Here is a 57,671-nt window from a genome sequence, read left to right as displayed (position 1 = left end):
CCCCGACAGCAAGGCCGCCACTAATACAGTCGATATCATCACGCTTTTTCTCCTCGAAACCTGTCATCCTGACGAACCTCCAGGCTACCATGCGTCTCCTTCGGGGCACAGAACCGCTTTGTCCCGCCGCCATGTAGCCAATCCTTGCCGCCCAAGCTGCAATCCAGGCGCATTTCGACCACGACTTTAGTCGGGGTTGGTGCGACTTTAGTCGCAACGGTTTTGCGCTGTTGGTCGGATTTACCTTCTCTGCCCCCTCACTCATCATGAAAGGCCACGGTTCAACTCGCTTAGAGTGCCCAAGCGGCGAAAAAGGCGTGTTGCGGTTGCCGAAGTAAAGCCACGCTTCGGTGCCTGAGGCGTCTGTTTCGCGGCCGCTAAGCGGTGTCCTCGGTCGTTTGGCGGCTTCAATTCGGCAGCGGGAACCTCCCGGTTTCCGGGCCCACCTGAGGAGGAGGTTCAAGATACATGCAAGATATTCGAAACCGTATTTCACGCTCTCGGCTCGTATGGCCGGCTTGGTGCGTTTTGCTGCTGAGCTGCCTGATGGCCGGCGGCCTGCTGGCCCAGACGAGCCCGGAAGAGGGACCGGTCGCTGAGTCGCCGGCTTGCGTGCGCAGCATCGGAGCCGATGTGATCGCGCTCGACCAGCCCTTCTTCTGGAACCGGCTGGGAGCCATGCAGCCCCAGGGCATGATGTACGCCCTGGCTCTGGACGTGTTCCCGTTTGGGGCCGACCAGTCCGTGGCGACCAACAGTTGCGCCCACGTATCCTGTCAGGAGGGCCAGGTTGAGTTGCGCAAGACCAAGCGCCCGCGTCCTCTGGTTCTGAGGATGAACGCGGGCGACTGCCTGACCATCCGCTTCCGCAACCTGCTGGATCCCCTGCGGCGCGATGACGAGCAAGTGGCCACCCGCGACGCCTCCATTCACGTCGTCGGTCTGCAGCCGGTCGTCAGCATCAAAGACGACGGCTCCAATGTTGGGGCCAACGGCGCGGCCGGAAACGGCGTCGTGCCTCCTGGAGGCAGCGCCTCCTACACGCTCTTCGCCGAGAAAGAAGGCCAGCATGTCTTCTACAGCAGCGGAGCCACCACGACCGGGGAAGGCGACGGCGGGCAGATGAACTCCGGACTCTTCGGGGCCGTCAATGTGGAGCCCCGGGGAACCAACTGGATCCGCAGCCAGGTCACCGCTCAAGACATGCGGATTGCGACGCAGGCACGCACGCCTCAGGGACAGCCCATCCTCGACTTTGGCAAGGTCTATCCCAATACTCATCCCCAGGCGGGACGACCCGTCTTTCAGATGCTGCGCAACAACAAGATCGTGCATTCCGATCTGACCGCCATCATCGAGGGACCCTTCGAGGCCGAGCCCAATCCGGTCTATCCCAACCGAGGACGCAGCTTCCGCGAGTTCACCATCATCTACCACGATGAGATCGGAGCCGTGCAGGCCTTCGACATCTTCGAGGACGCCATCTTCGAACACACGCTGCACAGCGTCCGCGATGCTTTCGCCATCAACTACGGCACCGGCGGCATCGGGGCCGAGATTCTGGCCAACCGCTTCGACGTGGGTCCCATGCGCGACTGCACGGGATGCAAGTACGAGGAGTTCTTCCTCAGTTCCTGGACGGTGGGCGATCCGGCCATGGTGGTCGACACTCCGGCCAATGCCTGCGTAGGCGACCCGGACTGCCGGGCCACTGAGGCCATGTATCCTTCCGACCCCTCCAACGTCTATCACGCTTATCTGCGTGATCACGTCAAGTTCCGCATCTTGCACGGAGGCTCCAAGGAACACCACATCCACCACCAACACACCCACCAGTGGCTCTATGCTCCCGACTCCGACAACTCGGCTTATCTCGACAGCCAGGCCATCGGCCCCGGCAACTCCTTCACCCTCGAGATGACCTACAACGGATCGGGCAACCGCAACGCGGCTGTTGGAGACTCGATCTTCCACTGCCACTTCTATCCCCACTTCGCTCAAGGCATGTGGGCTCTGTGGCGCGTCCACGACGTCTTCGAGGACGGTCGTCGACGCCTGCCCGACGGCGAGATCGAGCGGGGCACTCCCATTCCGGGAGTCGTGCCCATTCCGGGCCAGCCCATGGCGCCCGCCCCCGGAGCCAGGGTGGAAATCGCCCCCGATCCCCGTCTGCCCAACCGCGGAGGACAGGTCAAGATCAACGGCAAGTTCGTGCGCGACATCACGCCGGCCGACATCGCCAACATGGGCAATCCCGGATATCCCTTCTGGGTGCCCGGAGCCGCCGGTTCGCGCGCTCCCCATCCGCCTCTCGACACCATCGACGACGGCGGACTGCCCCGCCATATCCTTCTGGAAGGCGAAGCGCTGCACATCGAAACCCGCCTCGACTTCACCAAGGAACTGGAAGAGGTGCAAGCCCTGGAGATCCCCGAGAGCGGGCATCCGGTGGAAGAAGTCGCCATGCGCTTTCACGAGATACGGCGACATCCCACCTTTTTCACCGACGGCTCGCCGGCGGAGTTCATCGCCAACGGGCTGCCCCGCCAGCCGGGAGCGCCCTACGCCGAACCCTGCATGCTGGAATGCCGACCTGACGGCCCGCTGGCTGCATTTTGCGAAGAGGCCGGTTTGGAGAAGGGCGATGCCGTTCCCCAGATCGAACATTTCGACACCATCCAGCAGCAGAAGGTCCCCGGACCCCGCGAATACAAGGCGGCCGACATTCAGTTGGACGTCATCTACAACAAGGCCGGATGGCACTTTCCCCAACTGCGCATGATCTCGCTGTGGGGAGACGTTGTGGACACCTTCGCAGGCGACCGGCCGCCCGAGCCGCTCTTCTTCCGCGCCAACAGCGGAGACTGCATCAGCTACTACCTGACCAACCTGGTTCCCAACATCTATGAGTTGGACGATTTCCAGGTGCGCACCCCGACCGATATCCTGGGGCAGCACATCCACCTTGTGAAATTCGACGTGCTGGCCTCTGACGGGGCCGCCAACGGATGGAACTACGAGGACGGCAGCTTCAGTCCCGACGAGGTGCGCGAGCGCATCCGCGCCATCCGCGCCCACAACGGCTGCACCGGAGACGAGTTCGGCGGAGACCCGCGCGACGGCACTTTTCATTGCCCGGTGGCCGAGCCTCATCCCTTTTTCGATGAGAAACTCCAAGACCGTCGCTTCTGGGGAGCCCAAACCACCATTCAGCGCTGGTATGCCGACGACGTCCTCAATCTGCAGGGCGACGACCGCACGCTGCGCACCGTCTTCACGCACGACCACTTCGGTCCCTCGACCCACCAGCAGGCCGGACTTTACGCCGGACTGGTGGTTGAGCCCGAGACCTCGCAATGGCGCGACCCGGTGACCGGCGTCATCCTGGGCAGCCGTTTCGATGGAGGCCCCACTTCCTGGCGTGCCGACATCCTGGACGGCCCCGAGGGCCGCGACAGCTACCGCGAATTCCTTCTCGAATTCGCTGATTTCGGACTGGCTTACTACGACAACAGCCACGCCAACCTCGATCAAGGCCAAGGCCCCACCTTCCAGAACGAGTGGGCCGGACTGCCCGACGGGCAACAGCCCGGCAATTGCAACGGCATCGGCGTTCCCGGACTGGGATTCGACTGCTTCGAAGAAGCCGTCAACCCGCCTGGCAAGAAGGAAGTCGGACTACCCTTCCTGCTGGCCAAAGTGGAAAACTGCCCTGTCACCGAAGAAGGCTTGGCAGAGCTCGAGGAACAGGGCTTGGCTCCGCCTGAGCCGCCCTGCCCTGAAGGGGTTTCGGCCGATGAGCCGGGCACCATGGTGGTCAACTACCGCAACGAGCCTCTGGCTCTGAGGACGCGCGATCCGGCCAACAACCAGCAGGCTGCTGGAGACGCCGGCGATCTGGCCCTGGCCTTTTCCTCACGCGTCACCCGGGCCGACGCCCGCCTCAACGTCCAGCCCAACTTCTATCCTCCCTTGACGGGCGGAGTGCGGCCGCGTGACCCGTTCACGCCTCTGATGCAGGTGCTGGAGGCCGACCGGGTCCAGATCAGGACCCTGGTAGGCGCCCATGAGGAAGGGCACAACTTCAGCGTCAACGGCATCAAGTGGCTCTTCGAACCGTCCTGGACCGACTCGGGCTATCGGAATTCCCAGATGATGGGTATCTCCGAGCACTTCGAGATGATCGTTCCCCAACTGGTCAAGAACCCCTTGCAGGCTCACGCCGACCACCTGTGGGCCGCCGGTTCGTCCACCGACGACCTGTGGAACGGGCTGTGGGGGCTGATCCGCGTCTCGCGCGGACAGAATTCCGACATTCTGCCCTTGCCCAACAACCCGGCGGGACGCAAGGAAGTCGCCGAGGGCGAACAAGGACGCTTCAACGGCGTCTGCCCCAAGACGGCTCCCGAACGCAAATTCCACGTGGTGGCGGCGCTGGCCCGGGACATCCTGGGCGGACCGCTGGTCTACAACAAGCGTCCCGGCAACCAGAACTGGGGTCCACTGCGAGATCCGACAGCCATCATGTACGTGAGGGCTTCCGATCTGGACGCCAGCGGCAAGCTGCGCTCGCATCTCGAGCCTGAGCCGCTCATCCTGCGCGCCAGGGCCGGAGAATGCATCCTGGTGGAGTTGGAAAACCGTCTGCCCGACAATCCGCCTGACCGCGACGGATTCTTCACCCTGCCCATGCTCATCGAAAAATTCAATGCCAACCAGCTCAGGCCCTCCAACAAGGTCGGCCTGCATCCTCAGTTGGTCTTCTACGATGTCAGCCGCGACGACGGCAACAACGTGGGCATCAACCAGATCCAGACCGCCAATCCGGGTCAAACGGTCAAGTATCGCTGGTATGCCGGCGACATCTTCATCCGGGACAACGGCACGGTTGACAACCCGCCCATCGAGTTCGGCGCCGTCAACCTCATCGCGGCCGACCGCATCAAGCAGTCTCACAAGGGCGCCATCGGCGCACTGCTGATCGAGCCCGAAGACGCCAATTGGCGCGAGGACGCTGATCTGGCCAACTGCGGCCAGCCCAACCGTCCCCGCTGCTCGCGTGCCGCGGCTACGGTGAGAAGGCCGGATGGAGGACTCTTCCGCGAGTTCACCGTGCTCTACCAGAGCGACGTCAACCTGCGCTGCAACGGCTGCGGCAACGCCGCCGACGGCGACGCCAACGCCGTGCCCAACCTGGCCGGGTCGGAGGATCCCGAAGACTCCGCCCAGAAGGCCTTCAACTACCGCACCGAACCCATGTGGTTCCGCTTCGGGTTCAGGCCCGATGCTCCCCTGACCGAAACGCGCGAGCTGGTCATCACCGACATCCTCACCAACGGACAGGTGGGCGCCGATCCCGAAACGCCTCTCTTCTACGCCAGGGCCGGAGACGATGTCCGTTTCCGCGTCCTCAAGCCGGGAGGCAACCAGCGCAACCACGTCTTCCAGGTGCACGGCCATATCTGGCAGCAGGAGCCCTATATCAACGATTCCACCGAATTGGGCTTCAATGCCTTCTCTCTCTGGGAAGGCGCCAAGATGGGTCACGGACCGACCAACCACTTCGATGCTCTTCTCATCAACGGAGCAGGAGGCAAGTTCGGGGTTCAGGGGGATTTCCTCTACCGCGACCAGCCTTCCTTTCTCTTCGACGGAGGGCTCTGGGGCCTGATGCGTGTCGTCGGACCCAGGACCGCCGCTACCTCTGAGGAAGACTTCTAAGGGAAAGGCGTCCGCAAAAGACGAGCCGGCGGATCCCCCAAACGGGTCCGCCGGCTCTCTTCGTTCCACTTCATCGCCTTTGACGGCGTCTTGTTTTTCTCAACAAGGATGGATATGAGAGTACTTTTCTTAACCTTGTCGCTCTTGTTCAACTTAACCCTGGCGGGACAGTCCCAGCAGGCCTCTGGCCTAGAAGCTGCCCAAGAGCAGCCCGCGCCTGAGGAGCGGACTTATTCCTACCGCGGAGCCTTCGAGGAGGAGGGCATCCGGGTCGAGTTCCGGATGGAGCCGGCTGAGGGCGACCGCGACCCGCACCAGCCGCTGCGCGAGGGCGACATCGTCGACGTCAGCTTCAACATCCGCGATACCAACAGCGGAATGCCGCTGGGCGGCGTCTTTCCGGCCGCCTGGATGGACCGGGTGCCCGAGAACAACCCGCAAGAGGAAAGCTGCACCGACCGGGTGGCGGCCTTTCTGGGAGGCAGCCTCTATTCCCGGGCCGAAGTCGACCTCAACGTCTACCACGTGCTGGCCCTCAACAGCGATGCCAGCATCTCCATCGTCGATCCCCTCTTCGGGTTCGGCACCACCAAACTGCTCGACATGGTGCAGTTGGAGAGCCCCGGCGAAGACTGGGCGGTCGATACTCCCAACCGGGTCCTCTACGTGGCCATGCCCGAAGCCGGCAAGGTGGCTGTCGTCGATCTGGCTACCTGGGACGTCGCCACCAACCTGAGGGCCTGGCAGGGTGTCACCAGAGTGGACCTGCAACCCGACGGACGCTATGTGTGGGCGGCTTACAACGGGTCCGAAGGGGATATGGACAAGTCGGGCGTGGTGGTCTACGATACCTCCACCCGGGAGCGCGCTGCTCTCTTCGACCTGCCTTCCAGCGCCCACGAGATCGCCTTTACCGCCGATTCGGCCTATGCCTTTCTATCCAACCGCGATCAGGGCTCAATTACAGTCATCGACATCCGCGAGTTGACGGTAAAAGACACCCTTGAGGTGGGCGAGGCCGTGGTTTCGATGGCCTACTCCGAGGCCGCCGGAGCGCTCTACGCCCTGGATCCCAGCGGTTCGGTGGCGGTCATCGACGGTCAAAACCACCAGCTCCGCACCCGCATCACCGTCCAGCCGGGAGCCACTCAAATCCGCTTCAGCAGCCGCCCCTCGCTGGCCTTCGTGGTCAATCCCGAGCACGACCTGGTCAATATTATCGACGCCTCGCGAGACCGGGTCATCCAAACCGGCACCACCGAGGAGGCGCCCGACCAAGTGGCCTTCACCAACGAACTGGCCTACATCCGTCACCGCGACAGCGAGTTGATCCTCATGGTTCCCCTCAAGGAACTGGGCCAAGAAGGAGCTCCGGTCCCCGTGATCGATTTTCCGGGCGGACGCTCTCCCCTGGGCAAGATCATGCCCTCGGGCGGCGACAGCATCGTGCAGGCCCCGGGAGCCACGGCCGTGCTGGTGGCCAACGCCGCCGACACCGCCATCTACTACTACCGGGAGGGAATGGCGGCGCCCATGGGGCACTTTCAGAACTACGGGCGTCAGCCCCGGGCCGTGCTGGCTATCGACCGCTCGCTGGCTGAAAGCGAGCCGGGAGTCTATACCACTTCCGCCACCTTGCGTCGCCCGGGGGAGTACGAGCTGGCTTTCTTCCTGGATTCGCCCCGCACGGTTCACTGCTTTTCGGTAGAGGTGGCGCCCAATCCGGTCCTGGAAGCCAAGCGGCGGGCTGAAAACGACGTCATGGTGGAACCGCTGGTAGTGCAGATGTCGGCCCAGCCTGGAGAAGAGAAGTCTCTGCGCTTCCGCCTGCGCAGCGCCCTTACCGGGCAGGTCATCGAGGGAGCGGACGACGTGCGTATCCTCACCTTCCGCGCTCCCGGCGTGGAACAGAGGCGCTCCTGGGCCGAGGAATCCTCGCCGGGGCTCTACCAGGCCACCCTGACTCCCAGCCAAGCCGGCGTCTACTATGCCTTCGCCTCCAGCCAAAGCTTGGGTCTCGCCTTTAACAAGTCTCCCTTCGCCATCATCCGCGTCCAATCTGCGCCCGCCAAAGCGCAAGGAGATCAAAAATGAAACTCCCTACCCTTCCTCTCTTCCTGCTCACTCTGTCGCTAGCCGCTCCGCCCCTGCGGGGCCAGAGTCATTCTCACCACGCCGGGGACAGCGGGACCGATCCTCAATGCCATGATGCCTCAGCACACCAGGCCATGGGGGAAACGGAGCAGGACAGTCAGCCCGTTTTCCGCGACGTGGAACTTCTCGATCAGCGCGGCCGCCGGATTCATTTCTTCACCGACTTGGTCAAGGGACGCACGGTCGTGGTGCAGTCCATGTTCACCACCTGCACCACCATATGCCCTCCCATGGGAGCCAATTTCGCCAAACTGCAAAAGAAGTTGGGCCGCGGCAGCGACGTGCATCTCATCTCGGTCAGCATCGATCCGGGCGTGGATACTCCCCAGCGGCTCAAGGCCTGGCAAGCCCGCTTTGGAGGAAACGACGCCAATTGGACCCTGGTGACGGGCTCCAAGCGCAAGGTCGACTCGCTGCTCAAGAGCCTGGGTCTCTTCTCGCCCGACAAGGTGGACCACTCGCCCACTGTCCTGCTTGGCAGCGAGCCCGCCAATCATTGGACCCGCACCAACGGCTTGGCCAATCCTGATAAACTGCTGCAAATCCTGGATGAGATAAGAGAACCATCGCACACCCGCTGAGGCAAGATGTCGACAATCAACCCCAACAGGACTCAGGTGTTTTTCAAAGTAACGGCGCTCCTAGTGCTGGCTCTGCTGGCGACGGCGCCTTGGGTGAGGGCACAGGAGGCGGCGCGGGAATACTTCACCGACACCGTGCTGGTTGATCAGGAAGGCCGGGAGCAGCGCTTCTTCAGCGATCTGCTGGCGGGCAAGGTGGTGGTCATCGACACCATCTTCACCCGCTGCACCGGGGTCTGCCCCGTGCTCAGCCGCAACATGGAGAAGATTCAGGAGCACCTGGGAGACAGGGTGGGCCGCGACGTCCACCTGATTTCCATTTCCGTCGATCCCCTCTACGACACTCCCCAGCGCCTCAAGGAGTTCGCCCGGCGCTACCACGCGCAACACGGATGGTATTTCCTGACCGGCCAGCCCCAAGACGTCAACTTCATTCTCGAGCGTCTGGGACAAAAGGTTCCCTCCAAGGAAAACCACAAGTCGCTGATGCTGGTCGGCAATGTTCCGGCCGAATACTGGAAGAAGGCGCTGGGACTGGCGTCGCCTCAGGAATTGATCGAGATCGTCGACAGCGTTCTGCAAGACCAGGGGAAGAGCGCATCCCCCTAACCCGGGTCTGCTCCCCTACTGCCTGGCCCCGGCCCGACCTCATTCGACGGCAGTCAATTGGCGCGACTTGAGGACGGCCTGCAGGCGGTTGTCGACTTCCAGCTTGCGGTAGATGTTGGTCAAGTGGCCCTTGACCGTTTTCTGGGAGATGTGCAGCCTCTCGGCAATGGATGAATTGGTCAGACCCAGACGCAGCAGACCGATGAGTTCCTGCTCCCGCCGGGTGAGGGGATTGTCCTCCTGCCGCTTGTCCTCGGGTCGGCGCACGCACAGCGACAGGACGCGCCGCGAAGCCCACACTTCGCCGTCGATGACGAAGTCGACGGCCCGCTCTAATTGTTCGAGGTCGTGTGCGTCCCTCTCGTCGAAGACGCCGCCCGCGCCCTGGTTGATCCACTCCGCTTGAGTCTCTTGTGAGGCGTCCCGGGCCACGATCAAAATGCGGGCGAAAGGAAACAGAGCCCTCAAACTCTTGACCGCGACTTGAGTTTCGTCGCGGCAGATGAGGATCACCAGGGTCGGTTGGCCGTTGTCCAGAGAGGCGATGTCGGTGGGCGAATCGAAGCGGCGAAAATTGGCCAGAAACTTGGGACGGCCCAGGATTTTGACTTGAGAAAGATAAAGGCGGACAGCTTCTCCAGAGATCTGATAACGGGATAGAATCAGCACCTCATGAGGCTGCTGCATAGAATGATCCCCCCTTCATTCAGCAGGCGAACTCTGCGCATCAGAGGTATTTAAAAACCAACTTCCCAATGGTGTGCGGCGATTGTTATACGCAAGCGAGATGCCAAGGGCTGACTCGGCGACTTCGACCCCCCGTTCCTCAAGCATTTTGTTCAAACCAAAGATCAGCTAAAAAATACTTCAGCCAACACTAAAATTGGGCTATATGACTCAGTGCTGAGTTATATAGCCTAATCCAGGGGAAAATGCCCCAGCCTTATTGAGGCTGGAGGAGTCTTGATTCAGCAGAATACTTTGCGCCACTGGTATGAAGAGGAATCCTTATAACTATTCTTCCACTTATGTTTGCCGTCTTCTGTATACTGTCCTTTTGTGTTAGCCAACCGCCGTCAGCCATAATCTGATGGTATTTCCATGAGAAACAGGGTTTTTGATCTAAGACGTCAGTGGCTGCCGGCAGAGGCGGGAGGAGCATTTTTCGCTGCCAATTCCGCCGCATAATTCATCAGAGCGGCCATTTAGCCTATTAAGTATTTGGCTGCTCTTGCCGATAGAAGTTGTAGCGAGCGACCTCGTGCCGCCGAGGGCAATTGAGCCTTCACCGCGGTCGCTGAAACTTGACCCGTGTGTGAACTTGTTGGCCACCTGGTGGCCCTGGACAGGTGTGGATGAGCATCTTCAAGGTCAAAAGTCAAAGCAAGGGCGAGGTGGACCGCCTGCAGCAGCGCGTCCGCGAACTGGAGGAAGAGCGGCGGCGCTGGAAGGAACAGGAGCGGATCCACGACTCCGTGCTCGAGCATTCCCTGGACGGCGTAGCCATCATCTCTTCAGATCACTGCTACAGCTACATGAACGGTCCTTACGCCCGCATCTTCGGCTTTTCCTCGCCCCAGGACCTGAACGGGCGTGATTGGCGCCGTTTCTACAGCGCTTCAGAGAGGGATCGCTTCCAGAGCGAGATCCTGCCGGCCCTGAGGCAGAAGGGAGAGTGGAGGGGCGAGGTGCGCGGGCGCCGGCGCAACGGCGAACCCTTTGACCAGTTCTTGGCCTTGACGGCGCTGGAAGGCACCGGATATGTGTGCGTCTGCCGCGACATCTCGGCTCAAAAGCGGGTGCAGAAGGAAGTGGCCCAGCGCAGCGCTTACCTGGAAGCCCTGATCGAGAACTCGCCTCTGGGCATCGTAGTGCTCGACGACCGGGGACGCATCGAACTGTGCAACCCCGCTTTCGAACGGATCTTCCTCTACAAGCGCAAGAATATTCTGGGCCTCAAGCTGGACGAACTCATCGCTCCCCGCAAGGAAAAGAAGGAGGCTCACAACTACACCGCTCGGGCCATCGCGGGGGAATCGCTGATCCGCTTCAGCGCCAAGCGATGCCGCAAAGACGGCACCTGGATCGACGTCGAAGTGCATGGCGTACGGCTCGAGGTGGACGGCATCCCCATGGGGGTGTACGCGCTTTATCAGGATGTGTCGGAGCGCAAGAGAGCGGAGGCGGAACTGCAGCAGGCCAAGGAATTGGCCGAAGCGGCCAACCAGGCCAAGAGCGAGTTTCTGGCCAACATCTCGCATGAGATCCGTACCCCTCTCAACGCCATCATCGGCATGACCGAGCTGGCCATGGGCAGCGAAGACGAGGGGGAACGGCGCGATTGCCTGGAGGCCGTTTCGCTTTCGGCCGACACCCTTCTGGAACTGATCAACGACATTCTCGACTTTTCCAAGATCGAAGCCCGCAAGCTGCGGCTCGAGACCATCAGCTTCGATCTCAGGGCCTGGCTGCGCGAACTGGTCAAGGTGTGGGCGCCGCAGTGCCGGGAAAAAGGCGTCGACTTCAGTCAAGACTTCGATGCCGATCTTCCCGACGAGGTGGTCGGCGACCCCACTCGGATGCGCCAGGTGCTCTCCAACCTGTTGTCCAACGCGGTCAAGTTCACCGAGGAAGGCGGAGTCACTTTGGCAGTCCGGCTGGAGGGCCGGGACACCGATCAACGGCTGGTCTTCGAAGTCGGCGATACCGGCATCGGGGTCAGCGAAGAGGCCAAGGAACGTATCTTCGAGGCCTTCACCCAGGGCGACGGCTCCACCACCCGGCGCTTCGGCGGTACCGGCTTGGGACTGGCCATATGCGTTCAATTGGTGCACTTGATGGACGGTCGGCTCGACTTGCAGAGCCGCCTGGGAGAAGGCAGCGTCTTCAGCTTCGAGCTTCCGCTCAAGCAGGGCGCGCAGGAAGACCTGCAAAGAGGACTGGGGAAAAGCAAGATCAGTCCCCAGGGCGAGGTTGAAATCGACGACGGCCAAAGCCTGCGCATTCTGCTGGCCGAAGACAACCGGGTCAACCAGAAGTTAGCGGTGCGCTTGCTGGAGAAGCGCGGCCATCAGGTTTCGGTGGCCGACAACGGCGTCGAGGCCCTGCGCCTCTTCGACCACGACAAGTTCGACCTCATCCTGATGGATCTGCAGATGCCCGAGATGGGCGGATACGAAACCACCGAGCGCATACGCAGTATGGAGAACGGCAATGGCCGCCACATCCCCATCGTGGCCCTGACGGCTCATGCCATGCGCGAAGACCGCGAGCGCTGTTTCCAGGCTGGGATGGACGCTTATATCTGCAAGCCCTTCAAATCGGGCGATCTGGCCGAGGTCCTGCGCGGTTTGACCCGTTCCCGCCAGCCGGTCTGAAGCAGCAGCCGGCCGCCTTAGAAGCGATCTCCGCCCGTGCTATTCGGGCACCGCTTTGCGCAAGAGGATGTGGTAACCGAAGGCCGTCTCAACGGCTTGCGGGTAGATCTCGCCCGGTTGCAGTTGGCCCAGGGCCTCATCGAACTCGCTCACCATCTTGCCTTTGAACCAGACCCCGAGATCGCCGCCATTGGGTCCTGAAGGGCCGTCGGAATTCTGCTTGGCCAGTTCGGCGAAGAGGGAGGGGTTTTGCTGCACCTGGGCCAGGATGTCGTTGGCTTTCTGCAGCGCTTCTTCCTTGCTGCGTGTGGCCTGCGAGCGCATCGCTCCCTGGTAGGCGATGAGGATGTGGGCTCCGGCCCGCTGTTCCAGGCGGGTGCGGCGCACGAAGGCATATCCGAAAGGCATCTCCAGCGGACCCGCGACTTGGCCCACCTCCAGGCCGGTCACGGCCTGCAAGATCTCGGGAGGAGCCGGATCGTTCTTGGTGAGGACCCCCATAAAGATGGGTTGGTCGCCGCCGTCGCTGTGTTCTTTGACCATATCGGCAAAGTTCTGGCCATTGATCGTGCTCTTGATCTCCTGGCACAAGGCCTGCGCTTCCTGCTGGCTGCGGCTGGCCGTTGCGGGGGCGCGCGGAGCACCTTTGTAGCCGATCACCAGCCCTTCCATCCCGAAGTGCTCAACCGCCAGGGAGTCGCGGCGGATGACGTGGTAGCCGAAGCCGGTTTCCACCGGCTCGGAAGTGATCTCGCCTACTTCCAGCAACTCGATGGCGGCGTCGAATTCGGGCACCATGCGCCCTTTGGTCCAGGCGCCCAGGCTGCCCGCTTGGGCGGCCGAGGGGCCGTCCGACTCGTTGCGGGCCGTTTCTTCGAACTTCGAGGGGTCGGATTTGAGCAGGTCGATCAGTTGGCGCGCCTTGGCCTCGGCTTCCTCCTTGCTGCGCGTGATCTGCTCTCCAGCCCGCTGGGCGCCTTTGTAAGCCACCAGGATGTGAGAGCCGGCGAAGTCGGCGTTGGGGTCGGCTTTGAAAAACTGGTCGTTTCGTTCCTGCTGCATGGCCTCCTGCGAGCTGACGTTTTGGCATCCGGCAGCAAAGCACAGCAGCAACATGAGAAAAGCGGAAGGCAATTTATTGTTCACCGGGTGGGTCCTTTCAAAATGGCGGTTCCTCTTCATTGTCCATTTTGGGGCCCGAGGATTCAAGGCGCGGGTTCGAAGCAGCGACTCGGCGGGTTGGTGAAGCGGCCGGTCCGTCCTGGCGGGCACTGTAAGGGGCCTGTAAACAGGTGTGAACAGAAAGCGTGAGAGAATGTTGACGGAATCCGCCTTCTTTCGTTTTAGTGGCGAGGACGCGAAATTGTGAGAGTTCGCTTGAACCATGAGCGGTTGGCCGAGATGCTGGCCGAAAGCCGCATGAGCCAGAATCGCTGGGCTATACGCATCGGCGTCAGCCGCTCCTTTCTCTCCATGCTGGTCAACGGCCAGCGGCCTTATCCAGGCGTGGAGACGCGGCGCAAGCTGCTGCGGGCCCTGGACGTGCCTTTCGAGGAGCTTTTTCGAATCGAGGCTCCAGCTCGGGGTTGGGAAAAGAGGCGGCCGGCCCTGTGGGCGGCCAGGACGAAGAGGAAGAGGTGGAATATGAGACTGTTGGCACAAGATCTGCGCTTTGCCATGCGCATCCTGGGACGCCGTCCCGCCTTCGCCGCGCTGGCGGTTTTGACCCTGACGCTGGGGATCGCCGCCTCCACCACCATCTTCTGCATGGTCAACGGGGTGTTGCTGCGTCCTTTGCCCTACCCTGAACCTCATCGGCTGCTCTTTCTGACCGAGACCCTCTTCAGCCGCAATGTGCGCATCACGGCCGTGTCCTATCCCAACTTTAAGGACTGGCAGCGAAGCAGCCAGACGCTGCAATCGATGGCCGCCTGGGACTCCGACGATTTCGCCGTCATCGATTCCGAGGGGCGGCCCCATTCCATCGAGGGCATGCAGGCCAGCGGCGACTTCTTCAAGGTGCTGGGCGTTCCCGCTCTGGAAGGCCGCACGTTCGGGCCCCAGGATGACCTTCCCGGCGCTCCTCCCACGGTCGTCATCAGTCACCACCTGTGGCAGCAGATGTTCGGCGGCGATGCCGACATCGTGGGCCGCTCCATCCGCATCGACGGTGAGGAAACGGCGGTCCTGGGCGTGATGCCGAGAGGGTTTCGCTTCAGCGTGCAGCATGATCTGTGGGTGCCTTTAAGGCGCGCCGAGACGGAGGAGGACCGCCCCAACCGCTTTCTCGAGGTCATCGCCCGCATGGCCCCGGGCGTGAGTCTGCAAGAAGTCCGGGCCGAGATGAACGGCATCTCCCGTCGGCTGGCGGAGCGTGCTCCTTCGGCCAACGCCGATGTCCAAGTCCAGGTCTTGCCGCTGCGCCAGGAAAACGTCCAGGAAGACGACGAACTGCTGCTGACGGTGTTGCTGGGAGTGGTGCTGCTGGTCTTGCTCATCGCCTGCGCCAACGTCACCAATTTGGCTTTGGCCCGCGTCGACGGAAGGCGCCGCGAACTGGCCGTGCGGGGAGCGCTGGGCGCCGGACGAGGACGGTTGATCTCTCAGCTCCTCTCTGAAGCGGCCTTTCTCTCCTTGCTGGCGGGATTGTTGGCGCTTCCTCTGGCCTGGCTGGCCAAGAACGCCATCCAGGCCGGAATCGCCGGCGTCGACCAACTGCCCGTCTGGATGGTCTTCGACTTTGACGCCAACGTCCTGCTGTTTGCCCTGGCGATCTCGCTTTTGAGCGGAATCCTTTTCGGTCTGGTGCCGGCCTTGCGCTTTTCCCGGGTGGACGGCGGCGATGCCCTGCGCGAATCGTCGCGCACGGTCGGCTGGCGGCGTGGACGGCTGCTGGGACAGGGACTGGTGGCGGCCGAGGTGGCCCTGTGCATGACGCTGGTTGTGGGCGCCGCCCTGCTCATGCAGGGTTATCTGCACAAGCTCACCATGGATCTGGGATTCGCCCGCGAGGGGCTGCTGACTCTCGACCTCATCCTGCCGCAAGCCGACTATCCCGAGGAAGCCCAGCGCCGCGAGTTCGTCCGCCAACTGGTGGAGCGGGCCCGCTCCTTGCCGGGCGTGGAAGGCGTTTCAGGCATGTCCTTCAAACCCCTGCTCAATTTCAGCGGCGTCTACTTTCACGCTCAAGGCCATCCCGTGCCCGAAGGCGAGATGCCTTCGGTGGCGGTCTTCGTCCGCGCCCTGCCCGACTACTTCGAGACTCTGGGAACAGAGTTGCTGAGAGGACGCTCCCTGCAGGAGGCGGACGGCCCTGATTCGCGGCGCGTGGCGGTCGTCAACCGCAAGCTGGCCGAGACCTTCTGGCCCGGCGAGGACGCGGTCGGACGCCAGGCTTTTCTGGGGATGACGCCTAACCAAGAGGACTGGGTGACCATCGTGGGCGTGGCTGAGGACGCCAAGATCGACGGCCTCAAGGGCGAAACGATGGCGGCCATCTATGTCCCCTGGTACCAGTCCAGCAGCAGCCGGCTGGTCCTGACGATCAAGTCCGAGGATGCCGATTCGGGCCTTTTGGCCCAGTCGTTGCGCCGGGCCGTGTGGGAAATCGATCCCAATCAACCCGTGCTGAGCGTGCAGACCATGGGCGACATCATCCGCAGCGACGAGTGGGAATACACTCTCTTCGGCCTGCTCTTCGCCGTATTCGCCGGGCTGGCCATGGTGCTGGCTCTGGTGGGACTGTACGGCGTCGTGGCCTACTCGGTGTCGCAGCGCCGTTCTGAGATCGGCATCCGCATGGCGCTGGGGGCCCGCGGGACCGACGTCCGCCGCATGATGTTGCGGGCCGGTATGGCTCCCGCGTTCCTGGGAATGGCCGTGGGTCTGCTGGGCGCTCTGGGCCTTTCCCAATTGCTGACCGGATTCCTGCTGGGCGTCAGCGCCACCGATCCGCTCACTTTCGCGATGACCGCGGCGGCCCTGCTGGCGGTGGCGGCGGCGGCCGCTTACCTGCCCGCCCGCCGGGCCACCCGGGTGGATCCTCTGCAGACCCTGCGCTCCGAGTGAAAGCGGCCTCAGGCTCTATTCGCTTCGCAGCGCTTCGGCGGGCTGGACGGCGGCGGCCCGCCTGGCCGGCAGCAGTCCAGCGGCCAGGGAGACGGCGATCAGCAGCAGGGTCACCGCCACCAGCGTGGGAGGATCGTTGGGCTGCAACTGAAAGAGCAGGCTCTCCAGCACCTGGCTGGCCGCCAGCACCGCCGGAATTCCCAAGACGACCGCCACGGCGGCCAGCCACAGGGTTTCGCGCAAGATCATCCAGAGGATGCGGGGACGGGCAGCCCCCAGGGCCATGCGGATGCCGATCTCACGGCGGCGGTTGACCACACCGTAGGAGACGACGCCATAGAGGCCCAATCCGGCCAGAAAGAATCCCAGCGCCGCGAAGACCGCGGCCATGCGCGCCACCAGGCTCTCGCGGCTGATGCTCCTGGCCACCAGGCTCTCCAAGGGGTCGATGGACACCAGAAGCGGGTTGCCCGGCAGTTCCATGACGGCGCCGCGAATGGCCTGCACGGCCGCACCGGAGGGGCCTTCGATGCGGACTTGGGCCGAGTAGACGCTGAACTGCCATTGCGGCTGGGCCAGCAGCAGCATCGGTTCCGTCTCGGCCCGCAGGTCGTTCCACAGCGAGTCGCGGGTCACCCCCACGATCTGCAGCTCGTCTTCGTCCATGCGCAGTCTCACACCGAGGGCGGAGCCTCCCCGCAGGAACTCGCGCTGAAAGGCCTCGTTGACCAGAGCCACCTTAGGGGTTCCCTCGCGGTCTGAGGGCGTGAACGCGCGTCCTGCCGCCAGGTCGATGCCCAGGGTCTCCACGTAGCCCGGCGTCACGACGTTGATCTGCACTCTGGCCTCGTTGTCGCCCTCCTGCGAGGTGTAGTCCGGAACCTCCACCGCGGTGAACATGATTCCGCGGTCGAAGGGGGTCATCCAGGAGGCGCCGGCTGAACGCACCTGGGGCAGCGTCTGCAGGCGGTCGACCAGTTGCCGGGCCGCTTCGGCTCTTCCTTGCGGGGGCACGTCGAAACCCAAGGTGGCGACCATGACTTGGGAGCTCTGGAACCCCGTGTCCACGCGGGTCAAATCGATCAGCGTGCGCAGCATGAGGCCCGCCCCGGCCAACATCACCAGTGAAAGCGCCAGTTGCAGGGCCACCAGCGCCTTGTTGAGCCGCTGACGCTTGCGTCCGCCGCTGGAGCGCGCGGCGGCCTGCAAGGCCCCGGCAAGATCGAAACGGCTGACCTGCAGAGCGGGCAGAAGCCCGAAGAGCAGGCCGGTGAGCAAAGAAACCAGCGCCGAGAAGCCCAGCACCCGCAGATTGGGTGAGATGGGCACCTCTACGCTGGCATTGCTGAGGCTGATCATGTTCATCAGCAGCGGGCAGGAGGCCCAAGCCAGAAGGCAGCCCAGCGCTCCTCCCGCCAGGGCCAACAAGGAGGCCTCGCCGAGGAGCTGGCTCATCAGCCTCCGGCGGCCCGCCCCCAGGGCCAGGCGGGTGGTCATTTCGCGTTGGCGCCGGGCCGCTCTGGCCAGCATCAGGTTAGCCACGTTGAAGCAGGCGATGAGCAGCAGCAGAAGGCTCACGGCGGAGGTGATGAGCAAAGGGCGCTGGTACTGCCTGCGCAGCGAAGTAAAACCGCCGGCCGCGCTCTCCACCTCGATTCGCGAGCGTGAAAAGTCGACTTCATGTTCCGCTTCGCCCTGCAGTCCGGCCTGACGCTCCTCCTGGCGCAGTTGGCGGTAGAGGGCCGTCAGGGCCTGCTCGGCCTGTTCCAGGCTGGTGCCTTGGGCCAGGCGTCCCATGAGAGAGAAGAAGACCAGTGTGCGGGCCCTCTGGTAGCGGGCGGGTACGTACTGCTCCAGCGGCAACCAGATCTCGGTGCGTCGTCCGGGCGAGGTTCCCGTGAAGTCCTTGGGCGCCACCCCCACGATCTCGAATGGCAGTCCGTCCACCTCGATGAGCCGTCCCACCGCCGAATCCGCCGAACCGAACTGCCTCTGCCAGAATGAATGGGCAATGACGGCCGAGCCGACGGGTCGATCAACGGCCTCTCCCTCTTCATCGCCGTCTGCACGGGTGAAGCTCTCCTCGTCGCGGCGGGTGAAGAAGCGCCCCCGCTGGGGACGCAGCCCCAACACCTGAAAGTAGTCTCCCGTCACTCCCTCGGTCTTGACTCCCGGCAGGCGCTCCCCGTCCAGGGCGGCCCGCTCCAAGTCTGGACCGGTGGCCGCGAAAAGGCCTTCCAGGACGCTCTGGCGTTGGCGCATCTCTTCGAAGACGGGATAGGAAATGAGGGCGAAGCCGCCCGGTTGCTGGGGAGAGAGGGTGATCAGCCGGAAGGGATCACGGACCTCCATGGTTTGCAGCAAGACGGCGTCGGTGACGGTGAAAACGGCAGTGTTGGCGCCGATTCCCAGTGCCAGAGTGATGATGACGATGACCGCAAACCTGGGATTGCGGCCGATCATGCGCAGGGCGTATTTGAAGTTGGACATGGTGTTCCCCCGCCGGTGCTGACGGCTCCCTGTTCCGCGGTTTAGACGCGGCCGGACCACCTTTTGGTTGGCAATCCTTCATTTCCAAGGGTACACGGGAAGGCCTCGACAACCTAGTGCTGCCGGTCATAAATTTTGAGCCGGGAACCTCCGTTTCTTGTCCCTGCCAGGGACAGATTCGCCAGCCCAGCGACTGTGTTGGAAGTCAAGTCCGGGCTCGCCGAAGGCGAGCGATTCGCCAGCCCAGGGTCAGCCGCGGCGAGCGCCGGCGAGACGGCGGCGCCACCCTGGGTTTCAGACGGCAAAGGTCTGAACGCTGAAAGCGTGGGATAACGCCACAGGGTGGCTCAAAACTTCTGACGCACCGCACTAGAGATGGCGCCAGGACGCCAGTTGTTGCATGAGCGGGTCGACCTGGGGGGTCAAGTCGAGGCGGTAACGGCCTCCGCTGGGAGTCTTGACCGAGATCCACAGGTCTTCCGGAATCTGCCGCAACATCTCCTCAAGCTGGCCGCTCAGCTCCCTGGCCGGCTGATAGTCGCTCTTTTTGCGCGCTTTCCTGGCCGTGTGGATGGCCTGCTTGACGTTGTGGCGGAAGGCCTTCCAGTGACGCTCGAAGTAGCGCTCCTCCACTTCGCCAGGCTCGGCCCGCACCCAGACGGGGTGATTCTCGTATCCGGTCTGCTTGTCGATGCCCGTCACCGATCCGTCTGCGTTGAGCTCGTAGACGAAGCTGGTGACCAGCAACTGCCGGCGCTGGTAGTACTTGTCCATTTCTTCCAGGACGCGCTCGTACTGGTCGAGCAGGCGCTGGGCGGTCAGCCAGGCCTGGGAGAAGTGTTCTCCGCGCCGCTCCAATTCCAGGGTTCTCTCCAGCGCTGCCTTTTGGTCGGCCAGGGCTTGCAGCCGCTCTTCGGCTTGGCGTCGCTCGGCTGAAGCATCGCTTTGCAGTTGAGCATAGTCGTCTTCCACCTGTCCCTTGGCCTGGCGGGTCTTGTGGTGGCTGTGCTTCTCGCTGGAAAGGGCTTGTTGCAGTCCCTCCACTTCACGGTCGAGGGCGCCCAAGCGGTGGGTGGCAGCCTGAAGGTCGCGCCCCAACCGGCTCTTCTCGTTGCTGAGCTGGTCGATCTCCTCTCCCCGCCGGTTGGCCAGCTTTTGGGCCTTCACCTGCCAGAGATGAGAGTCCCAGGCGAAGCCGGCCGTGGCGCGGGCGAATTCGATCAGGTCGGCCTCGATGAAGGTGTCCGGCTCATCGGGATCGATGCCCATCTCCCGGAAGCGCCGGCTTAACTCGGGAGGCAGCGTGGGATAGGGAAAAGCCTCGAAGAAAGCGTGCACGGTGGCCAGCGGCACCAGTTTGCTGGAGTCGACGTCGAGATAGCTTTCCGGCTGCTGGGGATCGATTCCCAGTCCCGACAGGGTCTCGCGCATGGGCTCGGAGAGGCTGTGCCACTGATAGCGGTTGAGAAAGTCTGTAACCAGCCTTTGGGCGTCCTGCCCGCGCAGGCGGGCCGTCCGCTGGGCTTTCTCGCGTTCTTGAAGCGCGGTTTCGAGCTGCTTTTCGAGTTCTTGAGACTTCAGAGAGTCGGCTTGGGGCTGGTCGGCTGACGATGAGTCCGGCGGCGTTTCGCCCTGACAGGCCAGCATGAGCAGCAGGACGGCTATCAGCGCCGCGTAGAGTCGGCCGCGAGGCATCCGCCACGAGCGGATGTCCCCGCCGTCCGGCCGGTGAGGTGAATTTTTCCTGTGTGGAACAAAAGCATGGGTGTATGCCATCGGTCAATCTCCTGGAACGGTAGGGCTCGCCGCGCCGCTTCCCCGATGGCTCACTGGCTCAAGCGCTTCTGCTCTCTATGGTCACCACGAGGGCCTGGATGTTCCTTGCCGGGCGGAAAAAAACAGTGAGCAGCCGCTTTACTCAGAGCCGGGACCGGCAGGCTTGAGACGGAGTCGGGTCGCCACGCCGTCGACGACGGCTTGGGGGGAGTAGAGGAGGGGGAAGTAGCGCCCGTCGGCCCAGGGCTGGAAAAGGTCGCGGTAGTGTGGGCTGGAGGGGTCGCCGGACTGTCCCGGCGAGTTGGTGGCCAGGCTGGAGTCCCAGTCGGAGAGATCGGCGATGACGCGGAAGGTGGCTCCCGAGGACTGGTTGTCGCGGCTGGTGGTCATGTTGACGCTGTGGCGGTTGCCGCCCCGCGGCAGCGGGCCGTGGTCGAGCCTGGCGGCCAGGTCGGGACGCAGCGCCTGGGACAAGGGGTGAACGATGCGGACGTGGTGCAGGTCGGCGCTTCCGTAGCGCCACCGGGAGGCGTCCTCGCCCAGCCGCTCTTGCAGTTCCTCCAGAGCCTGGCCGAGGCTGGAGAGCAGCAGGGCGTCGCGGGCCCGCTGGGGGTCTCTGCCCAGCCTGGGATGGGGAGTGCGCATCCATCTCAAGACCTGGGTCAGGCGGGGCGGTCCCAGTTCCCCAATGGCTTGGGGATAGAGGAGGCGGGCCAGCCCCGCCCGCAGGTATCGTTCGAAAACCGTATAGACGGCGGCCGCCATGGAGTCGGCCTGCATGCGGTAGTCCCACTGGTCCAGGGCTTTCAGCGCCGCTTCCCAGTTGGCCACGTCGCGCTTGGCGCCCTGGGGCGGATTTTGAGCGGCGGCCAGCAAGAGAGGCGTCAGTTGGCGGGCCGGGATGCTCAGGTAGTCCAACTGCAGCTCCCGCATCTGCTCCAGCGTCAGTTTTTCTTCCCGAGAGAGAAACTCATCCAGCCGCTGCTTGCGGTAGGGCTCGGCCCACCTGAAACCCACCACCGGACGGTAGTTTTGGGGCAGGTTGTTCTCGTTGGCGGTGGCCAGGTAGCCCGAGGGGGGATTATAGGCATGAGGCAGGTCGAGCACCGGCACATATCCATCCCACTCGTAGCGTCCGTCTCCGGGGACGGGCAGCAGCCCGCTCCAGTTGGGGCGCCGGGGCGTGATGCCGGTGGCCTGCCAGCCGATGTTGCCCTGGCGGTCGGCCCACACCATGTTCTCGGAGGGGGTCAGGAAATAGGAACAAGCCTGGCGGAACTCCTCCCAGGTGAGGGCCTGGTTGATGCGCAGCGAGGCCAGGTAGGGCGCGCCTCCCACCTCCAGCCAAGCGGCCTTCAAGGCATAGGCCAAACCGGCCTCTTGGTCCTGGTAGATGACCGGTCCGTGGCGGGTGAACTTGAGCTGCACGGTCTGCGGCTGGCGGCCTTTGACGGGGATGGTCTCTTCTTCCACACGCATCTTTTCCCACTGCTCCCGGTAGCGGTATTGCAGCGGGTCCTGGGGGTTGGTGCGGTAGACGTAGAGGTCCTCCTGGTCGACGCTGAAGATGGTCAAGCCCCAGGCGCCTTCCTGGTTGTGTCCGATGGAAACGCCGGGCAGGGCCGGTTCGCCGCCTCCGATGACGTCCCAGCCCGGAGCGGTGAGATGCACGAAGTAGCGCAGCGAGGGAGCTTGCAGGGAGCGATGGGGATCGTTGGCCATGAAGGCCGCCCCAGTGGCGCTGCGGGCCGGCGCCACTACCCAGTTGTTGCTGCCCGGTTCCGGAGCCTCCAGAGGACTCAGGCCCCGACGCGCGGCGGACGGCTGGCGGAGCGCGCCCGCGGCAGCCTGGTCCTGGGCCCGGGCTTGTTCGTCCACCACGTCCTCGGGCAGGAAGACGGGGCGTTGCCGGGAGGCCTGGTAGACCTGCAGGATTTGCTCGCTCAGCCCATCCAGATCGAGGCCCGGGGCCGGTTCCAGGTCGGGATCGGGAGGTTCGAAGTGGTAGAATTCCTTCACCGCCGCCGATCCCATCTTGTTCACTGCCAGGGCCAGGGACAGCTCCGCGTCGGCGTTTCGGAACAGACCGTTGTGGCGCGAAACCACCACTTCAGGCGTCCACAAGCCCGGCTCGATGCCCAGCAAACCGAACTCCATGGGCAGGTTCTCGGGCTGCTCGAGGGCCTCCTTGACATAGGCGTTGACGCCTTTCACGAAGGCCGTGATGATTTCTTCTCCGTCGGGATGGTAGTGGGCCATTTCGCGCTTCATGTCGGCCCGCAGGCGGAGCAGGCGCGAGCCCAAGTCCTGGGCCAGAAAGCGTTCGCCGAAGGCCTCAGAAAGCGTCCCCGTCGCCATGCGTCTCCACATCTCCAGTTGAAAGAGCCGATCCCGTGCGGCGTTGTACCCCTGGGCGAAGAAGAGGTCGTGTTGGTTGCGGGCGTAGATGTGGGAGACTCCCCAGGAATCGCGCAGGATCTCGACCTGCTCGCGCAGGCCCCGGGCAACGATTTCCTCCCTCGGCCGGCTGTTCTCGGGTGCGCAGGAGAGGCCTGCCAAGGCCATTGCAGAGAGCAGGCACAGGACGCTCAAGCTGTGCTGAGTAAGACGCTTCATGGCTGCCATTGTTGTTGCCTGGCGGCTGCTTTGCAAGGGCTGAGAGGATCTCGACGCGTCCTGACGTTACAATAGAGAAGATGCATGTGGCGACATTGATGCCGTCGGACTTGAACCGCCTCGAACCTCTCTTCCAGGAAGAAATCGAGTGCTGGCGCCGCGAACTCCACTGGGACTTCAGTCCCTCTGCGCAACTGATCCGCAGGTTCGTGAGCTCTCAGAGCCTGCCGGGATTCGTGCTGGAGGGGTCTGGTCGGGAGCTGCTCGGCTACACCTACTTCATCGCCAACAATCCCGTGGGTTTCATCGGCGACCTTTTCATGCCTGAGGCTCATTCCAGCTTTAAGGGCTACCAGATGCTTCTGGACAAAGCCGTGCAGTCGCTGACATCCCGTCCTCAGGTCAAGCGCATCGAGTGTCAGATCATCTCCTTTAACCTGCCCCTCAAGGATCTCTTCTTGGAAAAGGGGTTCCAGGCTCTGCCGCGTTGTTTTCTCACCTATGACCTGCGGCGGCAGCAAGAAGAGCCGGCGGGTCAGCCCAACGGATTCAGGGTCGAGAAGTGGCAACGCCGCTATTTCGAAGCCGCCGCCCGCACCGTTCAAGACAGCTATCGCTCCTCGCCCGACTTCGAACTCTGCTACGACTACCAATCGCTGCAGGGCTGCTCGCGTTTTCTGCGCAACCTCATCGACAATCCCGGCTGCGGGACCTTTCAGCCCTCGACGACGCTGCTGGCTATGGACGCTGAGGGGGAGGTTTGCGGGGTTCTGGTAACCAGCCTCATTTCTCCCCGCACCGGCATGATTCCCCAGATTTCGATATCCCGCCGCTGGCAGGGACGAGGCGTGGGCACTCACCTGCTGCGCCGCTACTTCGCCGTGGCCCGGCGTCAGGGGCTCCGGCGCATCACCCTCTCCGTGTCGGCGGCCAATGAGGGGGCCCATCGTCTTTATCGCCGCATGGGTTTTGAACTGAAGAAATCGTTCCACGCCTTTTTGTGGAAGCGTGAAGCAAGCTGACCCCGCACTTCCCTTCAGCAGATTCCCCGCTGCGAGTCTCGCATGAATTCCTCCATGTGGCGGACCCTTGGAGAATCAATTTCGCTCAGGCGGGCCAGGCGGTCACTCAGGGCGGAGTGATCGGAGAAGATCACCCGGTAGGCTTCTTTCAGCGGCTTGAGTTCTGCGGAACTGATTTTGGCCCTTCTCAGCCCCACCAGGTTGAGGGATCGGGTGCGGGCCGGGACACCGTCGACCAGGCAGTAGGGCAAGACGTCCTGAACCACCTTGGCGTTGCCGCCGATCATGGAGCGGCGGCCTATGCGCGTGAACTGGTGGATGACGACGCCACCCGATATGAAGGCGTGATCCCCGATCTCGATGTGGCCGGCCAGGCAGACATTGTTGGCGATGATGATCCCGTCGCCCAGCAGGCAGTCGTGGGCCACATGCACATAGGCCATCAGATAATTGCCGCTGCCGATGCGGGTGGCTTGGCCCGAGGAGGCCCGGTGCAGGGTCACGCCCTCGCGGATGACGTTGTCGTCTCCCACCGTCAAAGCGGTTTCCTGCTCCTGGAACTTCAAGTCCTGAGGCGTGCCTCCCAGCACGGCGTGTTCGTGAAGCTGGTTGCGGTTGCCCAGGCGGGTAAAACGCTTGAGTACGGCATGAGCGGCGATGCGGCAGTTCTCTCCGACCTCAACGTCTTCCTCGATGACGGCATAGGGGCCGACCTGAGTTCCGCGCCCCAGCTTTGAGGAAGGATGGACCAGGGCGGTAGGATGCACGCTCAAAGGTGTGGAATCGTGGGCCATGGATGAATTCCGCTCCCATGACTCGCCCGCGCTTGGGATCGAAGGCGATTTTTGTCATGATGGTAATGCTGCTTGAATTTGAAAGTTGTTTGAACCCTTCCCCCGGAGAAAGATTTAAATGGACCTTAAGGATAAACGAGCTATTGTCACCGGCGCCACCAAAGGCATAGGACGCGCCATCGCTGAAAGCCTGATTCGAGAGGGCGCCAAAGTGGTCGTGACCTCCCGCACCGCTTCCGACGTGGAGTCGACCGTCAAACATCTCAACCGCATCAGCGCCGCGTCCGCCGCCGGACGGGTCTGCGACGTCCGCGACGCCGAGCAGGTCAAGGCGCTGATCGAATTCGCCGTGGACGAGTTCTCAGGGCTGGAGATCGTGGTCAACAACGCCGGCTTGGGCATCTTCAAGCCGGTGGAGGAGCTCAGCGTCGAGGAATGGCGGCAGACTTTGCAGACGAATCTCGACAGCCTCTTTTACGGCTGCCACTACGCCCTTCCCCATCTCAAGAAAGAGGACGAGAGCTTCATCATCAACATCGGCAGCCTGGCGGGTAAGAACGCCTTCCCGGGCGCCAGCGCCTACAACGCCTCCAAGTTCGGGCTCATCGGATTCTCCGAGGCTCTCATGCAGGAAGTCCGTCACGACGGAGTCAGGGTGGCTTACATCATGCCCGGCAGCGTCGAGACCTGGTTTGGTGGCCAGGCTCCCCGCAGCGAAAGCTGGAAGCTGTCCGCCCAGGACGTGGCCGACGTGGTCATCGACACGCTCAAGCGCCATCCGCGCTGTTTGACCAGCCGCATCGAGATGCGGCCCTCCCGGCCTCCCAAGAAATGAAGAGCCGCCCCGAAGCTGCCGCTGCAATGCCTGAAACTGCTGGGCCCCGGCGCACGTATAAACCGTTACAGGCGGAGTTGCGGTTGACTTGCCTGTGGTCTCGGCCGCGCGCCCCAGTGAAACTTGGGACGGGGTTTCGGATCATAAGATGATGTGAGAATGACACGCCTTGACAATCAAGGTTTCGATCATAGATTTGAAGAGTAAGTTTTTGGAGGGAAGATCCCATGCAACGAACCGTACAATTCCTTTCTTCACGCAAAGGATTGACATTTCTCGCCGTTTTCGCGGCCCTCAGCCTCGGCCTTGTGCTGGGCCCCATCGTCTCGGAGCAGGTCTGGAGCCATCAGGACGTCCAGCAGGTTGCCCTGCTCAAGGTGGCTGAAAGCAGCGGAACCACCGCTGCCCCCGATGCGGCGGAGCTTTCTAAGGGCTTCCGCGCGGTAGCCAGACAGTTTGAGCCTTACGTGGTCAATATCCGCAGCCGTACGCTTCCCCAAGAGCGGGCCCGCTCAAGCGACCGGGACGATCCGGAAGTCCCCGACTTGCTGGAGCGCTTCTTCCGGGGCATGCCTTCCCAGCCTCAGGAGCAGCGTTCGCTGGGATCAGGCACCATCGTCGACAGCAAGGGCTTTATCATCACCAACACGCATGTGGTGACAGGCATGACCCGCAGAGGCGAGCGCCGACCCGCCGACCGCATCGAGGTGATGCTCTCCAACGGCAAGATCTACAGGGCCGAGGTGGTGGGTTTCGACGAAATCGTCGACATCGCCGTACTCAAGATCAACGCCGACGAGACGCTCCCCGCCGCTACCATCGGCGACACGGACAAGGTGCAGATCGGCGATTGGGTGCTGGCCATGGGCAGTCCCTTCGGACTGGAGCAGACGGTCACCGCCGGCATCATTTCGGCCAAAGGCCGCCCCGGCGATCGCTTCGGATCGGTTGCCAACCTCTTCGGCGACTATATTCAGACCGACGCCGCCATCAACCCCGGCAACAGCGGGGGGCCGCTGGTCGACATGAACGGCCGGCTGATCGGCATCAACACCTTCATCTCCACGCGTTCGGGAGGTTCGCAAGGCATCGGTTTCGCCATTCCCTCCCACGTTTTCGTCAATGCCTACAATCAACTGGTGCGCGAAGGGCGCATCGAGCGCGGATTCATCGGAATCTCCATGAACACCACCGCCATGACGCCTGAGATGGCCGACTACTTCGGGGTGAACGGAGACGACCCGGAGGGCATCAAGGACGGAGACGGAGTCATCGTCACCGACCTGATCGACGAAACGGGCGATCCCGGCTCTACCCAGGGTCCCGCCGCCCAGGCCGGCCTGGAAGTGGAAGACGTGGTCGTCAAGATCGGCGACCGTGAGATCGAGACGCCCTTTGATCTGCGTTCGGCGGTGGCTTCGACGCCTCCCGGAGAAAAGCTGCGGGTGACGGTCGTGCGCAGGGGCGAAGTCAGGACTTTCGACGTTGAGCTGGCTCGCCGCCAGTTGGAGGATCAGGAACAGCGGGAAGGCCGCTCCTTCAGTTTCGAGGAAGAGCCCGAACCGCAGCAGCAGCCCAAGGAGATCGGGCTTTACTTCGAGGATCTCAATCCCGACGATGCCCGCCGCATCGAGTTGCCCGAGAAGGAGGGCCGAGTGCTGATCGAGGAAGTCGTGCCCGGCAGCCTGGCCGACGAAGCCGGACTGCAGGCCGGGCTCATCATCAGCCAGGTCAACGGCGAACGCATGGACAGCGCCGACGAGTTCTACAACACCATCAGCAACCTCAAATCGGGTCAGTCGGTAGTGCTGCGGGTCGTCCAGCCCAATCCTCAAGGAGGGCTCAACAGCGTTGCCTACACCTCCTTCAAGAAACCCTGACCGGAGGGCCGGCTAAGCCGGGAGCCTGGTGTCGCAGGGAGCATAGGGGCCGCCGGCCGGGGTGGCAGCACCTGACACTTGTGTGAACTTGCGGGCCACCTGGTGGCTTAGAAGGATTCCGCCTCGGCGCGCGCTTGAGCCTCTTCAACCATGGCCTCGATGTCCATGCCGGACTCGATGTCGCGGATGTGGCGGTAGCGGGCGCGCGTCTGAGGATGATCGGGCAGGAAGAGTGTGCAGCAATCCTCTTCCGGCTCGATGGAAATCTCATAGGTCCCGATCCGGCGGGCCAGATCGATGATCTCCTGCTTGTCATAGCCTACCAGGGGCCGCAGGACAGGCCGTTTGCTGGCGCTGTCGATGACCGTCAGGTTCTCCAGCGTCTGGGACGCCACCTGTCCCAGGCTCTCACCCGTCAAGAGCACCCGGGCCCTCTTCCTCCAAGCTACCCGTTCGGCGATGCGCAGCATCATGCGCCGGTAGAGAACCACCCGCAGCGAGGCCGGCGATGAAGCCACGATTTGGTGCTGGCATTGGGCAAAGGGCACCATGAAGAGTTGGGAGTGTCCCTGATAGCGGCTGAGTACGCTGACCAGCCGCCGCACCTTTTCCTGCGCTTCCAAAGTGGTGTGGGGGAAGCTGTGGAAATGGACGAAGATGACGCGGCATCCGCGGCGCATCATGCGGTAGGCGGCCACCGGAGAATCGATTCCTCCCGAGATCAGTCCCACCGCCTTTCCCGCCGTGCGGGCCGGCAGACCTCCCGCTCCCGTCTCCTTGCTGAAGTAAATGAAGGCGTAATCTTCGATGAATTCGAGAAAGCAGGTCAGGTCCGGCTCTTCCAGGTCCACCGCCTTGCCGCATTTTTCTTGAATGAATGCGCCCACCCGCCGGTTGATCTCGGGAGTTGGCAGATCGATGGAGTCCGGCGTGCGGCGGGCTTCGATTTTGAAAGAGGTGAACTCTCGGGCCGAAGCCAGCGTCCACAGGTCGCGGTTGAGCTGCGCGAGGTCCTGGACCGATCCCCAAGCTGGAGAGCAGGTGGCGATTCCGAAGACGTTGCGGGCTCGCCTTGTGGCCTCTTCCACCTGGGCGTCCTCAGCCAAACGGACCACGATCCGCCCTGAGAGGCGAAAGATGGACTGATTGGGCAGGCCTTTGAGCGCGCGTTTGAGATTCTCCCGCAGCGCCACCTCGAAGGCACGCCTGTTGCGTCCCTTAAGGGTAATCTCGTTGTAGCGGCAGATCAAAAAACGTTGCATCGGCCTTCGATTATACGAGGGGGACCGCTGACCGGGTCACGGCGGCTGAGGAGAAAGAGGCGCGGCAAACGTTGCTTTTAACCGGGGGTGCCTACACAGGGGCCAAGCAGGGTCCCCATTTGCGAAGTAAGGAGACGCGTTCACATGAAGAGGCTGGCTATCTCATTGGTGTTCATTCTGGCCACGGCGCCGGCTCAGGCTGAGGACTTGACCATTGACCGCATTATGGAGGGCGAGGATTTCGTGGGCGTGTCGCCTTCCCGGATCCGCTGGCAGGGCGATTCCCGAACCCTCTATTTTCGTTGGCGCGAGCCCGGCAGCGAAGACGAGGGAACCTATCAGGCCCAATGCGACGAGGGCTTACCCGTCCGCCTGCCGGAGGAAGAAGAAAATCAGGCCTGGCCCCAGGAAGGCGACTGGGACGAGCAACGGAGCCGCTTTGTGGCCGAGATCGAAGGCGACATCTACTTGTTGCAGCCGGACGGAAGCCGCTCGGCCCTGATCGAAACCCGGCAAAACGAAAGCCGGCCCGCCTTCAGCCGCGATGGCGAGAGCGTCTACTTCCAGCGCGGCGACAACCTCTTCGCCCTGTCCCTGGATGAGGGAGCTTTGCGCCAGCTCACCGATTTCCGCCAGGGAGACAAGGACGACGACAAGGAACCGGAAGGCAACGAAGCCTTTCTCAAGGCCCAGCAGGAAGAGCTCTTCGAGCAGTTCTCAGGACGCCGCAAGGAGGAACGGGAAAAGCGCGAAGCCGAGCGCAAGGAACGCGACGCCCGGGCTTTTTACGCGGGACGGCAAGCCGATCTCTCGGGCCTTTCGCTTTCCCCGAGCGAGCGCTACGTCATCTTCCGCTGGAGCCGTCCTTCCAAGGACTCCAAGGAGACCATGGTCCCCGATTTCGTCACCGAGGACGGATTCGCACGTCCCCTCGCCGCCCGCCCCAAGGTGGGAGACCCCCAGGGAGAATCGAAGGTCGGGATCTACGCGGTCGAGGACGGCCAAGTCCGCTGGCTGGATGAACTGGCGAATACCGCCTTCGTGGTGGGACCGGAGTGGAACGAGAGCGGTGACAAAGCCGCCCTGTGGGTCTTTTCCTCCGACTTCAAACAACGCTGGATATACGTTGTCGATATCGAGACGGGCCAATTGACGGTAGCCGATCAGTTGAGCGACGAAGCCTGGATCGGAGGTCCCGCCTTCAACGCCTTCGGCTGGATACCGGGCAGTGACCGGCTCTGGTTCGTCTCGGAACGCGACGGCTGGGCCCACCTCTACAGCGTGGGATGGCAGGGGGAGGGGTTGAGCCAGTTGACCAGCGGCTCCTGGGAGGTGGCGGACGTCCAGATCTCTCCCGATCAGCAGTGGTTCCTGCTCACCACCAGCCAGGAAGACCTGGGGCAGAGGCACTTTTACCGGTTGCCCCTGGAAGGCGGCACGCCGCTGCGTCTGACCGAAGGCGTGGGCCGCGCGGACGCCACCATCTCTCCCGACGGGTCGCGTCTGGCGGTGCTTTTCTCCGCCTCCAACCAGCCCCCCGAGCTGTTTTGCGGGCCAACCGGCTCAGGTCAGCCGCCGCGCCGCATTACCCACTCCACCCTGGAGAGCTTCGAGAGCTACCCCTGGAGGGAACCGCAGATCGTCTCCATCCCGGCCCGCGACGGAACCCAAGTGACGGGACGCTTCTACCGTCCGCTGCAAGCGGCTCCCGGCCGGCCGGCCGTTATCTTCGTGCATGGCGCCGGCTACCTGCAGAACGCCCACCGCTGGTGGTCGAGCTACTACCGCGAGTACATGTTCCACAACCTGCTGGCCGATCATGGCTATCACGTCCTCGACCTCGATTACCGGGGCAGTGCAGGCTACGGCCGCGACTGGCGCACGGGAATCTACCGGCACATGGGCGGCAAGGACCTGAGCGATCAAGTCGACGGAGCCCGCTGGCTGGTGGAGAACCACGGCATCGATCCCGCCCGCATCGGCATTTACGGCGGCAGCTACGGAGGCTTCATCACTCTGATGGCCATGTTTACCGAGCCCGAAGTCTTCGCCGCCGGAGCGGCCCTCCGTCCCGTCACCGATTGGGCTCACTACAACAACTTCTACACCGGGCGCATCCTCAATCTCCCCCAGGACGATGCCGAAGCCTACAAGCGCAGTTCGCCCATCTATTTCGCCCAGGGTCTGGAAGGCGCGTTGCTCATCTGTCACGGCATGGTCGACACCAACGTCCATTTTCAGGACACCGTCCGTCTGGCTCAGCGCCTTATCGAGCTGGGCAAGGAGGATTGGGAAGTGGCCATCTATCCGGTGGAAGGCCACGGCTTTCGAAATGCCTCCAGTTGGGCCGACGAGTACAAGCGCATCTTCAAGCTCTTCGAAGACAACCTGAAGGGTGATGTGCCCGCCGGGACCGGCGACTAGAGGACTCGGAAACACCGGCTCATCCTCGCTTTGTCGCCGCTCACCGAGGATGGGCCGCCGTCCACCGATCTCTCCTTCCCATCGACTCGCCCCCATACTAAGGTGGATGATGCCGGGCTCGATCAGCCCGTGGCGAAGGAGAAAACGACATGCATCGACGAAGTGGACACTCTCGGCACTCGGGGAGGCTGGCTCCGCTGATCGGCGGCTTCATACTCATCGCCTTGGGAATGGGGCTGTTCTTCGATACTTTGGAGATCTGGGATTTCGGCGAGCTCTTCCGCTTCTGGCCCCTCGTCCTGGTTGGAATCGGAGCCGGCAAGCTGATCTCGCCCCGCAAACACGACGACCGCCGCGGAGGACTGTGGCTGGTCGGCATCGGCAGCTGGCTGCTGGTTCCCTCTTTGGGGCTGTTCGGATTGGAGTGGGAAAACTCCTGGCCCCTCATCCTCATCGTCATCGGGCTGCTCATCATCATTCAGTCCACGCTGATGGACCGCCGTCAGGGAGAGAACACATGAGTGAACGTCGAGCTTCCATATTCACCCCTCAATTGATACTGGGCTTGCTGGTGGTGGCGGCCGGAGTGCTCTTCACCATGGAAACCCTGGGGATGGCCTATGCCTGGGATTATCTGCGCTTCTGGCCTCTGGCGCTGGTGATCGTGGGCGTGCTCTTCGCCCTTCAGGCCGATCAGGTTCCGGGACGTTTGGGCGGGGGACTGCTGGCCGCCATCGGCTTCGCGCTGCTCATCAACACCTACTGGGACTTCAGGCTCGACCTGTGGGACTTCTGGCCGCTGGTGCTGGTTTTTCTGGGCGGCATGCTCATCTGGCAGGCCCTTCAGCCGCGCAAGGACCGTCCGGGCGACGCCGATTCCGAGTCCTGGATCACCTCGATGGCCGTGCTGGGCGGTGTCGAACGCAAGAACAGTTCCAGCGATTTCAGGGGCGGCGAACTGACCGCCTTCATGGGCGGAATTGAAATCGACCTGAGCAAGGCGCAAATCACGGCTCCCGAGGCTGTGCTCCACATCTTCGCCATGTGGGGAGGCGTCAACGTGCGCGTTCCAGACGACTGGACCGTGGTGGTGGAAGGCTTCCCCTTCATGGGCGGCTACGCCGATAAGACCCACCATCCTCGTGACGGCGTCAAGCAACGGCTGATCGTGCGCGGAGCCGTCATCATGGGAGGCGCGGAGATCAAGAACTGAAGCCTCGGGCAAGGGACCCAACAGCCGCGGCCAACTTCAATGCAGATCTTTCAGAATCGCGGATTGCTTCTCTACCTGGGGGCCTGGACCCCCTTGGCGGGCTTGCAGGTCCTGCTTCTGACCGCCACCGGCATGGACTGGCTGCAATCGCTGGCCGCCGGAGTGCCGCTGGCCTACCTTTACGCCTTCCCCTGCCTCTCGGCCTGGTACTTGAGCCGCATCCAGCCCCTGGGCCGCAGCCAGATCCTGCGCTGGATACTGACTTTCACGGCGGCCGCGCTGGCGACCAGCTCCTACTGGATCTTCGTCGGCCGTTTCTGGACCGGGCTGCTGGAACAACTTGGGGGGCTGCAAGGGGTGGCCCAAATCTACCGTCAACAGCAGTTGCTTTTCTTCCTGGTAGGCGTGTTGCTCTATGCCCTGGTCACCGCCGCCGCCTATCTGCTCAGCGCCGTGGAGAAATCGCGTCAGTCCGACCGCGAGGCCCTGGAAATGCGCCTGGCCGCCCAGCAAGCAGAACTGCAAGCCCTCAAGTACCGCATCAATCCCCATTTTCTCTTCAACAGCCTCAATTCGGTCAGTTCCCTGACCCGTTCCGATCCCGCCAAGGCCCGCAGCATGTGCCTCCTGCTGGCCGGTTTCTTGCGCAAGAGCCTCAAGCTGGGCGCCAAAGAGAACATTCCGCTGGGAGACGAGGTGGGGCTTACCGGCGAGTACCTGTCCATCGAGAAGATCCGCCGTCCTTCCCTGAACTTCAGCCTGCAGGTGGAGCGCCAGGCCATCAGCGTTCCGGTGCCGGCCCTTATCCTTCAGCCCCTGGTGGAAAACGCCGTCAAACACGGAGTGGCCCAGTTGCTGGACGGCGGTACGGTCAGCGTGCAGGGCCAACTGCGGGATGGACGCCTGCACCTCTCCATCGAAAATCCCTACGACCCTCAAGGCACCCGCGACCGGGGCACCGGGCTGGGACTTCAAGCGGTGGAAAAGCGCCTGCAATTGACCTACGGCGAAGGGGCCTTGTTGCGTGTCCGCAAGGACCCTCAAGTTTATCGGGTGGAGATGACGCTGCCCGCCCGTCAGGACGACTCCCAGGACCCCGCCACGGAGGACCGGCCATGAGTTCGGAGAAGAAGTCGCAGCCTCTGCGCGCCGTCATTGTCGACGATGAAGATCTTGCCCGCCAAGCGCTGGCCGCCGAACTTGAGGAGCATCCTCAGGTCAAGGTGATCGCCCAATGCGCCAACGGATTCGAAGCCGTCAAGGTGATCGGCGATGAGGAACCCGACCTGGTTTTTCTCGACATCCAGATGCCCAAGTTAGATGGCTTCGAAGTTTTGGAACTGCTCGACGACCCGCCTCACGTCATCTTTGTGACGGCTTACGACGAGTACGCCCTCAAGGCCTTCGAAGTCCATGCCGTCGACTATCTGCTCAAGCCGCTCGACCCTGAACGCCTGTCCGAAGCACTGGAGCGGGCGGCGGGACGGGCCAAGCCGGGCGCTGCGTCCCAGGATCAGAGGAGCGGGCCCTTCCCGCCCGGCTCGGCAAAAGGGGGCCACGAGGGCGCTCCTCTGGACGTGGCCGCTGTGGCCGCCGCGGCCCGTCCTCGACGCAAGTTTCTGGAGCGCATACTCATCAAGGAGGGGGGAGACATCACCGTTGTTCCCGTCGACTCCATCGACTATCTGGAGGCCCAGGACGACTACGTCAACGTGGTGACCGGGGGCAAGGGGCGTCTCAAGCAGCAACGCATGGCCTACTACGAGAAACACCTGCCGCAGGGCCGTTTCGTGCGCGTCCACCGCTCCTACATCCTCAACCTCGACCGCCTGGCCCGCCTCGAGCTCTACGCCAAGGACTCACGCATCGCCACCCTGCGCGACGGCAGCAAGATCCCCGTCAGCCGCTCCGGCTACGCCCGCCTCAAACACCACCTCGACCGCTGAGCGAGTGGAGGGGAGGATGTCTCTCTAATCGTCCCAGGTTACCGGGTCGCCGCGGCGGATGGAGCCGTCGTCCAGGACTTGGGCGTAGGCGCCGCCGCCCCAGTCGGGCCAGAGGGCGTCTTTGAGGCCCTGCAAGGCCTCGTCCATGCGTTCGCAGGGCTTGGTTTCGCCACCGATGCGCAGGCGGCAGCCCCCCAGGCGCAGGACGCGCCGGCGCGAGTCGCGCAGGCAGAGGCCGGAGATGAGGATGTTGGCACGGCGCCGCTTGGGGTCGACGCCTGCTCCCAGGCGGGAGGTGATCTCCTCCCAGCGTTCTTGCTCGAGCAAGGTGACCTGGCGGGCGCCTCCCTGGTTGGCATTGCCTTCCAGTCCGCGTCCGGCTAGCAGGCGTGCCTCTTCACGCTCATCCATGGGCCCGCGGAAAGAGCGCTTGATCCAGATCTTCTCGATGCGGCCCTGCTCTCTGGATTCATTCACGGCGCCCTCCGCTCGCTCAGGTTACACCAGGGACGGGGCTTTGACGACCACCAGCGTGACGTCGTCCTCCAACTGTCCGCCGGGCGCCAGGCGCACGGCTTCGCTGGCCAGCCGGTCGGCGATCTGCTGGGCGGGCAGATGGGCGTCTCGACGCATCAGGTCGAGCAAACCCTGGGGGCCCAGCTCCTCGCCGTCGCGGCGGCTTTCGGAGAGGCCGTCGGTGTAGAGCAGCAACAGGTCTCCAGGCTGCATGGCCACGCGGCTGTAGTTGTAGGTGGAGTCTTCGAAGAGCCCCAATACGGTGCCTCCTGCCGCCAGTTCCTCCGCTTCCCCGCCGGCCCTCAGCAGCAGTCCGGGATTGTGCCCGGCATTGCAGTAGGTGAGTACGTCCTCGCGTTCGTTGTAGACGCCGTAGAAGGCGGTGACGTAACGGCTGGGCGAAGTCGTCTCGCAGAGCAGCCTGTTGGTTTTTGCCATGATCCGCTCGATGGCGAAGTTGTTGCGGATTTCGGCCAGCAGAGCGGCCCGAAAGGCCGACATGATCAGTCCCGCCGAGATGCCCTTGCCCGAGACGTCGCCGATGACGATCCCCCACTGGCCGTCGACGATGGGGATGAAGTCGTAGTAGTCGCCGCTGACCAGATGAGAGGCGATGTTCTTGGCTCCGATCTCCAAGTCGGCGATGAGAGGCATGCGCTCGGGCAGAAAGCGCAATTGGATCTCGCGGGCGATGCGCACCTCCTGCTCCAGGCGGGCCTCGGCCTGGCCGCGCAGAGCCGCCTCGTCGGCCAGCACGAAATGGTTGAGGGCAATGGCCATGTGGGGGCCTAGGGCCTCCAGATACTCGAGATCGTCACGGCTGAAGCGCGGCCTTCGCCGCAGCACCTCCACGATGCCGATGAGGCGTCCGTCGCGCAGCAGGGGTGCGGACAGGCTCCACAGTCCCTGGGCGGACTGACCGGCCAAGGCCGAGCTGGCCCGGGCGGCCTGGCGAGCCGTGTCCGACAGCTCGCCTTCTTCTTCCCCCTGCTGCGGACGCAACTCGCCCCCGCTTACGTCGAGGGAGAAAAAGCGCACCTGGTCGGCGGCGAACTCCGCCGTCAGGAACTCCCTCAGCGAGAGGAACAGCTCATCGCGTCCGCGGGCCTGGTGAAAGGCCTGCAGGTAGCTGAGCAGCAGTTTTCGTTTAGCGCGGCGGCTGCGCGATTTTCGCGTGGCAGCCCCGGGATCCATAAGCAACATGGCAAATCTCCGCACACCTCTACCGGACTTCGGCAAGGTGCTGAGTCGCTATAAGACGACTTGAGGGGGGTAAAAGTTTCAAGAGCGGCGCAGGAGACGGGCCGCCTCTACGGCGAAATAAGTCAGGATGCCGTCGGCGCCCGCCCGTTTGAAGGCCAGCAGGCTCTCCAGCATCACCGCCTGGCGGTCCAGGTGTCCGGCCTGGGCGGCATCGCAAAGCATGGCGTATTCGCCGCTGACCTGGTAGGCGTAGGTCGGCAGGCCGAAGGCCTGCTTGACGCGGCGCACGATATCCAGGTAGGGCATTCCCGGTTTGACCATGACCATGTCGGCGCCCTCTTCGATGTCCATGGCCACTTCACGCAGCGCCTCGTCGCCGTTGGCGGGATCCATCTGGTAGGTGCGTTTGTCTCCCTTGCCCAGGCTGGAAGCCGAGCCCACCGCGTCGCGGAAGGGGCCGTAGAAGGCCGATGCATACTTGGCGGCGTAGGAGAGCAGCAGCACGTCCTGGAAGCCGTTTTCGTCCAGGGCCCGGCGCACCGCGCCGATGCGTCCGTCCATCATGTCTGAAGGAGCGATGACGTGGCAGCCGGCCCGGGCCTGCACCAGGGCCTGCTTGCACAGCGCCTGCAGGGTTTCGTCGTTGACGATGCGGCCCTTGCGCAAGAGTCCGTCCTGACCGTGGGTCGTGTAGGGATCGAGAGCCACGTCGCAGACGATGCCCAGGGGCAGTTCAGCCTCCCGCAAAGCCCGTACCGCCCGGCACGCCAAATTGTCGGGGTTGTAGGCCTCCTCGCCTTCGGGGGACTTCTTGGCCGGGTCGGTGGCCGGAAAGAGCGCCACTGCGGGGATGCCCAACTCGGCGGCCTGGCCCACCTCCTCCACCAGCAGATCGATGGTGAGACGCTCGACGCCTCGCATCGAGGCGATGGGCGTGCGCTGATTCTCGCCCTCCTGCACGAAGACGGGCCAGATCAGGTCGTCGGCGGAGAGCCGCTCTTCACGCACCAGTCGGCGCGACCAGTCGGCCTGGCGCGTCCGCCGCATGCGGGTAAAAGGAAAACGGCCCCAGGCCCCGGGAGAAGCGTCAGCAGTCATAAGGCGAGTCTAGCAAAGTTCGGGGATATTGCAGAGGATGCCTTGCGCGGGCATAATTTAAGCACCATGAGCGAAGAGAAGGCACCCCCTGTCGATCCTGAGTTGTTGGAAATTCTGCGTTGCCCCGAGGCCGTCCAGCGCAAAGACCTGGGCGACGATCCCGGACGCCTGGAGTTGATCAAGGATTGCTGGCTGGTGTGCCAGGACAGCGGCTACAAGTACCCCATCCGCGACGGAATCCCCATCATGCTGGTGGAAGAGGGCAAGCGCTGGAAAGACACCTCCCCCGACGACCTGCCGGTTCCTCCTCCCGCCTAGCGGCCTGCGGTCGAATTTCCAAAAACCCAATCCCCAACTCCCAAGGCCGGATCGGGCCCTTGGGAGTTGGCGGTTGGAGATTGGGAGTTGCGTAGCTAATTGGGGCGGACTCGGCGTTCGAACTGGCGTACGGCGTCTTCGGCCGCATCCTTGACGTCATGCACCCGCTCTTGCAGGTCTTCGCGCACGTCTTCCAGGTAATCCTGTACGTGACCGGCTTGACGTTTGAGCATTCGACGGGTGCGGGCGCCAGATCGAGGCGCCAGCAACAGAGCCGTCACGGCTCCAGCCGCCGCACCGCACAGAAAAGCCAAACACATTCCACCGCATTCACTTCGATTCATCTATACCTCCCGGCCGCATTTGGGCCTGTGAAGTCAAAATTTCCGGGCAGGTCTCAGCCTGCCGCTATTCATAACTATGAGATGCAAATCGCCTCAAATCAAGTCGCTCCTCCGAGCGATGCGGCTTTGCCGCCACCTTCCTCTCCGTGCTAAGATTCCGGTTTTTCCATGAGGACGATTTCAGTACACCAAATTGCCTTTGCAAAGCCGGGCCGAGGCTGGAAACGCTGGCCCTCCAGGCTGCCGTTGCTGTGCCTGATCCCGGCGTTGAGTTGGGCCTGCAGCCAAGGGAACGGTCTCAGTGACCTGTCGCTGCCCGGTCCGGGGACTGACCGCGTCAGGCCCTTTCAAACTCCTGGAGTCAAAGCCCACGTCTTTCTTTTCACCCGCGCCGATTGTCCCGTCTCCAACCGCTATCTCCCCGAGATCCGGCGCCTGAAAGAAACCTACGGCCCTCGAGGAGTCGCCTTTTGGAGGGTCTATCCGGATCCCGACATAAGTGGCGCCGCCATGCGTCAGCATGGACAGGATTTTGCAATCGACATCCCCGCCCTGCGCGATCCCTCTCATCGGCTGGTGGAAGCCGCCGGGGTCAGCATCACGCCCGAGGCGGCCGTTTACCTGCCTGAGGGACGGCTGGTCTATCGGGGACGGATCGACGACCGCTACATCGAGTTCGGAAAGTACCGGCGCGTCCCCACCCGCCATGATCTGGAAGAGGTATTGCGGGATGTCATCGGCGGCCGGCCTCCGGCTTTCCGGGCCACCAGAGCTGTCGGGTGCTACATCGCCGACCTGCGACCCCGTGGGGCTGCGCCCTAGGGGCTTCGCCAAGGTCCAACTTCCAGGGCCCAACTTTCCAGGGCCCAGGTCCAAAGGGGGCGGCTGGCAGGATTCTTTGCCAACCGGGGGCGGCAGTCCTTCGTCTCAATGAGGCGAAGGAGTCTGCATGCAACACCTGTTCTCTGATTTTCGTCATGGACTGCGCTGGTTTCGGCGCCATAGCGGCTTCGCTTTAGGAGCCGCCGCCACGCTGGCGCTGGGCATCGCTGCGGCTACCGCCGCTTTCGCCGCCGTGGACGCCGTGCTTTGGCGTCCTCTGCCCTATCAGGACTCGCGGCAGCTAGTGGCGGTCTTTGAATCCGACCTGACCTGGGGAGGCGCAAGGAATCCCACCTCGCCGGCCAACTTCGTCTCCTGGAGCGAATCTTCCCAGGCCCTAGGTCAGTGGACGGCGGCACATCCGTGGGAACCGGTCCTGACAGGGCGCGGACCCGCCCAGCCGCTGCAGGGTCTGAAAGCCACTGCGCAACTCTTCGACCTGCTGGGCGTGGAAGCCGCCTTGGGACGCCCTTACGACCCCCAGACGGTGGGCCAGGACGCTCGCGTGGTGGTGCTCAGCCACGGCTTGTGGAGCGACCTCTTCGCCGCCGATCCCCAGGTGCTGGGCACCTCGATGCGGCTGGACGGAGAGGACTACCGGATCGCCGCCGTCATGCCCGAGGGGTTCGCGTTTCCGCCTTTCTGGGCCCGCGGCGCCCGCTTCTGGGTTCCTTTGCCGCTCTCGCCTCAGGAGCGGGCCCGTCGCGGAGCCCGTTTCCTGCGCACCTTCGCCCGATTGCGCGAAGGACACACGATCGAAGAGGCGCGGCGCGAGATGGACGCCCTGGGAGACCGCCTGCGCCGGGAATTTCCCCACGACAACCGCAACATCGAGGTCGTGGTCGAGTCTTTGCAGGAGCCGGTGGTGGAGAACGTCCGCCCCGCCCTCACGGCGCTGGCGGGAGCGGTGGCCTTGATTCTCCTCATCGCCGCCGCCAACACCACGGCTCTGCTGCTGGTGAAAGGGGCTGCCAGAAGGCAGGAATTGGCCTTGCGCCGCTCTCTTGGAGCCACCGGCCGGCGGCTCCTGCGCCAGTTGCTGTGCGAAAGCCTGCTCATCGCCCTGGCTGCCGGGTTGGCCGGTACGGTACTGGGCCTGGCGGGAGGCGGCTTGCTGCTGGGCTACGCTCCCGACCTGCCCCGCCTGGGGGAGATCGGGCTTTCCTGGCGCAGCGTGCTCTTCGCCGCCGTCCTCTCCTTGCTGTGCGGGTTATTGCTGGGCGGCCTTTCGGCCCTCCAGGCCGCCAACCGCTCCCGCTTAAGCGGAATGAGGGGCACCACCATTTCGCGCCGCCAATCCCGCTTCCAGGGCGGACTGGTGGCGGCCCAGATCGCCCTGGCTCTGGCCCTGGTGGCGGGAGCCGGAGCGCTTCTCCAGAGTTTCGCCAACCTGCTCCATCTCGATCCTGGCCTGAAGGCCGACGGACTCCTCTGCCTGCAGCTCAGCTTCCCGCCTCGGCTGGGTGGTGAAGAGCCCGGCGCGGCCGACCGGCAGAGAGCCTTGATGGAAGAAGTGGCGCAAGCCCTTTCAGGGCAACCGGGAGTCGAGTCGACGGGCTTCATCAACCATCTTCACATCGGAGGAGACCTGTGGGGAATGGGACTCTTTCCTTCTCCCGCTAGGGGCGCCGATGAAGAGGAGATCCGAGCTTCCGTACGGGTGGCCACTCCGTCTTTTTTCACGGCCTCGCGACTGACGCCGCTGAGGGGGCGCCTCTTCGACGGAAGCGAACGGCCTGACGGTCGGCGGCTGGCCGTCGTCAACCGCGCTTTGGCCCGCAGTCTGGGCGGGCCTGAGCAGGCGGTGGGCCGCCGCTTGCGCTTGGGCGACCATAACGACGATCCCGTGGTGGAGGTGATCGGCGTGGTCGCCGACGTCCCCCAATACGATTTGACCCGGGAGGTCCGGCCCGAGATCTACCTGCCCTATGCGCATAATCCCTATTCCTGGTTCGCCAAGACCTGGCTGCTGGCCAGAATACCCTCGGCCCGGCCCGAGGAGGCGGCACCTGCGGTCAGGGCCCGCCTGCAGGAGGTCGATCCCAATTTGGCCGTGGGGACGGTGCGCAGCTTCCGCGGACTCATGTCCGACAACATCACGACTCCCCGCTTTCTCGCCCTCTTGCTCTCCTGCCTCTCCGGCCTGGCGCTGGTATTGGCGATGGCGGGGCTTTACGGCCTGCTGGCTTACAGCGAGGGCCGCCGCCGCCGCGAGACGGGGCTGCGCATGGCTCTGGGCGCCACACCCTCGCGCATCCTCAAGGGGGTGATGGGCAAGTCGCTGCTGCTGGCGGGAGTCGGGAGCTTGGCGGGGCTGCTGCTGGCTTGGCTGTTGGCGGGCTACCTGCGAGGAGTCCTGGTGGGAGTCGAGCCTTTCTCCGCCTCGACGCTGCTTCCGGCGGCCGCCACTTTGCTCGTCTGTGCCCTGCTGGCTTCGCTGCGTCCCGCCTGGCGAGCTTCCCGCGTCGACCCCGCCCGAACCCTTTCCGAGGAGAGCTGAGCTCTCAAGACAATGCCTTGAGGAGCTTATCCAGGGCTTTGGCGCGGTGGGAGATGCGGTTCTTGGCTTTGGCCGGGATTTCGGCGAATGTTCTTTTCAGCGGAGGATAGTAGAAGACGGGGTCGTATCCGAAACCCTGTTGTCCTCGGGGAGCGTCGATAATGACTCCTTTCACGCGTCCTTCCACCTCGAAGACCTTGCCCGGCGCCATCAGGCAGAGGGCGCAGACGAAGCGGGCGCTGCGCTGAGACTCCTTGAGGGCGCCTTGGGCCGAGAGCATTTCCAGCAGGCGGCGAATACGCTCCGGATCGTTGTCGGCCAGGCGCGCCGAGTGGACTCCCGGACGTCCGTTCAAGGCATCTACTTCCAGGCCCGAGTCGTCGGCCAGGGCGGGGAGTCCGGTGAGCCGATGGTAGTGCTCGGCCTTGAGGCGGGCGTTGCCGCCGAAAGTGGATTCCGTCTCTTTGGGATGGGGTGCTTCAGGGAAGGCCTCAAGGGTGACGAGTTCGAATCCGCAGGGCTCCAAAACGCGCCGGAACTCTTCGGCCTTGCCGTTGTTGCTAGTCGCGAGAAGAAGGCGCAATGGTAAAACTCTTGAGTGTCTGCATGAGTGAGTCCAGCTTGTCTCCAAGCTCTGCCTGCAGGACTTCCTTCTGCTTGTCCATCAGTTCGCGGATGCCCTTTTCAGCCAGGTCGATCAGTTCTTCGTGCTGTTTGCGCGAGAAGGCGTGTTTCTCGGCCGTCCCCTGGATCTCCACGAAATAGCCGCGTCCGGTCATCACCACGTTCATGTCGACGTCGGCGTTGGCGTCCTCATCGTAGTGCAGGTCGAGGCGCGGGTCGACGCCGATCAACCCCACGCTGACAGCCGCCAGGTAGTCGGTCAGAGGCGCCTCTGAGATCTGCTTGTTCTCCTTCATATGGGCCAAGGCCAAGGCCAGCGCCACGTAGGCTCCGGTGACCGAAGCGGTGCGGGTGCCCCCATCGGCCTGGATGACGTCGCAGTCGACCCAGATGGTGCGTTCGCCCAGCCGTTGCAGGTTGACCACAGAGCGCAGAGCCCGCCCGATAAGGCGTTGGATTTCCTGGGTGCGTCCCGAGGGCTTGCCGCGGCTGGACTCGCGGGTCATGCGGGAATTGGTGGAGCGGGGAAGCATGCCGTATTCGGCCGTCACCCATCCCTGGCCCTTGCCGCGCAGCCAGATGGGCACCCGGTCTTCCACGCTGGCCGTGCAGATGACCCGCGTTTCGCCGGTGGTTATGAGCACTGAGCCTTCAGCGTGTTTGGTGAAGTGAGGCTCGATCGTGACCGGACGCAGTTGGTCAGATTCTCTTCCGTCGCTGCGCTTTGCCATGGGCAGCCATTCTACACAATGGCTGGCGGGGAGCAAGCTGAGCAGGGGCCGGCGCGGCTTGGCCTTCAAGGGGGCGGCTACTCGCTGAAGGGTCGGCTGATGGAGACGTGTCCGGCGAAGGTGGGTGCGTCCTGTCCCCCCACCAGGAACTTGACGCGCTTCACCTCTTCCAGATTGGCCCTCAAAGAGCGGGTCAGCGAGCGCAGGGCCCCGTATTCGCTGACGGCCCCACCCGGCAGACCGAGGGCTGTTTCCTGGGAGAGATCGACGACGGCCGTTCCGTCAGCCAAGAGGTAGACCTGGCGCAGGCGGGCCTCGGCCGGGAAGACGTTGGGTCCTTGTCCGCTTCCGCGCAGCACCTCGCCGATGATCTGGCGCGCCTTCAGGTGCGGATCCTCGAGGCGGGCCACCTCGCGCCTGATCGAGACCAGCCGTCCTTGGGGAACGCTGGAGGGACGGTAGAGGTAAAGGGTCAGCTCGATCTGATTGTCTTCTTGGTCGGCCGCTTCCAACACTTCGGGATCGGCCACGGCGGCGCTGGGCGGTTCCTCTTCCCGCTGCAGATCGCGGCTTTGAAAGAAGAACACCAGGAAGGTGATGAGGGAGGCGGCGGCCACCAGGCCCACGGCCAGCAGGATGCGGCGACGCTCGTTGGAATGGAGGAGGCTCACTGCAAGTACCTTTCCAACGCTTGCGCCAGGCTGTCCACCAGGCGGTCCTGGAAGACGGGATCGCGCAATCTGCGCCGGTCTTCAGGATGGCTCAGAAATCCTATTTCGATGAGGACGGCCGGCGCGTCCACCGGTTCCAGCAGGCGCAGGGGAATCTCCACCACCTGATTGTCGGTGCCGAAGAGCCGATTGAGGTCCTGTTGCAAGGCGACGGCCAGTCGGCGGCTCTCCGCCAGATGGCCGGACTGAGCCTCGCTCCAGGGCTTGAGCGGGGCGGCCAAGTCCGGCGCGGATCGCAATCCGTTTTGGGATGTCTGACCGAGCCTTTCCGGGGCCGGGCCGGAATCTGGCGCCGCCCCCCCCTTGCGGGCCAGGGGCACCTGCAGCGGAGCGCTCCCGAGAGGCTGGTGCACGTAGACCACCGGTCCGCCTAGCGCCGACCAGGCGTCGTTTCCCAGGTGCAGGCTGACGAAGGCTTTGGGCGCGAATCCGTTGGCGATGGCGCTGCGCTGCTCGAGGTTGAGATCGACGTCCCGGTTACGGGTCAGGACGGCGGGACGACGGGCCTGAGAAAGCCTGCGGCCGAGTCGCTCGGCAAGCTGCAAGGCATAGTCCTTCTCCGACAGTTGGCCCGCGGCAGCCGAAGAGTCGGCCGTACCTTCGCCCTGGCCGGACCGGGAGCGAAGACTCTCGATGACGCCCGCATCCCGTCCGCCGTGGCCCGGATCGAGGACGACTTCGGCCCTCCCCCGAGATCGCCGGGGTTGAGACGAAGAGTAGAGATCGAGCACATGGCGGTCAGGAGAAGTCAGCTCGAGGTACTCGTAGCGGTCGTACTGAGGACCCTTGACGAGGCGGATGGCTCCCCGTCCCAGGCGGTCGAACGTCAGAGCGGCCACGATATCCACATCGGGACGCTGCTCCGGCAGGTCCACCAGCGGACGGAACTGGCCGAAGTCGATGACCAACACCCTCCCTTGGTCGTCGATGCGGATGGGGACCGCCCGCGCCGGCTGAAAGACCACCCGCACCCGATGGGGCGGATGGTTCTGCAGGCGAACCGTCATCTCCACGTCCTGAAGCCCTGAGAAGCGGTAGCGGGTTGGCGACAGCCGGGTCAGCCGCCCGTCCAGCAGATCACGCACCACGCGATCCAGGAAATCCACGGTGACGTACCATTCTCCCTGGCGGCGCTGCCAGACGGGGGCGCTGAGCTGCACATCGGGACCTCGGTCGCGGCCCACGATGACGCTGCCCTCCCGCAGGCGGGCGGTTCCCCGCGGACCTCTGAGGGTCAGGCGGTCGTCTTGCGGCGACAGGCGCAGATCGAAGATCTCGGCCACTTCGCGCACGCGGTAGTAGCTGCGTCCCTCCTGGCGCAGGGACGTCACCCTCGAGACCTGGCTGCCGATCTCCACCTCGAGATCCTGATAGGCAAAGAGCGGACACGTCGCCCACATCGTCAGCAGCAATGCCGCCCACGGCATCCTGCCCCGTCCCGATGCAGGCCTGCGGGTCCCCGGCCTGGTGGCGTCCCCTTCCTTCATGACCGTCCATTATAGTGTCATCCTCCGATGGAAAGTTGCGCTGGCCCTTGAGCGCGCCGCGGGGCGGACAGGGTTTGCAAAAGCGCGTGCTACAATTTGGACCATGAGTGAAAGCGATCCGCGCCACACCAATCGCCTCAAGCAGGAAAGCAGCCCCTACCTGCTCCAGCATGCCCACAACCCGGTCGACTGGTATCCCTGGGGTGAAGAAGCCTTTCAGCAAGCCCGCCGACAGGACAAGCCCGTCCTGCTCAGCATCGGCTACTCGGCCTGCCACTGGTGTCATGTCATGGAACGCGAGTCTTTCGAGAACGAAGGGATCGCCGGACGCATGAACGAACTCTTCGTCAACATCAAGGTCGACCGCGAAGAGCGTCCCGACGTCGATGCCATCTACATGAACTTCGTACAGATGACCACGGGGCAGGGAGGGTGGCCGCTGACCGTGTTCCTGACTCCCGACCAGGTCCCCTTTTACGGAGGCACCTACTTCCCGCCCGAAGACCGCTACGGACGCCCCGGCTTCCCCCGCATTCTGGCGGGCGTGGCGGAGGCCTACCGCAGCAAGCGCGAAGAACTGGAAGCCTCCAAGCAGGAGACGGTGGGGCACCTGCAAAGGGCGGGCGAATGGAACCTTCCCGAGGGAGAGGTCGACGTCTCGGTGCTCGATCAGGCCGCCAAGACCCTGCTCGGAGCAATTGACCGCAGCCACGGGGGATTCGGAACCGCACCCAAGTTTCCGGCCGCCATGGCGCTGGCCTTCCTGCTGCGTTATCAGAAGCGGACCGGTTCGGCGGAAGCCGGCAATGCGGTCCGGCTTTCCTTGGACAAAATGGCCTCAGGCGGGATGTTCGATCATGTCGGCGGCGGTTTTGCGCGCTACTCGGTGGATGAACGCTGGCTGGTGCCCCACTTCGAAAAAATGCTCTACGACAACGCTTTGCTGGCCCGCCTCTACCTGGAGAGCTACCAGCAGGGCGGCCGGGAGCAAGATCGTCGGGTGTGCCAGAGCATCCTCCAGTGGGTCGAGCGCGAGATGACCGATCCTCAAGGGGGATTCTACTCGGCTCTGGACGCGGACAGCGAGGGCGTGGAGGGCAAGTTCTACGTGTGGACTCCTGATCAGACCCGGCAGGTGCTGGGAGAAGAACGGGCCGCGCTCTTCAACGAGTTCTACGACGTCAGCCCGAGCGGCAATTTCGAAGGCAAGAGCATCCCCCATCCGCTCTACGACTTGCCCTCTTTCGCCCAAAAGCACGGCCGCAGCGAAGACGAAATGGGATCTTTGCTGGAGGAGTGTCTGGAGCAACTGTTCGAGGCCCGCGAAAAGCGCGTCCGCCCAGGACTCGACGACAAGGTGCTGGCAGCCTGGAACGGAATGATGCTGACCACTTTCTCCCAGGCCGCCTTCGTCCTGCAGTCCTCCGATCTGATGGAGACGGCTCGCCGCAATGCCCGCTTTCTGTGCAGCCAGATGATGGAGGGGGACCGTTTGACGCGCACCTGGAAAGAGGGTCAGGCCAAGCTCAACGGATATCTGGAAGACTATGCGCTGGTGATCGAAGGCCTGACTGCGCTCTACCAGGCCGGGGGCGAACTGGAATGGCTGGACAAGGCGGTGGCCCTGACCGAAACCCAGATCGAGCTGTTCTGGGACGATTCCGAGGGAGACTTCTACTTCACTCCTGAGGACCACGAGGACCTGTTGGTGCGGCAGAAAGAGTATTTCGACAACGCCACCCCCTCGGGCAACGCCGCCGCCTGCTGGAATCTGCTGCGGTTGGGGATTCTTGCCGGGCGTCAGGACTTGGCCCAGAAGGCCCGCCGCATGCTGGCCAAGGTGTCGCAGGGCTGCGCACGCCATCCCCAGGGTTTCGGCTACTGGCTGCAGGCCCTGGACTTCGCCTTGGGACCGGTGGCCGAAGTGGCGGTGCTGGGTTCTCCCGACGAACGCCGGTCCTTGCTGCGCCCGCTGCGGGAGACCTTTATTCCCAACCTGGTGCTGGTTCAGGCCGAGCAGGCCGACCCCCGTAGGGCGGCTCGGGTCCCGCTGCTGGAAGGCAAAGACGCCACCCGGGCGACTGCCTACGTGTGCCGCAACTACGCTTGCCGCCAACCCGTTCACTCGGCTTCCGAACTTGAAGAGCAACTGGCCCAAATCGATGCCTGAGCCGTGCCGCTTCAAAGCCCCTGCTGGTGGGGGTACGATGCATCCATGAGTCGATTCGCCGTTTATTGGACCTTCTTGCGTCCTTTCACGCTCTTGGTTCCCGCGGCGGGGATGATCTCCGGCGCCCTGATGGGACTGGGGGCCCCGCCCCATCTGCAGTCGGTTTGGGCTTCGTCACCCTGGGGCGTGGCTTTCGACGTCGCGGCGGGAGCCGCCATGGCCGGCATCCTCAACGGCTTCTCCAACGGCATCAATCAGATCTTCGACCTGGAAGTAGACCGGGTCAACAAGCCTTCCCGTCCTCTGCCCAGCGGACGCATGAACCTGGCTCAGGCCTGGACCGTCAGCATTCTCTGCCTGCTGACGGCGCTGGCGCTGGGGGCGCTGGTCAATTGGCAATGCCTGCTGATGGCGCTGGCGGCCGTCTTCTTCACCACCATCTATTCGGCTCCTCCCCTGCGCACCAAGAGCCGGGGGCTGTGGGCCAACATCACCATCGCCATTCCCCGCGGGACCCTGCTCATCGTGGCCGGCTGGTCCTGCGTCAAGGACATCTTCGAGAGTCCTCAGCCCTGGATCGTGGGCGGCGTCTTCGGGCTCTTCTTCATGGGGGCGGCCACCACCAAGGATTTCTCCGACATCGAAGGCGACCGGCAGGGAGGATGCCGCACCCTGCCCGTCCTCTACGGAGTGCGCAAAGCCACCCTCATCATCGCGCCCTTTTTCGTGTTTCCCTTCCTGGGACTGCTGGCGGCCTGGGCGGCAGGCCTGCTGAGCGCCGATTCGCGCATCCTGGCTCCCCTGGGGCTGCTGCTCTGCTTGTGGGGCGCTTACATCGCCCGCCTCCTGCTCAAGACCAGCCATCAGTGGACGTCGGCCGGCAGCGGCGGATTCGAAAACCACCCCAGTTGGAAGCACATGTATCTCCTCACCCTGGTGGCCCAGGCCGGACTGGCTCTGGCCTACCTGGTCGCCTGAAAGGTCCCCGGCCATGTCTCTTCCCCGTGAAACGCCTACTCAACCGCTGGCTCGCGCCCTGGCCTCCCGCTTCGCTGCCTGGGACGCCTTCTTCAGCCCTCCGGGCCGGCCGCTGCTGTGGCTGCTCTTGACCACTCCCCTGGCGGTGGCGCTGGGCCTGCTGGCCGGAGGCCTTTGGCTGCCTCTTTTGCAGGCTTGCGCCTTTTACCCCCTCTTCGCCGCCCGCCTCTTTCGGTCGCGATGGAAATCCGCCGTGGCCGCCGCGCTGCTGTGGGCTTTTTGGACGGCCCTGCTGGTGGGGACCGTTTCCTACGCCGCCCCCGAGTGGAGCTCCCACCGCATTCTCAGGGCCCAGGCCTATCAAGAGGAAATGTTCACCTGGGTGGAAAGCGGGCGGGGAGCGGAGGGCGACATCAGGCTCTTCCTGCCCCAGCACGCCCTCCATCTGGGGCTCTTCTCCTTGCTTTGCCTCCTCTCCCTGGGATTCCTGGGCCTGCTGATGGGCGCCGTGCTGATGAACTACATGTCGTTCTATGTGGGGACGCTGCTGGGTTACGCGCTGGATATGGCGACTGTACTGGCCATGGCTTGGCCGCCCTGGGCCATGTGCCGGGTGGCCGGATTCATCTTCATCGCCGCGGCGCTCAGCGGTTGGGCGGCCCGGCGCCTGGGGTTGCCGGACCTTGCAGACTGCCGGCTGCGGCCGGCGTTGGCCGCCGGCGCCGCCTTGATCGTTATGGACGTCTTTCTTAAATGGTGGCTGGCGCCATACTGGCAGCCGCTGCTCAAGGTGTCTACCCGACTGCCTTGATAGCATCTCACCGAATCGGTTTCGGCAATTTTTTGTGGCGCGCGTTGAACGTTCTGGTTGACGGCCTCCGTCTATGGGTCTAGAATAACAGGGAAGTCTGAGCCTGCATCGGAAGTGTGCGCGCACTTCGAGCGCGTACCGAGAGAGTGTGTATGAGGGGAAATCGACTCCACTGGCTAATTGCAGCCGTCATTTTGGCCCTGCTGTATCCGTGCAGCCTGATGGTCGCGGCCTCTCCTGCCGAGTCTGAATCGGGCGATTTGACGGCCCGCATCACCGACGAAAAGGGCCAGCCCCTGTCTGGCATCCTCGTCAGTTTGCAGGGAGCGTCCCAAGACCTGCCCATCCTGGCCCGGACCAACGCCTCGGGCCTGGTTTTCCTCAAAGACATCGCCAGCGGCACCTACGAAATCCTCGTCCGCAGCGGACGCTTCCGCAACGCACGCGATACCGACATCCAGATACGTCCGGGCCGCACCGAACTGGTGACGGTCATGTTGCAGCAGATTCTGGGCGTCGAGATCGCCGAGGACCAGAATCTCAATCAGGCAGCCTTCTTCCGCGGCGCCAGTCAGCGCCGCGTCGTGTTCCGAAGCGACGACAACGGCGACATCGGCGGTGAGACCCTGGAATGGGGCCGGCCCAGCCGGGCCGTCCTCAACGTGACGTCCAGCCCGGGGCTGGGAGGCGACTATCTGGTTTTCCCGGCTGATTCGGCTTCCTCCACCATTACCAACTTCGCCGTTGAGAATCCTCTCGGGTTCAGCGGTTCCTCGGTACTGGCCGGGCAGCTCAGTTCGGGCGAAGATTCGATGTGGCGGCTCAAGAACTTCATCAACTACCAGATGAGCGAGCGCCACAGCCTTCAGGTCTACATCGGCTACGGACGCTTGAGCTTCGACCAGCCTCACCTGACACTGGGCGATTCGCCCCTGCAGGGCGGGGGCGCCGATCTGTCTCAGATCAGCGGGCCTCTGCGCTCCCTCAGCCTGGGACTGCAAGACCGCTGGGACTGGGGCCGCACGTTGACGCTGGAGTGGGGTTTCGAGCTGAATCAGGTTCGAGCCCACGACACCCATAACTTCGCCAGCCCCAACGTCAGTCTTTCCTTTGAGCCGCGGGAGGGCACCGAGTTCCGCCTGCTGGCCGCCTCCAAACGCGACACCGTGACCAACAGTCTGGCGTTGCCCAGCGGCGACAGCATCAACTTGTCCGACTCCTTCTATGTCTCCCGGGTGGGGGACGAGTTCCGCCTGGGAACGACCCGTTATCAGCAGGCCAGCCTGCGCCAGCAGGTGGGGGAATCAAGTTTCGTCGAGGCCGCCGTCTTCAGCAATGAGATGGACGGCGCCGGGCGCCCCTTTGCCGTAGACGGTCTTTCCCACGGTCTGCAAGTGTTGCAGCTCGACGGCCGCCAAGCCGATACCAGCGGCTACCGGCTCATCTACGAACGCCGCATCAACGACCATCTCAAGGCCTCCGTGACCTACCTCTACAGCCGTGCCTACGGTTTGGATGAGGAGGGAGGACCTCTGCAAGCCGTCGGCTACCAGGACTTGGCCAGCCTCTTCCGGCGTCACGGCTATCACAGTCTGGCCACCCAAGTGGACGCCTACCTGCCCTTCAGCAAGACCACGGTCACCGCCTTGGTCAAGCTGGTCCCCGAGGGCAACCCCATTCCTTCCCTGGACGCCTACAGCGACCGTTACCAGACTTCCAACGAGAGCGTCAACGTCTTCGTACGCCAGATCCTGCCCATGCCTCAGGGGCTCTTCGACTTCCTGGGGCTGGACTTCTTGACGCCTCAGCACATCGAAGCTCTGCTGGATGTCCGCAACCTGACCAACCAGGACGTAGGCACCGTCGAAACTCCGATGGGCGACCTGGTGCTGCTACAGAACCCCCGCACGGTTCGCGGCGGCATCGCCGTCCGCTTCTGAACCTGCTGCGACTTCCGGCCCGCCGATGGCATCTTTCAAGGGGAGCGGGAGGCTGCGGCCCAAATGCCGATCCAAATTCTTGAACCCTGCTTCGCTTATTTGGATCGGGAGGAAGCGGAAATAAGCCTGAAGCCGCTTGCGGCGTTTCTCCGAGCGGGAAAGAGGCCCTTATTTGGGGCCATTCGCTGTGAGCCGCCATGCATGGCATCAAAGTTGCTTCTCTCGGGGCGGAGAACCGCCGCCGGCTTGATGCGGTTCTTTTTCCGCTAGAGGTAGGGCGAACCAGATGGCAATCAGTGAGCGATTGAAGACAGTGCTGGCACTGATCGTCACGGCGCTGGCCGTGTGGATCGGTGTGCTTAATCTGCATCAGCGCTTCTCTCATCCGCTCTATGATCAAGGCGTCCTATGGTCCCAATCCGAGCAGGGATTGGTTGCCGAGGAGGTGCTCGATTCGCCCCTCTCCAACTCCCAGGGAGCCACGCTGGAAGCAGGCGACTTGCTGGTCTCCATCGACGGACTGCCCATCGAGGACTTCAATGACTACAACGACGTGGCCTCTCACCTGGAGAGCACGCCCGGCCAGCCTGTCGAGTACGTCATCCGCAAGGCCTCCAGCGGTGCTGAAGTCGCTCTCAGCGCCCCCGTCCGCCTGAGCCTCCGCCTGCTGCCCATCGACTTCGCCTTGCCCTTCCTGGCTGTGGGTTTCCTGGCCATCGGCGGCTTTGTCTACCTGCGCAACTGGAGAGCCCGCGGAGCGTTCCACTTCTACGGCCTGTGCCTGGCCTTCTTCGTGATGCTCCTCTATCGCATCTCGGGCAGCGGCGACGCCGTCGATCAGATCGTCTTTTGGGCCGACGGCCTGGCCTTTCTGGCGGCGGGACCGCTCCTGCTCAATTTCGCCGTCACCTTTCCCAAGCCTCTCCCGCTCTTGCAGAGGATGCCGCGGCTGAAGGGTCTCATCTACCTCCCCTTCGGCCTGCTGGCCTTCCTCTACGCTCTGTGGTTTCGGGGATTGCTGCAGCCCTTTGGGCTGCCTTTCGATCTGGCCACTTCCTACTGGTGGGATCTGGTCCACCTGGCTCATCTGCTGCTCTTCCTGGGGCTGAGCGCCTGGGCACTGCTGCATGTGCAGCGCGCTCAGGCCGATGTGCGCGAGAGCCGGCAGATTCAGTGGATCACCGCCGGCCTCTTTTTCGGAGGCCTGCCTGTCATCCTGCTTTACCTGCCCCAGGCTGCGTGGGGATCGCACTTGGGCGGTCTGCTCGATTTTTCGGTGCTGTCGCTGCTGCTGGTTCCCCTGGGCTTCGCCTATGCCATCACCCGCTACCGCTTGATGGACGTGGACGTGATCTTCAAGAAGGGCGCCGTCTACGCCCTCACCTCGGCGGCTCTGCTGGGGATTTACCTGGCGCTGGTGCTGGGCTTGGGCCGCCTGGTGCAAGGTTTCTATACCTCCGACGAGTCGTTCACGGTCTTCGCGGCTTCAGCCCTGGTGCTGGGATTCGTTTTCGCCCCCCTGCGCAACTGGGTGCAGGGCTACCTGGACCGCCGCTTCTACAAAGCCGAGTACGCCTACCGCGCCTCCTTCGCCGAATTCGAGCGCACCCTGGGCTCGGAAACTCGCCTGTCCGAACTCACCCACAAGATCTGTGAACGGGTTGAAGCAGCCTTGAGCATTCGGCCGGTGACGATCTTCCTGCGGGACGATCAGGAATCGGGGTTGTTTCATCTCTACCGTTCGGCGGGCCGCTTCGCCCTGGCTCAACAGGACGGCAGCGTGAGGCTGCCGGAGCAACTCCTGAACGCCTCCGAGGCCACTCACATTCCCGTCCAGGGCGAGGGCGGACTGGGGCTCTCCCATCTGATCTTCGGGGACTGGGGCATCGAGTACGTGCAGCCTCTGAGAGTCAGGGGACGCATTATCGGATTCATGGGCTTGGGTCGCCGCAGCGACGGCCACCCACTTTCCAGCGAAGACCTTTCCATGCTCTCGACCTTGGCCGGCTACGCCGCCATCGCCGTCGACAACGCCATCCTCTACGATTCGTTGGAGAACAAGGCCGGCCAGCTCAACCGGCTCCGGGCCTACAGCGAAAACGTGGTCGAGAGCATCACGGTAGGCGTGGCTGTCCTATCGCCCGAGGGCCGCGTGACGGTGTGGAACAACGCCATGGAGACGCTCTACGGGCTGAGCCGCAGCGAGGCCGAGGGCCGCCCCTTCAAGGAGCTGATGCCCGAAGGAGTGTTGGAGGCCGTACGCAACTTGCTGGACGGACCGGGATGGGCCGTCGAATCCACCCGCAACCTTCGCAAGACGCGCCTCAAAGACCGGCAGGGACGCGAACATTTGACCAACATCACCCTGACGCCTTTCGTGGCCCAGGAAGGGCTCGATTCCGGCTTGCTGGTGCTCTTTGAAGACATTACCGAAAGGATCCAGTTGGAAGGCCAGTTGCAGCAGGCCGAGAAACTGAGTTCCATCGGACTTTTCGCGGCCGGAGTGGCCCACGAGGTCAACACCCCGCTGGCGGGGATCTCTTCCTACGCCCAGATGCTGCTCGGCCGCATATCGCCCGAAGATCCCTCCTACGAGACCCTGAAGAAAATCGAGTCGCAAAGCTTCAGGGCCTCCGAGATCATCAACAACTTGCTCAACTTCGCCCGAGTCAACGACGCTCAACCCACTGAAGTGAACCTGAACACTCTGATGGTGGAAACCGTCTCTCTGCTGGAACCGCAGTTCAAGAAGGGACAGGTGGAGGTGGATGTCGACCTCGATCCCTACCTGCCCAAGACGGTGGGAGTGGGGGGAAAACTCCAGCAGGTTTTCATGAATCTGTTCATCAATGCGCGCGACGCCATGCCGGAGGGCGGCAATCTGCGCGTCCGCACCTATCGCGAAGACGGCCAAGCCGTTGTCGAAGTCGAAGACTCGGGCAGCGGAATCAGCCCTCAGGACCTGAAGCGCATCTACGATCCTTTCTTTACCACTAAGGAAATCGGCAAGGGAACGGGATTGGGACTGTCCGTCTCCTACGGGATCATCCAGGAGCACCAAGGACGCATCAGCGTCGACAGCCGCCCTGGCCAAGGCACGGTTTTCCAGGTAAGGCTCCCGATCAAGCGGTTGAACTGACAGCTCCCCCTGGAGCTCGGCCCGGCCCCGGGAGGAGCCGTGGCGGCGTCCGGGTATTCTCTGGCGGTATGAAGGCTGGAACGTCATGAGCAAAGAACCGTCCGTTTTGGTGATCGACGATGAAGAGGTGATGCGCGACGTCATCAGCCGCCTCTTGGAGCAGGAGGGCATCCGGGTCCTCAGCGCCGCCCGTCCCGAGGAGGGCCTCAAGATCTTCCGCGAGGAGTTGGTGGACGTTGTTCTGCTCGACCTGATGCTGCCGGGCATGGACGGCCTCAAGGTGCTGGAGGAGATCTTCAAGACCGACCGTGACGCGGTGGTCATCATGATTACGGCCTATGCCTCCATCGAGAATGCCGTCAAGGCCACCAAGCTGGGCGCCTTCCAGTTCATCACTAAGCCCTTCAAAAACGAGCAGCTCCTGCAGGTGGTCAAGAACGGACTCGAGAAACGGGCCCTGGCCGAAGAAAACCGCCTCCTCAAACGCACCCTCAAACAGCGCACCTCCTTTCACAGCATCATCGGAAAGAGCGAACAGATGCAACGCGTCTTCGACCTCATCTCCCAGGTGGGGCCCGGACGCAGTACCGTGCTGATCTACGGCGAGAGCGGCACCGGAAAGGAGCTGGTGGCCAAGGCAGTCCACCACTGCAGCCCGCGGGCCGAAGAGCCTTTCGTTCCCGTCAACAGCGGCACCATTCCCTCAGACCTGCTGGAAAGCGAACTCTTCGGCCACACCAAGGGCGCCTTTACCGGGGCCACCTCGGCCAAGAAGGGCCTCTTCGAAGTGGCCGACGGCGGAACCCTCTTCCTGGACGAGGTGGGAACGGTTCCCATGGAAACCCAGGCCAAGCTGCTGAGAGTGATTCAGGAAAGGGAATTCCGGCCGGTGGGCGGCCTCGAGAACAAGAAAGTGGACGTGCGCATCATCGCCGCCACCAACGTCGACCTGAGAAAGGCGGTGGACGAAGGCGAGTTTCGCGAGGACCTTTTCTACCGCCTCAACGTCATCTCCATTCATCTGCCGCCCCTGCGCGACCGCCGCGACGACATTCCGCTGCTGGTCGACCACTTCGTGCGCGTCTACTGCGAACAGAACGAGCGAGATCTCTGCAGCGTCGATCAGACCGCCTTGCGGCTGCTCATGGAGCACTCCTACCCCGGCAATGTCCGCGAACTGGAGAACATCATCGAAAGGGCCGTGGTGCTGGCTCCTCCCGAGGCCGTCATCGACGAGGAACTGCTGCCCCCCGAAGTGACCGAAGCTTCGAGCGGCATCGGCTACAAGATCATGAACGAAGGCGCCTCCCTCAAGGAGATGGTGCAGGAATTCGAAAAGAGCCTGATCGTCACCGCCCTCAAGAAGACCGATTGGAACCAGAAGAAGGCGGCTTCCATACTACGTGTCAATCCGACCACGCTGAATGAAAAACTCAAGCGGCTGGAAATCCGCATACCGACTTAGTCCCTGGCCTGCGCCAGGCCAACTAGGGCCACTAGGTGGCCAACAAGTTCACACACGTGTCAAGTTTCAGTGACCGCGGTGAAGTCCCAATTGCCTCTCGGCGGTATGAGACTGCTCGCTACGACTAGGCGGACGAACCGAGATAGGCCCAGACGACCACGGTCATGTCGTAGAGGGCATGAGCGGCAATCGGAGCGGCGAGGTGGCGTTGCTGCAAGTAGAGAAACCCGAAGATCGCACCCAAGACAGCCGCCGCAGCGGCTTTGTCGGGCCCCTGAAGCAGGTGGAGAGCGCCGAAAAAGAGACTCCACAGAGCCAGTCCCAGCCAGACGCCGCCCAGGTCGCGTCCGAACCGCTCCAGCACGAAGGCCCGTTGGATCTCTTCCTTGAATCCTCCCACCGCCAGACTGGAGAGCAGAAAGAAAAAGAGGTCGAGGGGACCCTTGATGAGCTGCAAGAGGGGATTCTCGAGCGAGGACCAGCGGGGGAGAAATTCGGCGAAGAAACGGATCACCAGGTAGGCCGCCAGCAACAGCAGGGGGACGCTCAAGATACCCTTGAGCGCTTGAGCAAAAGCCCGGCTGCGCCGCCAGCCAATGTCTTTCCAACCCTGACCTTCCCAGCGCAGGAAGAAGAAAATCAGCAGCAGCGTGAAAAGCGATTCCAGCAAAAGAAAGGCGAACAGGTGCCCGCGATGCACTTCCAGCCGGCCGGGATCGGGCAAGCCCAGCACAAGACTCGCCGCCACCTGTCCGAATACGGCCACCGCCGCGACTTGGAAGGCGCTTCGGAAGCGCCGCAGGAATCGCTCTTCGCCTCTCATGCGGAGGTGATTTTAACGGTCTCAGCCACTTCTCGAAAGTTCCGGCATCTATTGATGGGATTTTTGTTGTAGAAAGGCTTGGTGCGGCTATAATGCCGTTTCTAAGGAGGTTTTTGACATGGCACGGGGCTATGACAACGAGGAATATGAAGAATTCGACGACGACGATTATGTAGACGATGACGACTTCGATGACGAAGACTTCGATGATGACGACTTCGACGAAGACGACTTCGACGATGACGACGATCTCGATGACGACGATCTCGATGACGACGATTATGACGACGACTTCGACGAAGACGACTACGACGACTTCGACGAGGATGACGACGACGATTACGACGACTTCGAGGACGACTTCGACGACGAGGACGACGAAGACGACTATGACGACGACTTCGACGGCAACGGCGACTTCGATTACGAGGACGACGACGATTTTGACGAAAGAGGTGGCGGAAGGTATAAAAGGAAGGGGTATTATCATTGAGCCCGCGCGCCTGATCGCCCCTCGGAGGCGTAGGCGGATTGCCCAAGAGGCGCTGCAGCCTGCATTCGAGTTGGCTAAAGCGCCCAAACGCTAGTAAACTAGCAAGTTAGGACTTTCGGCGAGGCTGTCGCGGCGAATCGTTCGCCGGCCGGCGGTCATTTCTGTGGAAGCCAAAGTCAGAGCAGCAGAACGCTTCAAGTAGATTAGATAGATGAGGAGGAATGACATGCTTCGCCTACGAGTGTTGCTGACGATATGTCTCGTGCTCCTGCTGGCTGCCGGACTGGCCGCCCAGGACAACGGGAAAATCAAGCAGTTGACCCCGACCTACAGTGGATCGACCGGACTCTTCAGCACTCCTTTCGCAGACACCCTGCGGCAAGGAGAGTTCTCATTTTCGCTGAACGCCTACTACGCACACCGCGAACCCGGCGATCTCTCCCTGACCGTCTTTCCCATCACCGCTACGGTGGGTCTGACTGACCGCATCGAGTTCTTCGCCTCCTACGAGATTCACAAGCGGGTGCACGCCAGCCAGATCCAGACCAATACGGTCTTCCCGGGAGCCAACCAGACTCCTACCCAGATCGGCCCCCGCGGCTGTTTGCCCAACGACTGCACCACCAGCTTCTTCAACGACACCCCGTTTC

General features: G+C 63.1%; 42 protein-coding genes (2 of these 42 cut by a window edge). 25 read left to right on the top strand and 17 right to left on the bottom strand.

Features of this window, described 5'->3' with window-relative positions:
- A protein-coding gene (locus VLU25_18950; protein ID HSR70014.1) for a DUF2911 domain-containing protein crosses the window boundary here: on the bottom strand, window positions 1-39 show its 5' end (the start). The gene continues 588 nt to the left of window position 1, outside the view; only the first 39 of its 627 coding nucleotides appear in the window; its start codon is at window positions 37-39; its stop codon lies beyond the left edge, outside the window.
- 429 nt (window positions 40-468) lie between these two features.
- On the opposite strand from VLU25_18950, the gene VLU25_18945 reads away from it, so the two are divergent.
- The 4 genes from VLU25_18945 to VLU25_18930 all read left to right on the top strand — a co-directional run bounded on the left by VLU25_18945 (window position 469) and on the right by VLU25_18930 (window position 9,065).
- A complete protein-coding gene (locus VLU25_18945) occupies window positions 469-5,721 on the top strand; it encodes a copper oxidase (protein ID HSR70013.1) in 5,253 nt (1,750 codons plus the stop codon).
- Window positions 5,722-5,835: 114 nt separating this feature from the next.
- Window positions 5,836-7,815, top strand: a complete 1,980-nt coding sequence (locus VLU25_18940) for a hypothetical protein (GenBank protein ID HSR70012.1) — start codon at window positions 5,836-5,838, stop codon at window positions 7,813-7,815.
- Window positions 7,812-8,456: an SCO family protein gene (locus tag VLU25_18935; GenBank protein ID HSR70011.1), complete on the top strand. Its 645-nt coding sequence runs from the start codon at window positions 7,812-7,814 to the stop codon at window positions 8,454-8,456. The genes VLU25_18940 and VLU25_18935 overlap by 4 nt, the downstream gene beginning before the upstream one ends.
- A 6-nt stretch (window positions 8,457-8,462) precedes the next feature.
- Window positions 8,463-9,065, top strand: coding sequence for an SCO family protein (locus VLU25_18930; GenBank protein HSR70010.1), 603 nt, complete (start codon window positions 8,463-8,465; stop codon window positions 9,063-9,065).
- Between the two features lie 39 nt (window positions 9,066-9,104).
- On the opposite strand, the gene VLU25_18925 is transcribed toward VLU25_18930, so the two are convergent.
- Entirely contained in the window at window positions 9,105-9,752 is a 648-nt protein-coding gene (locus tag VLU25_18925; GenBank protein ID HSR70009.1) for a response regulator transcription factor, read from the bottom strand.
- A 668-nt stretch (window positions 9,753-10,420) separates the two neighbouring features.
- Here VLU25_18925 and VLU25_18920 point away from each other — a divergent pair.
- Window positions 10,421-12,442, top strand: coding sequence for a PAS domain S-box protein (locus tag VLU25_18920; protein HSR70008.1), 2,022 nt, complete (start codon window positions 10,421-10,423; stop codon window positions 12,440-12,442).
- Window positions 12,443-12,481: 39 nt separating this feature from the next.
- Here VLU25_18920 and VLU25_18915 read toward each other — a convergent pair whose 3' ends face one another.
- On the bottom strand, window positions 12,482-13,588 hold the full coding sequence (locus VLU25_18915) for a peptidylprolyl isomerase (protein HSR70007.1): 1,107 nt from the start codon (window positions 13,586-13,588) through the stop codon (window positions 12,482-12,484).
- A 219-nt stretch (window positions 13,589-13,807) separates the two neighbouring features.
- On the opposite strand from VLU25_18915, the gene VLU25_18910 reads away from it, so the two are divergent.
- Window positions 13,808-16,510 (top strand): ADOP family duplicated permease, encoded by a 2,703-nt coding sequence (locus VLU25_18910; GenBank protein ID HSR70006.1) that lies wholly within the window; start codon window positions 13,808-13,810, stop codon window positions 16,508-16,510.
- Between the two features lie 15 nt (window positions 16,511-16,525).
- Here the strand turns inward: VLU25_18910 and VLU25_18905 are convergent, their stop codons facing one another.
- The 3 genes from VLU25_18905 to VLU25_18895 all read right to left on the bottom strand — a co-directional run bounded on the left by VLU25_18905 (window position 16,526) and on the right by VLU25_18895 (window position 23,392).
- A complete protein-coding gene (locus tag VLU25_18905) occupies window positions 16,526-19,000 on the bottom strand; it encodes an ABC transporter permease (protein HSR70005.1) in 2,475 nt (824 codons plus the stop codon).
- A gap of 369 nt (window positions 19,001-19,369) precedes the next feature.
- The gene (locus VLU25_18900) at window positions 19,370-20,695 is read right to left on the bottom strand and encodes a hypothetical protein (protein HSR70004.1); all 1,326 of its coding nucleotides are present in this window, start codon (window positions 20,693-20,695) and stop codon (window positions 19,370-19,372) included.
- Between the two features lie 219 nt (window positions 20,696-20,914).
- Window positions 20,915-23,392 carry a penicillin acylase family protein gene (locus tag VLU25_18895; GenBank protein HSR70003.1) on the bottom strand — a complete coding sequence of 826 codons (2,478 nt, stop codon included), beginning with the start codon at window positions 23,390-23,392 and terminating at the stop codon, window positions 20,915-20,917.
- A gap of 86 nt (window positions 23,393-23,478) precedes the next feature.
- Here VLU25_18895 and VLU25_18890 point away from each other — a divergent pair, with 86 nt between their 5' ends.
- Window positions 23,479-24,414: a GNAT family N-acetyltransferase gene (locus tag VLU25_18890; GenBank protein ID HSR70002.1), complete on the top strand. Its 936-nt coding sequence runs from the start codon at window positions 23,479-23,481 to the stop codon at window positions 24,412-24,414.
- Window positions 24,415-24,428: 14 nt separating this feature from the next.
- Here VLU25_18890 and lpxA read toward each other — a convergent pair whose 3' ends face one another.
- Window positions 24,429-25,208, bottom strand: coding sequence for an acyl-ACP--UDP-N-acetylglucosamine O-acyltransferase (gene lpxA, locus VLU25_18885; protein HSR70001.1), 780 nt, complete (start codon window positions 25,206-25,208; stop codon window positions 24,429-24,431).
- A 118-nt stretch (window positions 25,209-25,326) separates the two neighbouring features.
- Between lpxA and VLU25_18880 the strand changes: the two genes are divergently transcribed.
- The gene (locus tag VLU25_18880; GenBank protein HSR70000.1) at window positions 25,327-26,043 is read left to right on the top strand and encodes an SDR family oxidoreductase; all 717 of its coding nucleotides are present in this window, start codon (window positions 25,327-25,329) and stop codon (window positions 26,041-26,043) included.
- Between the two features lie 227 nt (window positions 26,044-26,270).
- Complete coding sequence (locus VLU25_18875) at window positions 26,271-27,923, top strand: trypsin-like peptidase domain-containing protein (GenBank protein ID HSR69999.1); 1,653 nt, start codon at window positions 26,271-26,273, stop codon at window positions 27,921-27,923.
- A gap of 107 nt (window positions 27,924-28,030) precedes the next feature.
- On the opposite strand, the gene thiI is transcribed toward VLU25_18875, so the two are convergent.
- Window positions 28,031-29,185: a tRNA uracil 4-sulfurtransferase ThiI gene (gene thiI / locus VLU25_18870; protein HSR69998.1), complete on the bottom strand. Its 1,155-nt coding sequence runs from the start codon at window positions 29,183-29,185 to the stop codon at window positions 28,031-28,033.
- A gap of 144 nt (window positions 29,186-29,329) precedes the next feature.
- Here thiI and VLU25_18865 point away from each other — a divergent pair, with 144 nt between their 5' ends.
- The 5 genes from VLU25_18865 (at window position 29,330) to VLU25_18845 (ending at window position 34,768) form a co-directional block, all read left to right on the top strand.
- Window positions 29,330-31,609, top strand: a complete 2,280-nt coding sequence (locus VLU25_18865) for an alpha/beta fold hydrolase (protein ID HSR69997.1) — start codon at window positions 29,330-29,332, stop codon at window positions 31,607-31,609.
- 149 nt (window positions 31,610-31,758) lie between these two features.
- Window positions 31,759-32,130, top strand: a complete 372-nt coding sequence (locus VLU25_18860) for a DUF5668 domain-containing protein (GenBank protein HSR69996.1) — start codon at window positions 31,759-31,761, stop codon at window positions 32,128-32,130.
- Entirely contained in the window at window positions 32,127-32,822 is a 696-nt protein-coding gene (locus VLU25_18855; GenBank protein HSR69995.1) for a DUF5668 domain-containing protein, read from the top strand. Before VLU25_18860 ends, VLU25_18855 begins: the two co-directional genes overlap by 4 nt.
- A 39-nt stretch (window positions 32,823-32,861) precedes the next feature.
- On the top strand, window positions 32,862-33,941 hold the full coding sequence (locus tag VLU25_18850) for a histidine kinase (protein HSR69994.1): 1,080 nt from the start codon (window positions 32,862-32,864) through the stop codon (window positions 33,939-33,941).
- Entirely contained in the window at window positions 33,938-34,768 is an 831-nt protein-coding gene (locus VLU25_18845) for a response regulator (GenBank protein ID HSR69993.1), read from the top strand. The genes VLU25_18850 and VLU25_18845 overlap by 4 nt, the downstream gene beginning before the upstream one ends.
- A 24-nt stretch (window positions 34,769-34,792) precedes the next feature.
- On the opposite strand, the gene VLU25_18840 is transcribed toward VLU25_18845, so the two are convergent.
- The 3 genes from VLU25_18840 to hemB form a co-directional block, all read right to left on the bottom strand.
- A complete protein-coding gene (locus VLU25_18840) occupies window positions 34,793-35,245 on the bottom strand; it encodes an MOSC domain-containing protein (protein HSR69992.1) in 453 nt (150 codons plus the stop codon).
- Between the two features lie 21 nt (window positions 35,246-35,266).
- A complete protein-coding gene (locus tag VLU25_18835; GenBank protein ID HSR69991.1) occupies window positions 35,267-36,487 on the bottom strand; it encodes a PP2C family protein-serine/threonine phosphatase in 1,221 nt (406 codons plus the stop codon).
- Window positions 36,488-36,565: 78 nt separating this feature from the next.
- Window positions 36,566-37,585, bottom strand: a complete 1,020-nt coding sequence (gene hemB, locus VLU25_18830) for a porphobilinogen synthase (GenBank protein HSR69990.1) — start codon at window positions 37,583-37,585, stop codon at window positions 36,566-36,568.
- Window positions 37,586-37,651: 66 nt separating this feature from the next.
- Here hemB and VLU25_18825 point away from each other — a divergent pair, with 66 nt between their 5' ends.
- Entirely contained in the window at window positions 37,652-37,903 is a 252-nt protein-coding gene (locus tag VLU25_18825) for a Trm112 family protein (GenBank protein HSR69989.1), read from the top strand.
- 95 nt (window positions 37,904-37,998) lie between these two features.
- On the opposite strand, the gene VLU25_18820 is transcribed toward VLU25_18825, so the two are convergent.
- Window positions 37,999-38,223: a YtxH domain-containing protein gene (locus tag VLU25_18820; protein ID HSR69988.1), complete on the bottom strand. Its 225-nt coding sequence runs from the start codon at window positions 38,221-38,223 to the stop codon at window positions 37,999-38,001.
- Between the two features lie 192 nt (window positions 38,224-38,415).
- Here VLU25_18820 and VLU25_18815 point away from each other — a divergent pair, with 192 nt between their 5' ends.
- Both VLU25_18815 and VLU25_18810 read left to right on the top strand, forming a co-directional pair.
- A complete protein-coding gene (locus VLU25_18815; protein HSR69987.1) occupies window positions 38,416-39,069 on the top strand; it encodes a redoxin domain-containing protein in 654 nt (217 codons plus the stop codon).
- Between the two features lie 127 nt (window positions 39,070-39,196).
- Complete coding sequence (locus VLU25_18810) at window positions 39,197-41,629, top strand: ADOP family duplicated permease (GenBank protein ID HSR69986.1); 2,433 nt, start codon at window positions 39,197-39,199, stop codon at window positions 41,627-41,629.
- Between the two features lie 4 nt (window positions 41,630-41,633).
- On the opposite strand, the gene rdgB is transcribed toward VLU25_18810, so the two are convergent.
- The 4 genes from rdgB to VLU25_18790 form a co-directional block, all read right to left on the bottom strand.
- Window positions 41,634-42,212, bottom strand: coding sequence for an RdgB/HAM1 family non-canonical purine NTP pyrophosphatase (rdgB, locus tag VLU25_18805; GenBank protein ID HSR69985.1), 579 nt, complete (start codon window positions 42,210-42,212; stop codon window positions 41,634-41,636).
- The gene (rph, locus tag VLU25_18800; GenBank protein HSR69984.1) at window positions 42,190-42,984 is read right to left on the bottom strand and encodes a ribonuclease PH; all 795 of its coding nucleotides are present in this window, start codon (window positions 42,982-42,984) and stop codon (window positions 42,190-42,192) included. The genes rdgB and rph overlap by 23 nt, the downstream gene beginning before the upstream one ends.
- Before the next feature lie 77 nt (window positions 42,985-43,061).
- Window positions 43,062-43,655, bottom strand: a complete 594-nt coding sequence (locus VLU25_18795; protein HSR69983.1) for a GerMN domain-containing protein — start codon at window positions 43,653-43,655, stop codon at window positions 43,062-43,064.
- Window positions 43,652-45,202 carry an N-acetylmuramoyl-L-alanine amidase gene (locus VLU25_18790; GenBank protein ID HSR69982.1) on the bottom strand — a complete coding sequence of 517 codons (1,551 nt, stop codon included), beginning with the start codon at window positions 45,200-45,202 and terminating at the stop codon, window positions 43,652-43,654. Before VLU25_18790 ends, VLU25_18795 begins: the two co-directional genes overlap by 4 nt.
- A gap of 103 nt (window positions 45,203-45,305) precedes the next feature.
- Between VLU25_18790 and VLU25_18785 the strand changes: the two genes are divergently transcribed.
- From VLU25_18785 to VLU25_18760, 6 genes are all read left to right on the top strand, one after another.
- Window positions 45,306-47,372, top strand: coding sequence for a thioredoxin domain-containing protein (locus VLU25_18785; GenBank protein ID HSR69981.1), 2,067 nt, complete (start codon window positions 45,306-45,308; stop codon window positions 47,370-47,372).
- Window positions 47,373-47,417: 45 nt separating this feature from the next.
- Window positions 47,418-48,350 carry a UbiA family prenyltransferase gene (locus VLU25_18780; protein ID HSR69980.1) on the top strand — a complete coding sequence of 311 codons (933 nt, stop codon included), beginning with the start codon at window positions 47,418-47,420 and terminating at the stop codon, window positions 48,348-48,350.
- Between the two features lie 13 nt (window positions 48,351-48,363).
- The gene (locus tag VLU25_18775) at window positions 48,364-49,161 is read left to right on the top strand and encodes a hypothetical protein (protein HSR69979.1); all 798 of its coding nucleotides are present in this window, start codon (window positions 48,364-48,366) and stop codon (window positions 49,159-49,161) included.
- A 152-nt stretch (window positions 49,162-49,313) separates the two neighbouring features.
- Window positions 49,314-51,101, top strand: a complete 1,788-nt coding sequence (locus VLU25_18770) for a carboxypeptidase-like regulatory domain-containing protein (GenBank protein ID HSR69978.1) — start codon at window positions 49,314-49,316, stop codon at window positions 51,099-51,101.
- Between the two features lie 286 nt (window positions 51,102-51,387).
- Window positions 51,388-54,240, top strand: a complete 2,853-nt coding sequence (locus VLU25_18765; protein ID HSR69977.1) for an ATP-binding protein — start codon at window positions 51,388-51,390, stop codon at window positions 54,238-54,240.
- An 85-nt stretch (window positions 54,241-54,325) separates the two neighbouring features.
- Window positions 54,326-55,705: a sigma-54 dependent transcriptional regulator gene (locus tag VLU25_18760; protein HSR69976.1), complete on the top strand. Its 1,380-nt coding sequence runs from the start codon at window positions 54,326-54,328 to the stop codon at window positions 55,703-55,705.
- Between the two features lie 124 nt (window positions 55,706-55,829).
- Here VLU25_18760 and VLU25_18755 read toward each other — a convergent pair whose 3' ends face one another.
- The gene (locus VLU25_18755) at window positions 55,830-56,528 is read right to left on the bottom strand and encodes a CPBP family intramembrane glutamic endopeptidase (GenBank protein HSR69975.1); all 699 of its coding nucleotides are present in this window, start codon (window positions 56,526-56,528) and stop codon (window positions 55,830-55,832) included.
- A gap of 118 nt (window positions 56,529-56,646) precedes the next feature.
- Between VLU25_18755 and VLU25_18750 the strand changes: the two genes are divergently transcribed.
- The gene (locus VLU25_18750) at window positions 56,647-57,021 is read left to right on the top strand and encodes a hypothetical protein (protein ID HSR69974.1); all 375 of its coding nucleotides are present in this window, start codon (window positions 56,647-56,649) and stop codon (window positions 57,019-57,021) included.
- Window positions 57,022-57,247: 226 nt separating this feature from the next.
- Window positions 57,248-57,671 carry the 5' portion of a PKD domain-containing protein gene (locus VLU25_18745; protein HSR69973.1) on the top strand. It continues 1,691 nt past the right edge of the window, so 424 of the gene's 2,115 nt are visible here — the first part of the coding sequence; the start codon lies at window positions 57,248-57,250; its stop codon lies off the right edge, out of view.

This window comes from Acidobacteriota bacterium, from assembly GCA_035471785.1.
In the GTDB taxonomy this organism is placed as follows: Bacteria; Acidobacteriota; UBA6911; order RPQK01; family DATIPO01; genus JANQFM01.
The sequence above is the reverse complement of the archived record's forward strand: the minus strand, read 5'-3'. Positions and strand labels throughout refer to the sequence as shown.

Bases quoted from the DNA above. Each gene is read 5' to 3' on its own strand.
- VLU25_18945 (HSR70013.1), top strand. From the start codon at position 469: ATGCAAGATATTCGAAACCGTATTTCACGCTCTCGGCTCGTATGGCCG.
- VLU25_18940 (HSR70012.1), top strand. From the start codon at position 5,836: ATGAGAGTACTTTTCTTAACCTTGTCGCTCTTGTTCAACTTAACCCTG.
- VLU25_18935 (HSR70011.1), top strand. From the start codon at position 7,812: ATGAAACTCCCTACCCTTCCTCTCTTCCTGCTCACTCTGTCGCTAGCC.
- VLU25_18930 (HSR70010.1), top strand. From the start codon at position 8,463: ATGTCGACAATCAACCCCAACAGGACTCAGGTGTTTTTCAAAGTAACG.
- VLU25_18925 (HSR70009.1), bottom strand. From the start codon at position 9,752: ATGCAGCAGCCTCATGAGGTGCTGATTCTATCCCGTTATCAGATCTCT.
- VLU25_18920 (HSR70008.1), top strand. From the start codon at position 10,421: ATGAGCATCTTCAAGGTCAAAAGTCAAAGCAAGGGCGAGGTGGACCGC.
- VLU25_18905 (HSR70005.1), bottom strand. From the start codon at position 19,000: ATGTCCAACTTCAAATACGCCCTGCGCATGATCGGCCGCAATCCCAGG.
- VLU25_18900 (HSR70004.1), bottom strand. From the start codon at position 20,695: ATGCCTCGCGGCCGACTCTACGCGGCGCTGATAGCCGTCCTGCTGCTC.
- VLU25_18895 (HSR70003.1), bottom strand. From the start codon at position 23,392: ATGAAGCGTCTTACTCAGCACAGCTTGAGCGTCCTGTGCCTGCTCTCT.
- lpxA (HSR70001.1), bottom strand. From the start codon at position 25,208: ATGGCCCACGATTCCACACCTTTGAGCGTGCATCCTACCGCCCTGGTC.
- VLU25_18880 (HSR70000.1), top strand. From the start codon at position 25,327: ATGGACCTTAAGGATAAACGAGCTATTGTCACCGGCGCCACCAAAGGC.
- VLU25_18875 (HSR69999.1), top strand. From the start codon at position 26,271: ATGCAACGAACCGTACAATTCCTTTCTTCACGCAAAGGATTGACATTT.
- thiI (HSR69998.1), bottom strand. From the start codon at position 29,185: ATGCAACGTTTTTTGATCTGCCGCTACAACGAGATTACCCTTAAGGGA.
- VLU25_18865 (HSR69997.1), top strand. From the start codon at position 29,330: ATGAAGAGGCTGGCTATCTCATTGGTGTTCATTCTGGCCACGGCGCCG.
- VLU25_18860 (HSR69996.1), top strand. From the start codon at position 31,759: ATGCATCGACGAAGTGGACACTCTCGGCACTCGGGGAGGCTGGCTCCG.
- VLU25_18855 (HSR69995.1), top strand. From the start codon at position 32,127: ATGAGTGAACGTCGAGCTTCCATATTCACCCCTCAATTGATACTGGGC.
- VLU25_18850 (HSR69994.1), top strand. From the start codon at position 32,862: ATGCAGATCTTTCAGAATCGCGGATTGCTTCTCTACCTGGGGGCCTGG.
- VLU25_18845 (HSR69993.1), top strand. From the start codon at position 33,938: ATGAGTTCGGAGAAGAAGTCGCAGCCTCTGCGCGCCGTCATTGTCGAC.
- VLU25_18835 (HSR69991.1), bottom strand. From the start codon at position 36,487: ATGTTGCTTATGGATCCCGGGGCTGCCACGCGAAAATCGCGCAGCCGC.
- hemB (HSR69990.1), bottom strand. From the start codon at position 37,585: ATGACTGCTGACGCTTCTCCCGGGGCCTGGGGCCGTTTTCCTTTTACC.
- VLU25_18825 (HSR69989.1), top strand. From the start codon at position 37,652: ATGAGCGAAGAGAAGGCACCCCCTGTCGATCCTGAGTTGTTGGAAATT.
- VLU25_18820 (HSR69988.1), bottom strand. From the start codon at position 38,223: ATGTGTTTGGCTTTTCTGTGCGGTGCGGCGGCTGGAGCCGTGACGGCT.
- VLU25_18815 (HSR69987.1), top strand. From the start codon at position 38,416: ATGAGGACGATTTCAGTACACCAAATTGCCTTTGCAAAGCCGGGCCGA.
- VLU25_18810 (HSR69986.1), top strand. From the start codon at position 39,197: ATGCAACACCTGTTCTCTGATTTTCGTCATGGACTGCGCTGGTTTCGG.
- rph (HSR69984.1), bottom strand. From the start codon at position 42,984: ATGGCAAAGCGCAGCGACGGAAGAGAATCTGACCAACTGCGTCCGGTC.
- VLU25_18790 (HSR69982.1), bottom strand. From the start codon at position 45,202: ATGAAGGAAGGGGACGCCACCAGGCCGGGGACCCGCAGGCCTGCATCG.
- VLU25_18785 (HSR69981.1), top strand. From the start codon at position 45,306: ATGAGTGAAAGCGATCCGCGCCACACCAATCGCCTCAAGCAGGAAAGC.
- VLU25_18780 (HSR69980.1), top strand. From the start codon at position 47,418: ATGAGTCGATTCGCCGTTTATTGGACCTTCTTGCGTCCTTTCACGCTC.
- VLU25_18775 (HSR69979.1), top strand. From the start codon at position 48,364: ATGTCTCTTCCCCGTGAAACGCCTACTCAACCGCTGGCTCGCGCCCTG.
- VLU25_18770 (HSR69978.1), top strand. From the start codon at position 49,314: ATGAGGGGAAATCGACTCCACTGGCTAATTGCAGCCGTCATTTTGGCC.
- VLU25_18765 (HSR69977.1), top strand. From the start codon at position 51,388: ATGGCAATCAGTGAGCGATTGAAGACAGTGCTGGCACTGATCGTCACG.
- VLU25_18760 (HSR69976.1), top strand. From the start codon at position 54,326: ATGAGCAAAGAACCGTCCGTTTTGGTGATCGACGATGAAGAGGTGATG.
- VLU25_18755 (HSR69975.1), bottom strand. From the start codon at position 56,528: ATGAGAGGCGAAGAGCGATTCCTGCGGCGCTTCCGAAGCGCCTTCCAA.
- VLU25_18750 (HSR69974.1), top strand. From the start codon at position 56,647: ATGGCACGGGGCTATGACAACGAGGAATATGAAGAATTCGACGACGAC.